Annotated in this window: 57 protein-coding genes and 1 pseudogene (1 of these 58 cut by a window edge); 34 read left to right on the top strand and 24 right to left on the bottom strand. The window is 54.5% G+C overall.

The window, feature by feature from the left end:
• The 16 genes from FY046_RS04650 to FY046_RS04575 form a co-directional block, all read left to right on the top strand.
• On the top strand, positions 1-1,158 hold the 3' portion of the coding sequence (locus tag FY046_RS04650) for an aldehyde dehydrogenase family protein (RefSeq protein ID WP_133843256.1). It extends 312 nt beyond the left edge of the window; the window shows 1,158 of its 1,470 coding nt (coding positions 313-1,470); its start codon lies off the left edge, out of view; it ends in the stop codon at positions 1,156-1,158.
• A gap of 43 nt (positions 1,159-1,201) precedes the next feature.
• Complete coding sequence (locus tag FY046_RS04645; protein ID WP_212816017.1) at positions 1,202-1,870, top strand: haloacid dehalogenase type II; 669 nt, start codon at positions 1,202-1,204, stop codon at positions 1,868-1,870.
• Between the two features lie 19 nt (positions 1,871-1,889).
• Positions 1,890-3,167 (top strand): NAD(P)/FAD-dependent oxidoreductase, encoded by a 1,278-nt coding sequence (locus FY046_RS04640; protein WP_200643982.1) that lies wholly within the window; start codon positions 1,890-1,892, stop codon positions 3,165-3,167.
• A gap of 57 nt (positions 3,168-3,224) precedes the next feature.
• A complete protein-coding gene (locus tag FY046_RS04635) occupies positions 3,225-4,829 on the top strand; it encodes an ABC transporter substrate-binding protein (protein ID WP_159337291.1) in 1,605 nt (534 codons plus the stop codon).
• A gap of 29 nt (positions 4,830-4,858) precedes the next feature.
• Positions 4,859-5,812 (top strand): ABC transporter permease, encoded by a 954-nt coding sequence (locus tag FY046_RS04630; protein ID WP_133843264.1) that lies wholly within the window; start codon positions 4,859-4,861, stop codon positions 5,810-5,812.
• A complete protein-coding gene (locus FY046_RS04625; protein ID WP_133843266.1) occupies positions 5,812-6,666 on the top strand; it encodes an ABC transporter permease in 855 nt (284 codons plus the stop codon). Before FY046_RS04630 ends, FY046_RS04625 begins: the two co-directional genes overlap by 1 nt.
• Positions 6,663-8,327, top strand: a complete 1,665-nt coding sequence (locus FY046_RS04620; protein WP_446185798.1) for an ABC transporter ATP-binding protein — start codon at positions 6,663-6,665, stop codon at positions 8,325-8,327. The genes FY046_RS04625 and FY046_RS04620 overlap by 4 nt, the downstream gene beginning before the upstream one ends.
• 207 nt (positions 8,328-8,534) lie before the next feature.
• On the top strand, positions 8,535-9,866 hold the full coding sequence (locus tag FY046_RS04615; protein ID WP_159337290.1) for an NAD(P)/FAD-dependent oxidoreductase: 1,332 nt from the start codon (positions 8,535-8,537) through the stop codon (positions 9,864-9,866).
• Between the two features lie 9 nt (positions 9,867-9,875).
• Positions 9,876-10,724, top strand: a complete 849-nt coding sequence (locus FY046_RS04610) for a GNAT family N-acetyltransferase (RefSeq protein ID WP_159337289.1) — start codon at positions 9,876-9,878, stop codon at positions 10,722-10,724.
• Positions 10,724-11,650: a 2-hydroxyacid dehydrogenase gene (locus FY046_RS04605; RefSeq protein WP_159337288.1), complete on the top strand. Its 927-nt coding sequence runs from the start codon at positions 10,724-10,726 to the stop codon at positions 11,648-11,650. The genes FY046_RS04610 and FY046_RS04605 overlap by 1 nt, the downstream gene beginning before the upstream one ends.
• Position 11,651: 1 nt before the next feature.
• Positions 11,652-12,785 (top strand): M20 aminoacylase family protein, encoded by a 1,134-nt coding sequence (locus FY046_RS04600; protein ID WP_133843275.1) that lies wholly within the window; start codon positions 11,652-11,654, stop codon positions 12,783-12,785.
• Between the two features lie 138 nt (positions 12,786-12,923).
• Positions 12,924-14,240: a 4-aminobutyrate--2-oxoglutarate transaminase gene (gabT, locus tag FY046_RS04595; RefSeq protein ID WP_446185797.1), complete on the top strand. Its 1,317-nt coding sequence runs from the start codon at positions 12,924-12,926 to the stop codon at positions 14,238-14,240.
• A 138-nt stretch (positions 14,241-14,378) separates the two neighbouring features.
• Positions 14,379-14,885 (top strand): Lrp/AsnC family transcriptional regulator, encoded by a 507-nt coding sequence (locus tag FY046_RS04590; protein ID WP_105594848.1) that lies wholly within the window; start codon positions 14,379-14,381, stop codon positions 14,883-14,885.
• Between the two features lie 340 nt (positions 14,886-15,225).
• Positions 15,226-15,696 carry a GNAT family N-acetyltransferase gene (locus FY046_RS04585; protein ID WP_133843279.1) on the top strand — a complete coding sequence of 157 codons (471 nt, stop codon included), beginning with the start codon at positions 15,226-15,228 and terminating at the stop codon, positions 15,694-15,696.
• On the top strand, positions 15,693-17,753 hold the full coding sequence (locus FY046_RS04580; RefSeq protein WP_446185796.1) for a hydantoinase/oxoprolinase family protein: 2,061 nt from the start codon (positions 15,693-15,695) through the stop codon (positions 17,751-17,753). Before FY046_RS04585 ends, FY046_RS04580 begins: the two co-directional genes overlap by 4 nt.
• Entirely contained in the window at positions 17,743-19,722 is a 1,980-nt protein-coding gene (locus FY046_RS04575; protein ID WP_446185795.1) for a hydantoinase B/oxoprolinase family protein, read from the top strand. Before FY046_RS04580 ends, FY046_RS04575 begins: the two co-directional genes overlap by 11 nt.
• Before the next feature lie 162 nt (positions 19,723-19,884).
• Here the strand turns inward: FY046_RS04575 and FY046_RS04570 are convergent, their stop codons facing one another.
• The 9 genes from FY046_RS04570 to rluE all read right to left on the bottom strand — a co-directional run bounded on the left by FY046_RS04570 (position 19,885) and on the right by rluE (position 28,654).
• A complete protein-coding gene (locus FY046_RS04570; RefSeq protein WP_212814163.1) occupies positions 19,885-20,544 on the bottom strand; it encodes an O-methyltransferase in 660 nt (219 codons plus the stop codon).
• A gap of 106 nt (positions 20,545-20,650) precedes the next feature.
• Positions 20,651-21,778 carry a ribosomal protein uL16 3-hydroxylase gene (locus FY046_RS04565; protein ID WP_159337285.1) on the bottom strand — a complete coding sequence of 376 codons (1,128 nt, stop codon included), beginning with the start codon at positions 21,776-21,778 and terminating at the stop codon, positions 20,651-20,653.
• 78 nt (positions 21,779-21,856) lie between these two features.
• Positions 21,857-23,317, bottom strand: coding sequence for a two-component system sensor histidine kinase PhoQ (gene phoQ, locus FY046_RS04560; protein WP_133843289.1), 1,461 nt, complete (start codon positions 23,315-23,317; stop codon positions 21,857-21,859).
• Positions 23,318-23,319: 2 nt separating this feature from the next.
• The gene (gene phoP, locus FY046_RS04555; RefSeq protein ID WP_133843291.1) at positions 23,320-23,988 is read right to left on the bottom strand and encodes a two-component system response regulator PhoP; all 669 of its coding nucleotides are present in this window, start codon (positions 23,986-23,988) and stop codon (positions 23,320-23,322) included.
• A 181-nt stretch (positions 23,989-24,169) separates the two neighbouring features.
• Complete coding sequence (purB, locus tag FY046_RS04550) at positions 24,170-25,540, bottom strand: adenylosuccinate lyase (RefSeq protein WP_159337284.1); 1,371 nt, start codon at positions 25,538-25,540, stop codon at positions 24,170-24,172.
• A 28-nt stretch (positions 25,541-25,568) separates the two neighbouring features.
• Entirely contained in the window at positions 25,569-26,213 is a 645-nt protein-coding gene (gene hflD / locus FY046_RS04545; protein WP_446185794.1) for a high frequency lysogenization protein HflD, read from the bottom strand.
• 83 nt (positions 26,214-26,296) lie between these two features.
• Entirely contained in the window at positions 26,297-27,415 is a 1,119-nt protein-coding gene (mnmA, locus tag FY046_RS04540; RefSeq protein WP_133843294.1) for a tRNA 2-thiouridine(34) synthase MnmA, read from the bottom strand.
• Between the two features lie 60 nt (positions 27,416-27,475).
• Positions 27,476-27,949, bottom strand: a complete 474-nt coding sequence (locus tag FY046_RS04535; RefSeq protein WP_133843295.1) for an NUDIX domain-containing protein — start codon at positions 27,947-27,949, stop codon at positions 27,476-27,478.
• Positions 27,950-27,997: 48 nt separating this feature from the next.
• On the bottom strand, positions 27,998-28,654 hold the full coding sequence (rluE, locus tag FY046_RS04530) for a 23S rRNA pseudouridine(2457) synthase RluE (protein ID WP_159337283.1): 657 nt from the start codon (positions 28,652-28,654) through the stop codon (positions 27,998-28,000).
• A gap of 103 nt (positions 28,655-28,757) precedes the next feature.
• Between rluE and icd the strand changes: the two genes are divergently transcribed.
• On the top strand, positions 28,758-30,008 hold the full coding sequence (gene icd, locus FY046_RS04525) for an NADP-dependent isocitrate dehydrogenase (RefSeq protein ID WP_339505903.1): 1,251 nt from the start codon (positions 28,758-28,760) through the stop codon (positions 30,006-30,008).
• 64 nt (positions 30,009-30,072) lie between these two features.
• On the opposite strand, the gene FY046_RS04520 is transcribed toward icd, so the two are convergent.
• From FY046_RS04520 to FY046_RS04510, 3 genes are all read right to left on the bottom strand, one after another.
• The gene (locus FY046_RS04520; protein WP_133843298.1) at positions 30,073-30,399 is read right to left on the bottom strand and encodes a hypothetical protein; all 327 of its coding nucleotides are present in this window, start codon (positions 30,397-30,399) and stop codon (positions 30,073-30,075) included.
• Between the two features lie 94 nt (positions 30,400-30,493).
• Positions 30,494-30,820: a contact-dependent growth inhibition system immunity protein gene (locus tag FY046_RS04515; RefSeq protein ID WP_133843300.1), complete on the bottom strand. Its 327-nt coding sequence runs from the start codon at positions 30,818-30,820 to the stop codon at positions 30,494-30,496.
• Positions 30,821-30,822: 2 nt separating this feature from the next.
• Positions 30,823-31,068, bottom strand: a complete 246-nt coding sequence (locus FY046_RS04510) for a hypothetical protein (RefSeq protein ID WP_446185793.1) — start codon at positions 31,066-31,068, stop codon at positions 30,823-30,825.
• A gap of 173 nt (positions 31,069-31,241) precedes the next feature.
• On the opposite strand from FY046_RS04510, the pseudogene FY046_RS04505 reads away from it, so the two are divergent.
• Positions 31,242-31,444 (top strand): annotated as a pseudogene (locus FY046_RS04505) (hypothetical protein); the annotation flags it as partial.
• Between the two features lie 54 nt (positions 31,445-31,498).
• Here FY046_RS04505 and FY046_RS04500 read toward each other — a convergent pair.
• Together FY046_RS04500 and FY046_RS04495 are read right to left on the bottom strand one after the other, a co-directional pair.
• Positions 31,499-31,825 (bottom strand): contact-dependent growth inhibition system immunity protein, encoded by a 327-nt coding sequence (locus FY046_RS04500; protein WP_133843304.1) that lies wholly within the window; start codon positions 31,823-31,825, stop codon positions 31,499-31,501.
• Positions 31,826-31,827: 2 nt separating this feature from the next.
• Positions 31,828-32,649, bottom strand: a complete 822-nt coding sequence (locus FY046_RS04495) for an RNase A-like domain-containing protein (protein ID WP_446185792.1) — start codon at positions 32,647-32,649, stop codon at positions 31,828-31,830.
• Between the two features lie 179 nt (positions 32,650-32,828).
• Here FY046_RS04495 and FY046_RS04490 point away from each other — a divergent pair, with 179 nt between their 5' ends.
• Complete coding sequence (locus FY046_RS04490) at positions 32,829-33,140, top strand: hypothetical protein (protein ID WP_133843308.1); 312 nt, start codon at positions 32,829-32,831, stop codon at positions 33,138-33,140.
• A gap of 68 nt (positions 33,141-33,208) precedes the next feature.
• On the opposite strand, the gene FY046_RS04485 is transcribed toward FY046_RS04490, so the two are convergent.
• The gene (locus tag FY046_RS04485; RefSeq protein WP_197931306.1) at positions 33,209-33,418 is read right to left on the bottom strand and encodes a hypothetical protein; all 210 of its coding nucleotides are present in this window, start codon (positions 33,416-33,418) and stop codon (positions 33,209-33,211) included.
• A gap of 160 nt (positions 33,419-33,578) precedes the next feature.
• Here FY046_RS04485 and FY046_RS04480 point away from each other — a divergent pair, with 160 nt between their 5' ends.
• The 8 genes from FY046_RS04480 to FY046_RS04445 all read left to right on the top strand — a co-directional run bounded on the left by FY046_RS04480 (position 33,579) and on the right by FY046_RS04445 (position 43,123).
• On the top strand, positions 33,579-33,746 hold the full coding sequence (locus FY046_RS04480) for a YnfU family zinc-binding protein (protein ID WP_420361213.1): 168 nt from the start codon (positions 33,579-33,581) through the stop codon (positions 33,744-33,746).
• Positions 33,747-34,038: 292 nt separating this feature from the next.
• Positions 34,039-35,577: a cryptochrome/photolyase family protein gene (locus FY046_RS04475; RefSeq protein WP_167864553.1), complete on the top strand. Its 1,539-nt coding sequence runs from the start codon at positions 34,039-34,041 to the stop codon at positions 35,575-35,577.
• Positions 35,574-35,714 carry a DUF2256 domain-containing protein gene (locus tag FY046_RS04470; RefSeq protein WP_167864554.1) on the top strand — a complete coding sequence of 47 codons (141 nt, stop codon included), beginning with the start codon at positions 35,574-35,576 and terminating at the stop codon, positions 35,712-35,714. The genes FY046_RS04475 and FY046_RS04470 overlap by 4 nt, the downstream gene beginning before the upstream one ends.
• Before the next feature lie 131 nt (positions 35,715-35,845).
• Positions 35,846-36,265: a translesion error-prone DNA polymerase V autoproteolytic subunit gene (umuD, locus tag FY046_RS04465; protein ID WP_133843318.1), complete on the top strand. Its 420-nt coding sequence runs from the start codon at positions 35,846-35,848 to the stop codon at positions 36,263-36,265.
• 2 nt (positions 36,266-36,267) lie between these two features.
• The gene (gene umuC / locus FY046_RS04460) at positions 36,268-37,530 is read left to right on the top strand and encodes a translesion error-prone DNA polymerase V subunit UmuC (protein WP_421504615.1); all 1,263 of its coding nucleotides are present in this window, start codon (positions 36,268-36,270) and stop codon (positions 37,528-37,530) included.
• A 363-nt stretch (positions 37,531-37,893) separates the two neighbouring features.
• Positions 37,894-42,462, top strand: a complete 4,569-nt coding sequence (locus FY046_RS04455; protein WP_446185791.1) for an AAA family ATPase — start codon at positions 37,894-37,896, stop codon at positions 42,460-42,462.
• Positions 42,463-42,560: 98 nt separating this feature from the next.
• Entirely contained in the window at positions 42,561-42,839 is a 279-nt protein-coding gene (locus FY046_RS04450) for a type II toxin-antitoxin system RelE/ParE family toxin (RefSeq protein WP_133843348.1), read from the top strand.
• On the top strand, positions 42,839-43,123 hold the full coding sequence (locus FY046_RS04445) for a HigA family addiction module antitoxin (RefSeq protein WP_159337278.1): 285 nt from the start codon (positions 42,839-42,841) through the stop codon (positions 43,121-43,123). Before FY046_RS04450 ends, FY046_RS04445 begins: the two co-directional genes overlap by 1 nt.
• Before the next feature lie 34 nt (positions 43,124-43,157).
• Here the strand turns inward: FY046_RS04445 and FY046_RS04440 are convergent, their stop codons facing one another.
• Positions 43,158-43,304 (bottom strand): hypothetical protein, encoded by a 147-nt coding sequence (locus tag FY046_RS04440; RefSeq protein WP_159337277.1) that lies wholly within the window; start codon positions 43,302-43,304, stop codon positions 43,158-43,160.
• Positions 43,305-43,578: 274 nt separating this feature from the next.
• Between FY046_RS04440 and FY046_RS04435 the strand changes: the two genes are divergently transcribed.
• The 4 genes from FY046_RS04435 (at position 43,579) to FY046_RS04420 (ending at position 46,665) form a co-directional block, all read left to right on the top strand.
• Entirely contained in the window at positions 43,579-43,959 is a 381-nt protein-coding gene (locus tag FY046_RS04435) for a putative holin (protein ID WP_133843352.1), read from the top strand.
• Entirely contained in the window at positions 43,946-44,233 is a 288-nt protein-coding gene (locus FY046_RS04430; protein ID WP_133843354.1) for a phage holin family protein, read from the top strand. The genes FY046_RS04435 and FY046_RS04430 overlap by 14 nt, the downstream gene beginning before the upstream one ends.
• Positions 44,234-44,412: 179 nt before the next feature.
• Positions 44,413-46,164, top strand: a complete 1,752-nt coding sequence (locus tag FY046_RS04425; protein WP_133843356.1) for a glycosyl hydrolase family 28-related protein — start codon at positions 44,413-44,415, stop codon at positions 46,162-46,164.
• 300 nt (positions 46,165-46,464) lie between these two features.
• A complete protein-coding gene (locus tag FY046_RS04420) occupies positions 46,465-46,665 on the top strand; it encodes a hypothetical protein (RefSeq protein ID WP_133843358.1) in 201 nt (66 codons plus the stop codon).
• Positions 46,666-46,676: 11 nt separating this feature from the next.
• On the opposite strand, the gene FY046_RS04415 is transcribed toward FY046_RS04420, so the two are convergent.
• Positions 46,677-46,925, bottom strand: a complete 249-nt coding sequence (locus FY046_RS04415; protein WP_133843360.1) for a hypothetical protein — start codon at positions 46,923-46,925, stop codon at positions 46,677-46,679.
• Between the two features lie 266 nt (positions 46,926-47,191).
• Positions 47,192-47,437, bottom strand: a complete 246-nt coding sequence (locus FY046_RS04410) for a DinI-like family protein (protein ID WP_133843362.1) — start codon at positions 47,435-47,437, stop codon at positions 47,192-47,194.
• Positions 47,438-47,591: 154 nt separating this feature from the next.
• Here FY046_RS04410 and FY046_RS04405 point away from each other — a divergent pair, with 154 nt between their 5' ends.
• Positions 47,592-47,816 carry a YgdI/YgdR family lipoprotein gene (locus FY046_RS04405; RefSeq protein WP_133843364.1) on the top strand — a complete coding sequence of 75 codons (225 nt, stop codon included), beginning with the start codon at positions 47,592-47,594 and terminating at the stop codon, positions 47,814-47,816.
• Positions 47,817-47,871: 55 nt separating this feature from the next.
• Here the strand turns inward: FY046_RS04405 and FY046_RS04400 are convergent, their stop codons facing one another.
• Positions 47,872-48,546 carry an MBL fold metallo-hydrolase gene (locus FY046_RS04400; RefSeq protein WP_167864557.1) on the bottom strand — a complete coding sequence of 225 codons (675 nt, stop codon included), beginning with the start codon at positions 48,544-48,546 and terminating at the stop codon, positions 47,872-47,874.
• A gap of 20 nt (positions 48,547-48,566) precedes the next feature.
• Positions 48,567-49,490 (bottom strand): muramoyltetrapeptide carboxypeptidase, encoded by a 924-nt coding sequence (ldcA, locus tag FY046_RS04395; RefSeq protein WP_167864558.1) that lies wholly within the window; start codon positions 49,488-49,490, stop codon positions 48,567-48,569.
• A gap of 196 nt (positions 49,491-49,686) precedes the next feature.
• On the opposite strand from ldcA, the gene emtA reads away from it, so the two are divergent.
• Positions 49,687-50,322 carry a membrane-bound lytic murein transglycosylase EmtA gene (emtA, locus tag FY046_RS04390; protein WP_159337275.1) on the top strand — a complete coding sequence of 212 codons (636 nt, stop codon included), beginning with the start codon at positions 49,687-49,689 and terminating at the stop codon, positions 50,320-50,322.
• 1 nt (position 50,323) lies between these two features.
• Here emtA and FY046_RS04385 read toward each other — a convergent pair whose 3' ends face one another.
• Positions 50,324-51,064, bottom strand: coding sequence for a flagellar brake protein (locus tag FY046_RS04385; protein WP_133843371.1), 741 nt, complete (start codon positions 51,062-51,064; stop codon positions 50,324-50,326).
• A 200-nt stretch (positions 51,065-51,264) separates the two neighbouring features.
• Between FY046_RS04385 and FY046_RS04380 the strand changes: the two genes are divergently transcribed.
• Entirely contained in the window at positions 51,265-51,513 is a 249-nt protein-coding gene (locus FY046_RS04380; protein WP_133843372.1) for a GlsB/YeaQ/YmgE family stress response membrane protein, read from the top strand.
• A gap of 54 nt (positions 51,514-51,567) precedes the next feature.
• On the opposite strand, the gene FY046_RS04375 is transcribed toward FY046_RS04380, so the two are convergent.
• The 3 genes from FY046_RS04375 to argC all read right to left on the bottom strand — a co-directional run bounded on the left by FY046_RS04375 (position 51,568) and on the right by argC (position 56,780).
• A complete protein-coding gene (locus FY046_RS04375) occupies positions 51,568-53,697 on the bottom strand; it encodes a TonB-dependent siderophore receptor (protein WP_159337274.1) in 2,130 nt (709 codons plus the stop codon).
• Between the two features lie 259 nt (positions 53,698-53,956).
• Entirely contained in the window at positions 53,957-55,639 is a 1,683-nt protein-coding gene (gene treA, locus FY046_RS04370) for an alpha,alpha-trehalase TreA (RefSeq protein ID WP_167864559.1), read from the bottom strand.
• A 211-nt stretch (positions 55,640-55,850) separates the two neighbouring features.
• On the bottom strand, positions 55,851-56,780 hold the full coding sequence (gene argC / locus FY046_RS04365; protein WP_167864560.1) for an N-acetyl-gamma-glutamyl-phosphate reductase: 930 nt from the start codon (positions 56,778-56,780) through the stop codon (positions 55,851-55,853).
• Between the last annotated feature and the right edge of the window lie 386 nt (positions 56,781-57,166).

The raw sequence follows: 57,166 nt of genomic DNA, 5'->3' as shown, positions 1-57,166 counted from the left end.
CATGACGTGGTGAACCACGAAATTCCCTTTACTGCTGAAGCGATCCGCTTTTATGCCGAGTGCGCCGACAAATACAGCGGCGATGTGCTGCCGACCCGTGATGCCAGCCTGGGCATGCTGGTGCCGGAACCTTACGGCGTGATCGGTGCGATTACCCCCTGGAATTTCCCGCTGTCGATGGCCTCCTGGAAATGTGGCCCGGCGCTGGCAGCAGGAAATGCCGTGGTGCTGAAGCCTTCAGAACTGACCCCGTTTTCAACCGTACGTATGGCCGAACTGGCCATCAAGGCGGGTCTGCCTGCGGGCGTACTGAACATCATCCAGGGCGGCGGGGCGGTGACGGGCAGCTCGCTGGTGGCCCATCCGCTGGTGCGTAAAGTCTCCTTCACCGGGTCAACCGCTACCGGGGCACGCATTATGAGCGATGCCGCGTTTAACGGTATGAAACCGGTCACGCTGGAACTGGGTGGCAAAAGCCCGCAGCTGGTGTTTGACGACTGTGGGGATATTGATGAAGTGGCCGGACGTATCCTGCGCGGCTTCACCGCCAACGGTGGGCAGGCCTGCGTGGCGGGCACCCGTCTGATTGTCCAGCGCGGCATCCACGATGCGCTGATTAGCAAACTGATTGAGCTGTGCCAGGGCTTCCGCGCTGGTGTGACCTGGAACGACACCAGCCGCTATGCGCCGATGATTGACCGCCGTCAGGCGGAAAAAGTGGCCTCTGTGGTGAGCAGCGCTCGTCAGCAGGGGGCTGAAGTGCTGGTCGGCGGCGAGCGCTTTGCGGATACCGGTGAAGGCTACTTCTGGCAGCCCACGCTGCTGGCCGTCAGCGGTAACGATAACCCGGCGGTACAGGAAGAGATCTTTGGCCCGGTACTGACGGTGCAGATCTTCGACGACGAAGCCGAAGGCCTGGCACTTGCCTCCCATCCGACCTACGGCCTGTGCGCCGGGGTGCATACCAAAAATATCGACCGCGCCCTGCGCGCGATGCGCGGTATTGCTGCCGGGACAGTATGGATCAACCGTTATGGCCGCTCCGGCGACTTCATTATTCCTACCGGGGGCTTCCATGGCTCCGGCATCGGCAAGGATCTGGGCCGTCAGGCTTTTGAGGCCTGCCAGCGCTATAAAAGCGTGCTGATCGATTTCTGAAACCTGTTTTCATCCCTAAACCGAACTCTGTAGAGGTAGCATAATGGCCGTGTTTAAACCGAAATACATCACCTTCGATTGCTATGGCACGCTGATCAACTTCGATATGGCCGGTGCCGCCGCTGCCATCTTCGCCGACCGCATCAGCCCAGAGCGCATGCAGGCTTTCACCGATGACTTCTCCTGTTACCGCATGGATGAAGTGCTGGGTGCCTTTAAGCTTTACCCGCTGGTGGTGGCCAATGCGCTGTACCGCACCTGTAACAAATGGGGCGTGGAGTGTACGGATCAGGACTGCGCCGACGTGATGACCGCCTGTGCCACCTGGGGCCCGCATCCAGATGTGCCTGCCGGCCTGGCCATTGTGGCGAAAGAGTTCCCGCTGGTGCTGCTGACCAACTCCACCGATGCGCTGATCAAGAACCATATTCCGCGCCTGGGCGCGCCGATCCATATGACCATCACCGCCGAAGAAGTCGGTGCCTATAAGCCACAGATGAAAGGCTTTGAGTACATGCTCAACAAGCTGAACTGTGGCCCGGAAGAGATCCTGCATGTTTCCAGCAGCCTGCGTTATGACCTGATGACCGCCTACGACCTCGGCATCAAAAACAAAGTGTTTGTTAATCGCGGTCACGGCCCGGGCAACCCGGCCTATGAGTACAGCGAAATCACAGATATTGGTGGTCTTCCGGGCGTCGTCGGGCTGTAAGCCTCAGAGGAGCAGGGCAATGAAACTGGAATCATTCTGGCAGGCAACGGCACCCGCTTTCACCGGTGCGGCAACGGGCGACCTGCCAGCCACTGCCGATGTGGTGGTGATTGGCGGCGGCTTTACCGGCATCTCAGCAGCACTCAACCTCGCCCGCAGTGGCGTGAAAGTGGTGGTACTGGAAGCGGGTGAAGTAATGAGCCAGGCCTCCGGCCGTAACGGCGGCCACTGTAATACCGGCGTCGCGCAGAACTTCTCAGCCCTGGTGGAGAGCCAGGGCGTGGAGCAGGCCACCCGCTATTACCGCGCTTTTGCCGATGCGGTGGACTATGTACAAAGCGTGGTGGCGAGTGAGCAGATCGATTGTGATTTCCGCCGCTGCGGCAAGCTGAAGCTGGCAAGCAAAGCGTCGCACCTGCCGTCACTGGTCGCCGCGTGCGAAATGATGAAACGCCACGTTGACCCGGATGTGGAAATCCTGAGTGCTGACGAGGTGAAGCGCGAAATCGATTCGCCGCAGTTCCATGGTGCGCTGTTACAGCGCCACGGCGGCCAGATGCATATGGGCAAGTTTGGCGTCGGCCTGGCAGAAGCTGCCGCCCGCGCCGGAGCCGCGATTTACCCGCACAGTGCGGTCACCGGCCTGACGCGTCTGAGCGGCTACCGCCACCGTGTGAGCACCGCTAAGGGCGATATTATCGCGGACAAAGTGCTGATGGCGACCGGTTGTTCGAACATTGGCCCGTTTGACTGGTTCCAGCGCCGCATTATCCCCGTGGGCAGCTTTGTCGTGGTCACCGAGCCTCTGGAGGAAAGCCTGCTTAACCGTTTACTGCCGGGTGACCGCACCTACGTCACCTCGCTTAACCTGGGCAATTACATGCGTACCACCGCCGACCGTCGTCTGGTGTTTGGTGGACGCGCCCGCTTTGCCATCAGCAGCCCGACATCGGATGCAAAAAGTGGCGACGTGCTGAAAGCCGGAATGCAGAAGATGTTCCCGGCGCTGGGCAATGTGGCGATTGATTACTGCTGGGGTGGACTGGTGGATATGACCGCCGACCGTCTGCCGCATGCGGGCGAACAGGACGGGGTGTTTTACTCGCTGGGCTACAGCGGGCATGGCACTCAGATGTCAGTGTGGATGGGCCGTGTGATGGCCGATCTGATAGCAGAGAAAAGCAACGAAAATCCGTGGCAGCGCAACAGCTGGCCAGCGGTACCCGGTTACTTCGGGAAGCCCTGGTTCCTGCCGGTAGCAGGACTGTATTACAAAGTTAAAGACAAAATGTCCTAAATAAGAACATATCCGTTCAGGGTAAACGTTACTAACAACGATTTTGAGGGTGTGCAAATGAGTAAATTTCGCAAAGAATTTAGCCGTGTTAACCCGAATTTGACCCAGGCGATTACGGATGTCGCAATTTCCCGACGCGGCATGATGAAGCTGCTGTCAGCAGGCGCGGTGATGAGCACCGGTCTGATTGGTTTTCCGGAATTCAGCTTTGCCGCTGAAGCCCCGGTGAAGGGCGGCAAACTGCGTGCGGCTGTCGCCAACGCCTCCGCCAGCGATACGCTTGACCCGGCGAAAGGCAGCAACAGCGGCGACTACTGCCGTCAGTTTATGTTTTATAGCGGTCTGACCGAACTGGATAAAGAACTGAAAGCGCAGCCTGCGCTGGCGGAATCCATTACCAGCAGTGATGGCCTGAACTGGAACGTGAAGCTGCGTACGGGTGTCACCTTCCATGACGGTAAAACGCTGACTGCCACCGACGTGGTTTACTCCCTCAGCCGCCATAAAGATCCGGCGGTGGCATCAACGGTGATCACCCTCGCCAGCCAGATGAAAGAGATTAAGGCCGTCAGCCCGTCTGAAGTGCAGATCACGCTTGAGCAGCCAAACTTCGACCTGCCGTCGATTCTGGCGACCAGCTCCTTCCTGATTGTGCAGGACGGCACCAAAGACTTCAGCAAAGGAATGGGGACCGGGCCGTTTGTTCTCACCTCGTTCCAGCCGGGTGTACGTACCGTCGGCACAAAAAACAAAAACTACTACAAACCGGGCCTGCCTCACCTCGACGAAGTGGAGCTGATGGGAGTGACCGATCCGGCAGCACGTGTCAACGCACTGATGTCGGGCGACCTGCATATCGTCTCTACGCTGGGCGCAAATGATGTGAAACGCCTGCGTCAGAACGGTAAGTTCAACATTCTGGAAAGTAAGTCCGGTATGTACAGTGACCTGATTATCCGTACTGACCGTACCCCGGGCAGCAATCCTGACTTCGTGCTGGCAATGAAGTATCTGCAACCGCGTGAAATGATTGTGAAAACCGTGCTGCAGGGCTTTGGCGATGTGGGTAACGACACCCCGGTTCCGCCCTGGCATCCGATGTTCAACAAGGATCTGCCGCAGCGTCCGCTGGATCTCGACAAAGCCAAATTCCACCTCAAAAAGGCCAATATGGTCGGTGCGAAAATCGAGATCATCACTACCCCGAATATCGAAGGGGCAGTGGAAGGCGGCCAGCTGTTACAGCAGATCGCGCGTTCAGCCGGACTGAATGTGGCCGTACGCCGTGTGCCGTATGACGGTTACTGGTCAGCCCACTGGATGAAAGATCCTATCGGTTACGGCTCGGTCAACCCGCGCCCCACGCTGGATATGCTGTTCTCCCAGTTCTACTTCTCCTCCGCCCCGTGGAACGAGTCTGGCTGGAAAAATGCACAGTTCGACCAGTTGGTTACCGCCGCTCGTGGCGAAAGCGACCAGGGCAAACGCAAGCAGATGTATGGCGACATGCAGAAACTGGTGTACGACAACTGCGGCACGCTGATCCCGGCCTTCATCAGTTCGATGGACGGCTGTAGCAACAAAGTGAAAGGGGTTGAAGCGATGCCGTCAGGCATGATGATGGGCTATCGCTTCCACGAGTATGCCTGGCTGACGTCGTAAATCTTTCATCTTTCACCAGGAGAATGGCGATGAACAGGTACATTTTCACACTGATATTCCGGCGCATAGGGTCGGGTTTACTTACGCTTCTCATTGTTTCGGCGCTGGTGTTCTTTATCACCAGCATGCTGCCGGGCGATGCGGCGCAGATGATCCTTGGCCAGTCCGCGACGCCTGAAACGGTCGCGGCACTGCGCCAGCAGCTTGGACTGGATCAACCGCTGATCATGCGTTACTTCAGCTGGCTGGCCGGCATGTTTCAGGGCGACTTTGGCACCTCCTTCGCCAGTAATCTTCCGGTGACGCAACTGGTGGCGCAACGTATTCCGGCCACCTTCCAGCTCGCCGTCACCACGACCCTGGTGTCGGTGCCGCTGGCGCTGTTTATCGGTATCACCGCCGCCATGAAGCGCGGGTCGTTCCTTGACCGCGCGCTGGTGGTCAGCACCATGGCCGTGGTGGCCGTACCCGAGTTTCTGGTGGCTACCGTGGCGGTGATTATCTTTGCCGTCAAACTGCACTGGGTGCCCGCCATGTCGCTGGGTTCCACCCATCAGGATTTCCTCGGTTTCCTGCGCACCTTCGCTCTGCCTGTGATGACACTGTGCTGCGTGGTGGTGGCGCAGATGGCAAGGATGACGCGTGCCGCTATCGTCAACCAGATGGACAGCCCGTATCTGGAAATGACGCTGCTGAAAGGTGTTTCACCGCTGCGCGCCATGCTACGCCATGCGCTGCCGAATGCGGTGGGGCCGATTGCCAATGCTATCTCACTCAGCCTCTCTTACCTGTTTGGCGGGGTGATTATTATCGAAAGTATCTTCAGCTATCCGGGGCTGGCCAGCCAGATGGTGGATGCGGTCAGCAACCGCGACCTGCCGGTGGTGCAGCTCTGCGTGATGTTCTTCGCCGTCTGCTATCTGGTGCTGTTACTGGCCGCTGACATTCTGACTATCGCGTTCAATCCTAAGTGGAGGGGCTGATGAACACATTGACGCTGCCGTGGCGCTTCTTTCAATCTCTCACTATCAGCGGCCGAATCGGCCTGCTGATCACCCTGTTCTGGATCTTTATGGCGGTGTTTGGCACCGCGCTGGCGCCGCACAATCTGGAAGATATCGGCGGCGGTCCGCTGTTCGGTGACTTCAGCCGTGAGTTCTGGTTCGGCACCGATTATCTGGGCCGTGACATCTTCAGCCGTATTCTGTTTGGTGCCCGCTATTCGATTGGCCTGGCGCTGACCGCCGCACTGCTGGCCAGCCTGGTCGGTACGCTGCTGGCGCTGCTGGCGGCCGTGGCCGGGCGCTGGCTGGAGGAGGTGCTGGGGCGCATCAACGATGCCATGCTGGTGCTGCCGGGGAAAATCCTTGCGCTGATGATTGTCGCCGTATTTGGCTCATCGCTGCCAATGTTGATTATTACCGCGGTGTTTACCTACTGGCCGGGGGCGTATCGCATCGCCTATGCGATGGCATCGAGCCTGCGTTCGATGGACTATGTTCAGGCATCCCGTCTGCGCGGTGAAAGCCGTCTGTATGTGGCTATCCATGACATTCTGCCGAATATGCTGCACCCGATGCTGACTGATTTCGGTCTGCGTTTTGTCTACATCGTTCTGCTGCTCAGCGGCCTGAGTTTCCTCGGTCTGGGCGTACAACCGCCGTATGCCGACTGGGGCACGCTGGTGCGCGAAAACCTGCAAGGGCTGTTTGATGGTTCGCCTGCGGTCCTGATGCCGGCGGTAGCGATCGCCAGTCTGACCATCGGCGCCAACCTGTTTATCGACAGCCTGCAATCGATGCGCTCATTAACTGTTGTTGCTAAGGGGACCGCATGAATATTACACCACATGCCTCAACGCCCATGGTGTCTGTCGACAATCTGCGTGTGACCGCCCAGGCCGATGATGGCCACGAGATTTCCCTGGTAGCGGATATCCACTTCACCGTGCAGAAAGGCGAAGTGCTGGCCCTGATTGGTGAATCAGGCTCGGGTAAAACCACGATTGCACTGGCGCTGATGGGCTATGCCCGACACGGCTGTAAGATCGCCGGAGGTACCGTGCACGTGGCGGGCACCGACGTGACCTCGCTAACGCCCGGCCAACTGTGTCAGTTCCGTGGCAACAAAGTCGCGTACATCGCACAAAGTGCTGCTGCCTCGTTTAACCCGGCGATGAAAATCATGGACCAGGTGGTGGAGCCGGTGGTCATCCACGGGGTGATGAGCCGCGCCGATGCCGAAACCAAAGCCATCGAACTGTTCCGTGAGCTGGCACTGCCGAACCCGGAAACCATCGGTGACCGCTATCCGCATCAGGTCTCCGGCGGCCAGTTACAGCGCCTGATGACGGCGATGGCGCTGATCAGCGACCCGGAAGTGGTGATCCTCGATGAACCCACCACGGCACTGGATGTGACCACGCAGGTGGAAGTACTGAAAGCCTTCCGCCGCGTGGTGCGCCAGCGTGGTACCACCGCTATCTACGTCAGCCACGATCTGGCGGTGGTAGCGCAGATGGCCGACAAAATTCTGGTGCTGTTGAAAGGGGCGATTGCCGAATACGGCACCACTGAGCAGTTGCTGCGCGCACCTCAGGCGGAATACAGCCATTTGCTGCTGGAAGCCGCGAAGCAGAAGCCGCGTCCCAGCCCGTGGGAAGCGCAGGATGAGAGCGTGCAACCGCTGTTGCAGGTGCGCGATCTCTCCGCCGGTTATGGCCCACTGGACAGCAACGGCCAGCCGAAGATTAAGATCCTCGAAGACATTAATTTCAAACTGTACCGCGGCCAGGCAATCGGCATTATCGGTGAGTCCGGGTCGGGTAAAACCACCCTGGCACACGCTATCGCCGGGATGAACAAACCCAGCGGCGGCCATATTCTGTTTAACGGCCACTACATCGCCGGAGATATGCATAAGCGCCCGGAGAACGAGCTGCGCCGCATTCAGTATGTGTTCCAGATGGCGGACACCGCGCTTAACCCGGCGCACAGCATTGAAACGATCCTCAAGCGCCCGCTGAAGCTGTTCCACGGGCTGCGCGGTGCGGCGCTGGAAAGACGGATGCTGCAGCTGCTCGACCTGGTGCGCCTGCCGCGCAGCGTGCTGTGGCGTAAGCCCTGGTCGCTTTCCGGCGGGCAGAAGCAGCGTGTGAACCTGGCGCGTGCGCTGGCGGCAGAGCCGGATCTGATCCTCTGTGATGAGGTGACCTCGGCGCTGGATACCGTGGTGGCCGCTGCGGTGCTGGATTTGATCACCGAGTTACGGCGTGAGCTGGGTCTGTCGGTGCTGTTTATCAGCCATGACCTGCACGCGGTGCGTTCGGTATGCGACGAGATTATTGTGGTGAAAAATGGCCGTATGGTCACCCAGGTGACGCGTGCCGACTACGACAAACCGTCGACCGAGCTGTACTATGAGCGCCTGAAACGCGCGGTGCCAGAGCTGCGTCAGGGCTGGCTTGATGAGCACGAAGAGAGTGATATCGCCTTGTGATGTTATACCGGGTCAGGCATGCCTGACCCCTACGTTCACCGGGGATGCCCGGCGACAATATCAATGCCCGTAGGGGTGAGGCACGCCTCACCCATAAAACATATTTACGCAGGGGTGAGGCACGCCTTGCGCATAAAAACCTATTTTCGTAGGGGGGAGGCACGCCTCACCCACAGATGAAGACACTATTTTCAGGTAAGGAATAACATGCCCGCACCGATTCGATACGTACAGGACAGCCCTCATTTTCCGCCCGCAGCGGATGTGGTGGTGATCGGCGCCGGCATTGCCGGAGCGGCCGCCGCTTATGAACTGGCGAAAAAAGGCGTCAGCGTGGTGCTGATTGAAAAGGGTCTGGTCGGCGGCGAACAGTCGAGCCGTAACTGGGGCTGGTGCCGCCAGCAGAACCGCGACGAGCGCGAACTGCCCTTAATCCAGTATGCGCTGCAACGCTGGGAAGAACTGGGTGTGGAAACCGGTGAAGAGCTGGGCTTTCGTCGCAGCGGGCTGGTGTACGCCACCAAAAATCAGGAGGACATTAATGCCTGGGAAGCCTGGAACACCATGGCGAAAGGGTATGGCTTCCACAGCGAAATTCTGACCGCTGAACGCGCCAGGGCGATGACGCCGGGCAGTTCCAGCGCCTGGCTGGGCGGTGTTTCTTCACCGACGGACGGCCACGCTGAACCCTCACTTGCGGCACCCGGCTTGGCGATTGCGGCTCAGCGCTTGGGCGCAATGGTCTTTCAGCAGTGCGCGGTGCGCGGGCTGGATATCTCGGCCGGACGCGTCAGCGGTGTGCTGACTGAACGCGGCTTAATTAAAACCAGCAGCGTGATCTGCGCCGGTGGGGCCTGGACATCGATGTTCTGCCGCCGCCACGGCATCGATCTGCCGCTGGGTAATGTGATTGGTACGGCATTCCGTACCGCACCTATCGAACAGAAAATTGCTTTGCCGCTGTATACCCCGGGCTTCGCCTGCCGTCCGCAGCTGGATGGCAGCTATACCGTTTCCGTCTCAGGCCGCGGGCGTCTTGAACCCGGTTTTCAGGGGCTGCGCTATGCACGCCAGTTCTACCCGACCTTTAAAGCGCGGCGCAAAAACCTGACCATTAATCTTGGCCTTGGCCCGTTCCTCAACGGCCCGGAATCGCTGGCACGCTGGCAGATGGATGGCATCTCGCCGTTCGAAAAAGTGCGCATTCTTGACCCGGCACCGGATATGGCGATGGTGCAGGAAGGGCTGAGTGCGATGCGCAAAGAGTTCCCGTCTATGGAAAACGTGCGTCTGGAGCAGGCCTGGGGCGGGATGATCGACAGCACCGCCGATGCGGTACCGGTGATCTCCCCGGTGGGTAAACTGCCGGGTCTGATTCTCTCGGCGGGTTACAGCGCCCACGGTTTCGGCATTGGCCCCGGTGCCGGTCGCCTGGCGGCCGATCTCGCCACCAAAGATACCCCGATTGTTGACCCGACGCCGTTCCGCTATGAGCGTCTGATCGACGGTTCCGGCCTTGATGCGCCGGGCATGATGTAAGGAGCTGAAATGACTATTGAATTCGTTGCGATGAATGAAAATCATCTGGATGCGGCATTTGCCCTGACGCAGCAGATGAAGTGGCCACACCGCCGCGCTGACTGGCAGCAGGCTCTTCTGCTGGGGGAAGGCCTGGTGGCGCAGGAAAATGGTGAGGTGATTGGCACCGCGCTGCGCTGGCGCTGGGGGCGTGACTACGCCACCCTCGGACTGGTGATTGTCGATGGCGCACAGCAGGGGCGCGGCATTGGTAAACAGCTGATGCAGCAGACGCTGGCGGCGCTTGAGGGCAGCAATGTGCGTCTGCACGCCACGGAGGCGGGGCAGCCGCTGTATGAAAAACTGGGCTTTGTCGCCACCGGACATGTCGAGCAGCATCAGTGCCGCGAACTGCCTGCCATCAAGGCAATTGCCTGTGGCCCGCAGCAGCGCTTACGTGTTGCCGGGGGACAGGATGCAGCGCTGCTGACGGCGCTGGATCGTCAGGCGCTGGGACAGCATCGCCCCCTGTTGATCGCCAACCTGATCGACAGCGCGGAGCGTTTCCTGGTGCTGGAAGAGAATGGCACGGCGGCGGGTTTTGCCTGCCTGCGTCGTTTTGGTCATGGCTATGCTATCGGCCCGGTGATCGCACGCACGCTGTCGAATGCGAAATTACTGGTCAGCCAGCTGTTAAGCGGTGTCAGTGGGGAGTTTGTGCGTATTGATACCGACCGTTCAGCGGGGCTGGGCCCGTGGCTGAATGACGTGGGGATGGTGGAAGTGGATGCACCGACCACCATGTACAAAGGCGTGCCGTGGCAGCCAGAAGCGGGCGGGATGCAGGCGTATGGGCTGATGAGCCAGGCGCTGGCCTGATGAACATTGTCTATAAGTCAGAACCCGAACGCGGGAATAAATGGGCCGCCCTGGTAGCAAAACTCGCCCCCGCCGCGAGCTTCCGCCTGTGGCCGGATATCGGTAACCCGGAAGACGTTGAATACCTGGTCGCCTGGGTGCCGCCGGACAATATTATGCAGCAGTTTCCGAATCTGAAAGTGCTGTTTTCCGTGGGAGCAGGGGCCGATCAGTTCGACTATGCCAGCCTGCCGCCTGGGCTGCCGGTGGTGCGGATGATTGAACCCGGCCTCACCAGCGGGATGGTGGAATACGTGACTTTTGCCGTGCTGGGCCTGCATCGTGATATGCCGCGCTACCTGCAACAGCAGCGCGATGGCCTCTGGCAGGTGCACAGTGTGCATACCGCAGCCAGCCGGCGTATTGGCGTGATGGGCCTGGGCACGCTGGGCGAGGCGGTACTGAAGCCGCTGGTGGCGATGGGCTTTGACTGTGGTGGCTGGAGCCGTACGCCTCGCGATCTGCCGGGTGTACGCTGCTGGGCCGGTAACGAACAGTTGACTGAATTCCTGGCGCGCACGGACATTCTGATCTGCCTGCTGCCGCTGACGGCCAGCACGGAAGGGATGCTGAATGCCGATCTGTTCAGCCAACTGCCCGCTGGTGCCGCGCTGGTGCAGGTGGGGCGCGGTGCGCAGCTTAATCACGAGGATTTAGTCAGTGCGCTCGACAGCCAGCAGATGAGTGCCGCCGTGGTGGATGTCACCGCGCCGGAGCCGCTGCCCGCCGGGCATGCCTTCTGGCAGCATCCGGCGATCTGGCTGACGCCCCATATTGCCAGCCAGACGCAGCCAGAAAGTGCAGTGAAGGCACTGCTGGAGAATATTCGCCGCTATGAACGCGGAGAATCCATGATCGGCGTGGTCGATCGCGACAAAGGATATTGATATGGATAGGGCGCATTTAGTCGCACTGCGGCGAGATCTGCATCAGCATCCCGAACTGGGTTATCACGAGCACCGTACCAGCGGCCTGGTGGCTGACTTTCTCACTGCGTTGGGATTGGAAGTCCATCGCGGTATCGGGAAAACCGGCGTGGTGGGGGTGCTGAAACGCGGCACCAGCACGCGGGCAATCGGTCTGCGTGCTGACATGGATGCGCTGCCGATGGAAGATAACGGAAGCCAGCCGTGGAAAAGCCAGCAGCCCGGCAGATGCCATGCCTGTGGCCATGACGGACATACCGTGATGCTGCTGGGGGCCGCCGAACAGCTGGCTGCCGACCCGGATTTTGACGGGACGGTGAATTTTATCTTCCAGCCTGCGGAAGAGGGGCTGGCCGGGGCGCAGGCGATGATCGACGACGGCCTGTTTACCCGCTTCCCCTGTGATGCAGTTTACGCCATTCACAACTGGCCACAGCTCCCGCTGGGCACCGTGCAGACGCGGCCGGGGCCGATTATGGCGGCGGGCGATGCGTTCAGCATCACGGTCGAAGGTGGCGGCGGCCATGCCGCACAGCCACAGCTGACGCCGGATACCCTGCTGGCGACCAGTGAGCTGGTGGTGGCGCTGCACACTATCATCAGCCGCGATCTTGACCCCTGCGATCCGGCGGTGTTGACGGTGACGCGTATTAACGGCGGCTTCTCACACAATATGATCCCGGCACAGGCAACCCTGACCGGTACTGTACGCACCTTCGACAGCGCGGTGCAGGACCGCATTGAACAGCGAATGCGTGAACTGGCGCAGCATGTGACGGCAGCGCACGGGCTGACGGCCAGCGTAACCTATGACCGTTACTATCCGGCCACCCTCAATAGCGAATATGAAGCCGGTGTTGCACTGAATGCCGCACGCCGTGCCGGGCTTGAGCACGGCACCGCACCGAAACCGGCGATGACCTCGGAAGATTTCTCCTTCATGTTGCAGGCAAAACCGGGCGCTTATGTCTGGCTGGGCTCTGCGGAAAGCCGCCCGCTGCATCACTCTGAATACGACTTTAACGATGCGCTGATCCCGTACGGCATCCGCTGGTTTTGTGCGGTGGTGCAGGAAACGCTGGCGGTAAAAATTTAATCCAACGTTTAGGACGAATTACGAAAGTTAATGCTGCCGCCGCCCGTTGAACGGCAGCTTTCCCTTACGGCTTATTGCGATACTTGACCCATGCCCGCTGAGGGCAACTATTCATCTTCACGTCAATGAGGCAAATAAATGCACAATTTACTGGCTGAACAGCAGACATTCTCTGATAACGCCCTGTTTCTGGACGCTCGTGCAGAAAATGTTCCCCGTGGCGTAGTGACCGCACACCCGATCGTTATTGCCAAAGGCAAAGGTTCTGAAGTCTGGGATGTGGAAGGGAATCGTTATTTAGATTTTGTCGGCGGGATTGGCGTATTAAACGTTGGCCACAGTCATCCGGCGGTGATCAATGCCGTTACCGAGCAGCTGCAGCTGGTGACCCACGCCTGTTTCCAGGTGGCGGCCTACCCGGGCTATATCGAGCTGGCAAAACGCCTGAATAAGCTGGTTGGCGCGGGCGAAGAATTTAAAAGTGTCTTTTTCACCAGCGGCGCGGAAGCCGTAGAAAATGCGGTGAAAATTGCGCGTGCACATACTAACCGTTCCGGCATTATTGCTTTCGATGGTGCGTTCCACGGACGTACCTTATTAGGTGTGACCTTAACCGGCATGAGCCAGCCTTATAAGCAGAACTTCGGCCCGTTCCCGGGGGATATTTACCGTGTGCCCTTCCCGAATGCGTTCCACGATATTTCTGAAGAAGATTGCTTAAAAGCGCTGGATACCCTGTTTGCGGTGCAGATCCTGCCTGAGCGTGTGGCGGCGATCATTATCGAGCCGGTGCAGGGCGATGGTGGCTTCCTGACGGCGTCTCCGGCGTTTATGCAGGCACTGCGCGACATCACTGAACGTCACGGCATTCTGCTGATCTGCGATGAAGTGCAGACCGGCTTTGGCCGTACCGGCAAGATGTTTGGCTTCCAGCACACCGGCATTGTGCCGGACCTGGTCACCGTGGCGAAAAGCCTCGGCGGCGGCCTGCCGATATCTGGCGTGGTGGGTAAAGCGGCCATTATGGATGCACCAACCCCGGGCGGGCTGGGCGGCACCTATGGCGGTAACGCGCTGGGCTGCGCGGCTGCGCTGGCGGTGCTCGATCTGTTTGAGCAGGGTAATCTGCTGGAGCGTTCTAACCAGCTCGGTGTGCAGTTGAATGCACGTCTGCAACAGCTGGCCGACAAATACGCCTGTATTGGTGAAGTGCGCGGCATTGGTTTTATGCAGGCGGTGGAGATTATCGACTTCGAAACCCAACAGCCGGATGCGGCATTGACGCAGAAAATCCTCGATTGCGCCTGCCAGGAAGGATTGTTACTGATTAAATGTGGTCTGCATCGCAATACCGTGCGTTTCCTGGCACCGCTGGTCACCAGTGATTCCCAGCTGGAAGAGGCGCTGCATATTTTTGATATCGCACTGGCGCGTGCAACGGGGCGTTTAGGCTAATCATAAAGATGCTTCCTCATTGATATTATTGCAGTTATTGATGATAACGCTCGAAGGGTATAGCGCGGTAAAACACTGGCGTAAGTTGTTGAAAGCGTGTTATACCATTTGAGTGATGTAAAACAATGAAGGGGTTCTATGAACGGCTTAATGAAACTGGACCGTATCGATATTAATATTCTGGTGCAGCTACAGAAAGATGGCCGTATCAGCAATGTGAACCTTGCCGATGCCGTTGGGCTTTCGCCCAGCCCCTGCCTGCAACGCGTAAAGCGCCTTGAAACCGCGGGTTTTATTACCGGTTATGAGGCCCACATCAATCTGACGAAAATCACCGACTCGGTCACTGTTTTCACTGAAGTGACGCTTTCCGGCCATCGCCGCGAAGATTTTATGAAGTTTGAGAACGCCATCCGCGAGGTGGATGAACTGATGGAATGCCACCTGATTACCGGTGGTTATGACTATCTGCTGCGCTTTATTACCCGCAGTATTGAGCATTATCAGGAAGTGATTGAGGGACTGCTGGATGCCAAAGTGGGCATCGACAAATACTTCAGTTATATCGTGATTAAATCGCCGATTATGAAAAGCAGTGTGCCTCTGCGCTCGCTGATTACGCGCCATACCCAGGTTGAGTTTTAACCGCGGGGCGGGCATGCCCGCCCCCTACAGCGACTTACTCCCATAGGGGCATCGCATGCCCATCCGCCTTAAGCGACTCACTCCCACAGGGGCGAGCATGTCCGTCTCCTACAGCGACTGACACCCACAGTGACATCGCATGCCCGCCTCCTACAGCGACTTACTCCCGTAGGGGCGTGGCATGCCGCGCCCGGGATGGCTGAACTCCCCCGGCAGAATATTTCCCCACTTCCCACCAATTCCCCACAAAACGCCGTCTTACCCGCTATGAACCAAAAAACTCCTGCCGCTAAAGGCCTTACACTCTTTTTATCCGCTAAAAAAAGAGTCAGGAATCCTTATGCTGAAGCCGCTTGTGCCCGCCATTGCCGAATGGCAGCGCGATGACTATCTGTTAAGCAGTGACCCGCAAAAACTCGATATTGACTGGGTTCATCGTCAGATCGCCGAAAAGAGTTACTGGGCGCAGGGGCAGACGCGGGAGATGACCGAACGCTCTCTCGCGGCTTCCCTGACATTCGGTATTTATCATCATCAGCAGCAGGTGGGCTTTGGGAGGCTGATCACCGACTACAGCCGCTTTGCTTACCTCAGTGATGTGATGATTGATGATGCGCATCGCGGCAAAGGCCTCGGCGGCTGGTTTGCCGCGACCATCCTGACCCACCCGGAATTACACACGATAAAACGCTGGATGCTGGCCACCGACGATGCCCACGAGGTCTATCGCCGTGCAGGATGGCAGCCGGTAGAAAAGCCACAACGATTGATGGAATTTGTTCCCACCCCACCAGAGGAAAACACCCCATGAGTTACCGCGTTGGCGTCGATATTGGCGGATCGTTTACGGATTTTGCGCTGCTGGACGAGCGTGATAATAGCATCCGTACCCTGAAAGTGCTGTCCCGCCCTGACAGTCCGGGCAGCGAAATCACGACCGGGCTGGCGGCGTTTACGCAGCGCGACGGCATTGATCCGACAGAGATTACCTATTTTACTCACGGCACCACCGTTGGCGTGAACGCGGTGATCCAGCGTAAAGGGGTCAGGCTGGCGCTGTTTGCCACGGAGGGGTTCTGCGATGTTCTGGAACTGGCCCGGCTTAAAATTCCCCATATTCACGATCTGTTCTCGCGCCGGCCGACGCCGTTAATCTCCCGTGACCGGGTCTTTGCGATTACCGAACGTACTGACCGTGATGGCAAAGTGCTACAGCCTGTCGACCGCCAGAGCGTGGTCAATGCGGTTGACGCTGCCCGCGCCGCAGGCTGTGAGGGTATCGTGGTTTCGCTGCTGCACAGCTATCGCAACGGCAGCAATGAAGCATTGGTGCGTGAGATGGTTGCCGAACTGGCTCCCGAACTGCTGACTTCCTGTTCGGCAGAGATCTGGCCGATTATCCGCGAATATGAACGCACCATTACTGCCGTGATTAATGCCTATGTGCAGCCGAAAGTGATCCACTATCTGGACTCTTTCGAGCGGGCGTTAAAGGAGATGGGGGTACCGGTGCCGCCGCGTATTACCAAATCCAACGGTGGGGTAATGGGGCTGGCGCAGGCCAAAGCCGAATGCGTACAGATGGTGCTGTCCGGCACTGCCTCCGGGGTGATGGGGGCCAGCTATATTGCGGAAAGCTGCGGCTTCGACCGACTGTTGAGCCTGGATATCGGCGGTACCAGCGCCGATGTGGCGGTGATTATCAATGGCCGCCCGGAATACGGCAGCGGTGAAATTATCGGGGACTTCCCCATTTATATTCCCTCTGTTTCTGTCACCTCGGTCGGTCAGGGCGGGGGGTCTATCGCCTGGATTGACAGCCTCGGCGTGTTGCAGGTTGGCCCGGACAGTGCCGGTTCCCTGCCTGGCCCGGTGTGCTTCCGTCGTGGCGGCACTGAAGCCACCGCCACGGATGCCTTTGCTGCCTGTGGCCTGATTGGTCACGGCGATCTGGGTTATAACGCGGTGCAGGTGGATGTGGCCGGGGCGCGTGCAGCGGTCGGTAAACTGGCAGAACCGCTGGGGATTAGCATTGAAGAGACGGCAGAAAATATTATCGCGCTGGCCATCTCCAGTATGTACAGCGACACCAGCGGACTGATCTCACGCTTTGGCCTCGACCCGCGCGAGTTCTATTTCCTCGCCTTCGGCGGTGCCGGGCCGATGATGGGCTGCTTCCTGGCGCGTGAGCTGAAACTAAAAGGGGTGGTGGTACCGCCGACGCCGGGCGTATTGTCTGCGCTCGGTGGGCTGGTCGCCGACATCAAGAACGACTTTATCCGCACGCTGTACTGCGATCTGACGGTGGCGGTCAGCGACCGCCTGCAACAGCATGCGCAGCAGTTGCGCACCGAAGCCGAAGGCTGGCTGGCGCGTGAATATGGTGCAGATTTGCCATACGAACTCAGCTTCTCGGCCGATATGCGTTATCGCGGCCAGTCTTTTGAGATCGATGTGGTGCTGCAACCGTCATGGTTGCTGGAGGGCGATCTGGCGGCAATCCGCAGTGCCTTCGATGCGTATCACACCCGGTTGTTTGGTCATCATGATGCAGAGGCCGCCGTGCAACTGATCAACCTGCGGCTGGTGCTGTCATCGCCCACCCCGAAACCGCGCCTGACAACGCTGGCGGCGGCTGAGGGGCCGGTGCCGGTTGTGCGCCAGGTTGAAGCCTGGATTGACGGACGCTGGTGGCAGGTGGATGTGGTGTCACGCGGTGCGCTGTTCGCCGGGCACCAGCTCACCGGCCCGGTGATCATTGCACAGGATGACTGCACCACCTGTGTTCCCCCGCAAATGCAGGTCGATGTTGACCTCTATGGCAACCTGATTATTACCCCGCAAACCGGAGCACATCATGGCAATTGATGGTCGTAACCTGCAAATTCTCGCCAACTACTGCGCGGCGGCGGCCGATGCGATGGCGTTTACCCTGATGCGCACCGCGCACTCGACGTTTGTTAAAGAGACGGAAGATTTCTCCTGTCAGATTGTCAGCCGTGACGGCCTGGCATTTGCCTCGCCGCGCAGCTTTGGCGCCCCCTGGTACAGCGGTATTGATTATGGCCCGGTGCTGGAGCTGATTGATGGCTACCAGGAAGGGGATATCTGCATCACCAATGATTCCTACGCGGGCAATGTCGCCACGCATTCTCCTGATATTCATATCTGGAAACCGGTATTCCACGAAGGAGAAATTACCTGTTTTGTGGTGGGGCATATTCACAACACTGATGTGGGCGGTGCGGTACCGGCTTCCCTGTCACGTTCGCTGACGGAAATCGTGCAGGAAGGCATCCGCATCCCACCGCTGAAAATCATCAGCGGTGGCGTGCTGAACCATGAAGTGGCACGCATTATGCGGCTTAACGTGCGTGCGCCGGATCAGAACTGGGGCGACTTTAATGCCCAGATCGCGTCCGTGAATATTGGTGAACGTAAGGTACAGGAGATTATCGCCCGCTTTGGTATTGATGATTTCCTCAGCGGGATTGACGGTATTCTTGATTATGCCGAACAACAGGCACGCGGCATTATCAGCACCATTCCGGACGGTGACTACTTCTATGCCGATTACGCGGATGAAGATGGCGAAGGCGGCTATCCGTGCCGCATTGCCGTGACACTGCGTGTTAAAGGCGACAGCCTGGAGCTGGATTATACCGGCAGCGATCCGCAATTGATGTCATCGCTGAATATGCCAACCGGCGGGCGCGAACGTCACCCGCTGGCTCTGGTTGGCGTGACCTATGTCCTCTCGACGCTGGATCGTTCGCTACTGCTCAATGCCGGTACGCTGCGGCCAACGCGGGCAATCCTGCCGCCGGGCACTATCATGAACTGTGAAGCCCCGGCCGCTGTCGGCATGCGCTCTCTGACCTGCGCCATGTCTCAGATTGCCACCGTCGGTGCTTTCTCGCTGGCGATGCCGGAGCGCCTGCCGGCGAACTCACCGGGCGGTAACTCGATTATCAATATTCGTACCGTGGATGGGCTGAATCGCAGTGTGGTGGCCTCGCTCGGCCCGGTCGGCGGCGGTGCGGGCGGTACACCGAAACATGATGGCCCGGACGGTTCCGGTGGTCTGTCAGCCTTCCTGAAAAACACACCGATTGAGATCAATGAAGCCGAGGTCCCGGTGCGTTTTCTGCGTTATGGTCTGGCGGCGGACAGCGCAGGTGCCGGAGAGTATCGCGGTGGGCTGGCGACGGAAATGGCCTTTGAGGTATTTGCACCTAATACCACTATTACGGCGCGTAACCGTAACCGTTCCGTCTTCTCTTCTGCGGGGGCGGCCGGTGGGCGGGCCGGAAGTACCTCATGGTTCCGTACTGAACATGCGGATGGCCGGGTGACGGAACACGGAAATACCGATGTGATCCACTGTGGTCCTGGCGATGTGGTGGCCATCAAAGGCCCGGGCGCGGGAGGCTACGGACTGGCGAAACACCGCCGGGTGCAGGCTGTTCTGCAGGATGTGCAGTGTGGTTTCCTGACGGAGCAGGCGGCGCGTGAGCAGTACGGTGTGGCGTTGCAGTGCGGTGAGATCGACGAGATCGGTACAGCCCGTCTGCGTGCCGCTATGCCGGAGGGGAACGGCGAACACTTTGATGTGGGCGAAGCCCGGCGCACCTTTGAAGCGGTCTGGACCCCGGAACGTTATCAACTGCTGACCGCATTTCTGGCGCAGCAACCGGTCGTGTGGCGTCACTTCCTTAAGCACCAGGTTTTTGCGGCGGTGAAAGCGGGTGAGGGCAATGAGCTGACGCTGGATGAACAGATGTCGCAGTTGTTTGCGGAGCTTAAGCTGCGGTTCCCGGCGCTGGGCGCGGTGTAATGATTTCCCCCCACAAATTCTGCGAGACGTCCCGAATAACGGGATTTGTGTGGGGATTGTTTTGTATTTTAAATATTTTTAATTTTTTCCTGCAGTCATAGTATCCGGGATGATGATTTCGCTGGCCAATATCGTCCCGGAACCTTCTGGTCCGGGATAATATTACTTCACCAGCGCCAGCGAGAACCCATCCCAGCCTTTGGCACCCACGGTCTGAATGGCGGTGGCATCCAGACGCGGGTCGCTGCCCATTTGCGAAAGAAAATCACGCACCCCCTGGATGTTCCAGTCGCTGGTATCCCCATCGGCAACCCGTCCGTTACGCACGACGTTATCACCAATAATCAGGGTGCCTGAACGTGAGTACTGTATTGCCCACTCCAGATAGGCCGGATTATTGCGTTTGTCGGCATCAATAAAGATCATATCAAAAGGCGCTGCGTCAGCCAGTGTGGGCAGGGTATCCAGTGCGGCACCCACGCGGATCGTGACCTTGCTCTCCAGCCCGGCACGTCGAATATTCTGCGCGGCAATCTCTGCGTGATGCGCTTCATACTCCAGGGTAATCACTTTTCCGTCTTCCGGCAGCGCCCGCGCCAGCCACAGTGTGCTGTAGCCGCCCAGCGTTCCGATTTCCAGAATGCGTTTTGCGCCGACCATTTTCGCCAACAGATTAAGCAGTTTTCCCTGATTCGGGGCCACATCAATGGCAGGTAACCCGGCGGCCTGGTTGTTTTCCAGCGCGGCCAGCAGTGCCGCATCCTGTGGCACCAGTTGTTCCACCAGATATTGGTCGACCTGTGTCCAGCGTGGCTGATTCATGGGATTTCCTTTCACATAATTGACGGGATCATTGTCGCTGGGGCAGCCTGGAAGGTGTCGGCCTGAAGGGAACGGGGCGACTTTTTCTGGCCGCCCCGTGCAGGGATTACTCTTCGTCAGCAAAATACCAGTAGCCGCTGTTGACCAGCGCGGCCAGCTGGGCGAGGAAGGACGGGTCGTCCAGCGCATCGCCGAACTGATCCTGCCCCAGCGTTAAATCGTTCGCCAGTGCGGTCAGGGCTGCACGGTGCGGCGATTCCACCTGCTCACCGTTAATAAATACGGCCTGACCAATCGAGACCACGCGCAGGCCGCCAAGGCGTGACAGCCTGTCACCCTGTTGCAGCGCATCGTAGATCTCATCCGGTTGATAAGGCGGTTCCGGCGGGGCGACATCCAGTTCGTGGCGCGACTGCGAAACAAACTCACCGAACCACTGGTTAAAGTGCTCAGGCTGGTTGATGACGTCCATCATCATGGCGCGAATACCATCGAGTTCGTCAGGCAGGATCTCTGCATTATGTTCGCGTGGCTGCACATCCGGATCGCTGAAGCGACGGCTGCCCAGCTCACGTGCCAGCACGTAATCAGCAAAGCCGCTGATCAGTTCACGTCCGCTTGGCGCACGGAAACCGACTGAATAGTTAATCGCGTTTTCCAGTGAGTAGCCTTCGTGCGGGAATCCTGGCGGGATGTAGAGAATATCGCCCGGCTCCATCTCTTCATCGATAATCGCGTCAAAGGGTTCAACCTGGAGCAGGTCCGGGTGCGGACAGTGCTGTTTCAGCTCTGTTTTTTCACCCACACGCCAGCGACGACGGCCGGTTCCCTGAATGATAAACACATCATACTGGTCGAAGTGAGGGCCAACGCCACCTCCCGGCACCGAGAAGGAGATCATTAGATCGTCAACGCGCCAGTCGGGGATCATCCGGAAGGGATGCATCAGGGCGGCAGAAGGTTCATGCCAGTGGTCAACGGCCTGTACCAGCAGTGACCAGTTATTTTCGCCAAGATGATCAAAGCTCTCAAACGGGCCATGGCTGACTTCCCATTTACCCTCCTGGTGACTCACCAGACGGCTGTCGACTTCATTCTCCATCGCCAGACCCGCCAGTTCGTCGGGTGAAATAGGGTCTACGAAGTTTTTGAAACCGCGCTTGAGGACTACCGGGCGTTTCTGCCAGTAGCGCTGAATAAAATCGGGCCAGTTGAGATCGAGCTGATAATCCATGATGGTTTCCTGAAACGCGTAAGTGGAAAGATTATAACAGCGCACGGCCACTGTGTAATGTCATGGCCGGGGGGAAAATTACTCGTGCTTGTGCAGCATTTCCTGGCGCTGGAATTCGACTTCCATACGTGCGCCGCCAAGCTCGCTGGTGCTGGCACGAATATCCCCCGCGTACTGTTCGAGGATATCGCGTGCCAGTGACAGGCCTAGCCCCTGGCCGGGGCGCAGTGTATCGGCACGCTGACCGCGAATAAACACCAGGTCACGCTTGTTCTCCGGAATGCCAGGACCGTCATCCTCAACGATAAGCAGCAGTGTTTTTTCCGTCTGTTGCACGCTGACCTCAACGAACTCCAGGCAGTATTTGCAGGCGTTATCCAGTACGTTGCCCATCACTTCCATAAAATCGTTCTGCTCACCGACGAAAATCACCTCCGGTGAAATATCCAGCGTCAGAACAACGCCTTTTCGCTGATAGACTTTATTCAGTGCCGAGCACAGCCCGTCGAGCAGGGCCGGCACCGAATGCACATCGCGCTTCAGTGCATGGTGATCGGCCTGCATGCTGGCGCGATGCAGGTAATAGCCAATCTGCTGGGAGATACGGCTGATCTGCTCCAGCATGATCGGTTCGGCCTGTTCGATGGAGAGATTGCGTTCACCGCGCAGCGAACGCAGCGTAGTTTGCAGCACCGCCAGCGGGGTTTTCAGGCTGTGCGTCAGATCGCTCAGCGTTGTGCGGTAACGGGTGTAGCGCTGGCGTTCGTTATCCAGCAGCAGGTTCAGATTTCGCACCAGCCCTTTTAGCTCCTGGGGCGGGGCGGGATCAAGCGTGTCGCGATTGCCACCTTCCAGCTCACGGACCTGGGCCGCCAGTGCGCCAATCGGACGCAGACTCCAGTGGGCTGCCAGCCACAGCAACGGGATAATCAGCAGCAGATTGGCCAGCAAGACATAGCTGAACCACGACCACACCACGTCAGAGTGTTGTAGCTCTTGCGGAATGGAGTCGACCACTACAATGGTCAGCGCCGGCAGGTTGGGCGTGGCATCATAACGGTTCACCGCCACCGAGTGGGTGAAGGTATCGTTGCCATCATCGTCATAGGCGCTGAGTTTACTTTGTGCATCCCGATCGTTGCCCAGCACTTCGCGGCTGGTGTGATTATTGGTGTCGATCTCATAAAAATCCGACTTATTCAGCCATTCGCGGCGGATCTTGCTGCGAATATCGGGGACGTCGCGCTGTTGCCACAGCAGTTTGCCGTTATTGTCGTAAATAAACACCAGCGCAGGAAAATTGAGCGTCATGCGCTCAGGCTGCACGATAGTCAGCTTATTGTCCTGCCACTGGGAGAGAGTGAAAAACAGATTACTTTCGCTGCGCAGCACGCGGTAGGTGTTTTTATCGAAGCTCACCACATAACCGATGACCGCCACCATGCCGTAGGAGAGCGACATGGTTAACACGACCGCTGCGGTAGCGAGTAAGAAACGGACCCGCAGCGAAAGCGGTTTTTTGCGGCGCCAGTTAAACATGCTCAGAGATCGAAGCGGTAGCCCTGACCGCGCACCGTAGTGATGACGTCCTGAGCGTGCTCTGCCAGGATTTTTTTGCGTAAGCGGCCCATCAGCACATCAATCGTGTGACTCTCGCGCAGTTCGGCATCGGGGTAGAGTTGCAGCATCAGCGAGTCTTTGCTGACCACTTTGCCTGCATTGCGTATCAGCGTTTCAATAATGGTGTACTCGAAGGCGGTCAGTTTGATCTGCTGCTCATTGATCGTCAGCTCACGGCGTGAGAGATCCACCTGAAAAGGGTGCAGGGTGATAATTTGCGAGGCTAACCCGCTGTTGCGGCGCATCAACGCCTGCATCCGGGCCACGACCTCTTCAATATGAAAGGGCTTGGTCACGTAATCATCGGCACCGGCTTCCAGTGCTTCAACTTTAGCCTGCCAGCCGTCACGCGCGGTGAGGACCAGAATCGGCTGACGGACTTCCTGGCTGCGCCAGCGGCGGATCAGCGCCATGCCGTCTTCATCCGGCAGCCCGAGATCGACCAGGGTAATATCCGGTGTGTGTTCATTGAGGAAATAGTCGGCTTCTTTCGCGTCTTCGGCGGCATCAACCTGGTGGCCCATCTCACGCAACTGCACCGCCAGATGATGACGCAGCAGCGGATTATCTTCCACAACTAACACTCGCATAACCGAATCCTTAATAAGATCAAATAACCAGAATTAACAACATAGCCCCAGGAGACCTGAAGGTGCAATAGCCCGAACGGTGGGTCGCTTTTTTTGGGGGCACAACAGGCGTTAAGTATAGGGGAGATCAGATAAACAAGAGGTTAACACGGGCCGACTGAGCCGGCCCGGTGGGGCGAGATTATTTCAGGTCGTCAACCATCTGGATGGCGCGGCCGATATAGTTGGCCGGGGTCATCTGCTTCAGGCGAGTTTTCTCGTCTTCCGGCAGATCCAGTCCGTCGATGAAGGTTTTCATGCCTTCAGCGTCAACACGTTTACCGCGCGTCAGTTCTTTCAACTTCTCGTAAGGTTTTTCGATGCCGTAACGGCGCATGACTGTCTGGATCGGTTCAGCCAGCACTTCCCAGTTGTGATCCAGCTCGTCCAGCAGACGCGCGCGGTTCACTTCCAGTTTGGAGATGCCTTTCAGCGTTGCCTGATAAGCGATCAGTGCATAACCCACGCCCACGCCGAGGTTACGCAGTACCGTGGAGTCGGTCAGGTCGCGCTGCCAGCGTGATACCGGCAGTTTGCTGGCCAGGTGCTGCATCATGGCGTTAGCCAGGCCCAGGTTGCCTTCGGAGTTTTCGAAGTCAATCGGGTTCACCTTGTGCGGCATGGTGGAAGAACCGATTTCACCCGCAATGGTTTTCTGCTTGAAGTGGTTCAGTGCGATGTAACCCCAGACATCACGATCGAAGTCGATCAGAATGGTGTTAAAGCGCGCCATGCAGTCAAACAGCTCGGCAATGTAGTCGTGCGGCTCGATCTGCGTGGTGTACGGATTCCATGTCACGCCCAATGACGTCACGAAGGTTTCACTGAATTCATGCCAGTCCACTTCCGGGTACGCCGCGATGTGGGCGTTGTAGTTGCCCACGGCACCGTTGATTTTACCCAGGATTTCAATGCGTTCTAACTGGCGCAACTGACGCTCAAAGCGATAGGCAACGTTCGCCATCTCTTTACCCAGCGTTGACGGCGTTGCAGGCTGGCCGTGGGTGCGCGACAGCAATGGGATATCACGGTACTGCACCGCCAGGTCCTTCACGGCGACGATGATTTTGTTCCAGTAAGGCACAATCACCTCACGGCGTGCGGTTTCCAGCATCAGCGCGTGTGACAGGTTATTGATATCTTCTGAAGTACAGGCGAAGTGAATAAATTCAGATACCGCGTGCAGGGCAGGGACGGATTCCACTTTCTCTTTCAGAAAGTATTCCACTGCTTTCACATCGTGATTGGTGGTGCGCTCAATGGTTTTGATGCGCGCAGCGTCTTCTTCGCTGAAACTGCTGACAATATCATCAAGGTAAGCGTTTGCGTCGGCATCAAATGCAGGAACTTCCTTGATCGCAGCGCAGGTTGCCAGTTTCTGTAACCAGCGAACTTCAACCTCAACGCGGAATTTCAGCAGGCCATATTCGCTGAAAATACCACGCAGTGGGCTGACTTTGTCGCCATAACGGCCATCTACAGGTGAGACGGCGGTCAGAGAGGATAATTCCATTGTTGCTGCTCCAGGATCGGTTAAAAAATCAGGTTGGGGTCCCGTTAAGGCGGGCCAGAATCGCTTTTGCCTCATTGACTAAGCGGTTACGGGAAAACATCAGCTGCAGACGGCCACCGCCGACCTGCTGCCACAACACCGCTGCACGGATACCCGCCAGCAATGTTGCACGAACTTTGCTCTGTACCTGACTATTCTGCAGGACAGCCGGTGAACCGGTGACCTGGATGCGCGGGCCGAGCGGGCTGATTACATCGACATAAATCCCTGCCATCGCGCTTAACAGGGTATCGGATTCCAGATCGTAGTGCGCCAGTTGGCGATCGAGCTGGGCAATACGGCTGGACAACTCATTCAGTGCCGTTTTGCTGGCGTTCAGTTTACGCTCCAGCACCATCATACTCAGCGTGTAACGCGTCAGTTCGGCGCCCAGACCCTGGCGGCTGTTGCTGTTCAGCACGGCCAGCAGGGTTTCCAGACCAAACTGCAGGTTTGCTTCGTCGTTACCGAACACCGCCAGTGTGGATGACGGGTTCAGGTCCAGCAGGCTCTTCAGCGATGTTTTTAACGCATCGGGCGGGCACTGTCCCTGGTGCGCCAGTTGCTGCACCAGGTTAGCGGACTGGCAGACGCCAGCCAGTGCCAGAGTAATATCATAGTAATTCTTCGCCACGGTAACTCCTGTATACGCCAGACTTCAGGCTGCTGGTACGTTGGCTGCTGTTCTGCGGCCCGACTGTTGATGTGTTAACCCGCTTATGCGTTAACCAGCGGCTGACGCTGCTCGATGATGCCGCCACCCAGGCAGACTTCATCGATATAGAAAACCGCCGACTGCCCAGGCGTCACGGCTGCCACCGGCTGGTCAAAACGTACTTCAATACGTTCAGCATCCAGCGGGGTGACAGTGCAGGGGATATCTTCCTGACGATAACGGGTTTTCACCATGCAGCGCAGCGGTGCGGTCAGCGTTTCGCGATCCACCCAGTGCAACTGCTGAGCAATCAGGCCCGTGGACATCAGACGCGGATGGTCATGGCCCTGAGCAACCACCAGCACATTGTTCGCCACGTCCTTATCGACTACGTACCATGGCTCTTCGTTACCGTCTTTGGTACCGCCGATGCCCAGCCCTTTGCGCTGGCCCAGCGTGTGGTACATCAGACCCTGATGCTGCCCCACGGTGTCGCCGTCAACGGAGACAATCGGCCCCGGCTGAGCGGGCAGATAACGACCCAGGAACTCGGTAAATTTGCGCTCACCGATAAAGCAGATGCCGGTAGAGTCTTTTTTCTTCGCGGTGATCAAATCAAGCTGTTCAGCAATACGGCGGACTTCCGGTTTCTCTAATTCGCCCACCGGGAACAGGCTTTGTGCAATCTGTTCATGACCGAGGGTGTAGAGGAAGTAGCTCTGATCTTTATTGCCATCCAGACCGCGCAGCAGGCGGCTTTTACCGTCCACATCCTGGCGACGCACGTAGTGACCGGTGGCGATGTAGTCGGCCCCCAGATCTTCGGCGGCAAATTCCAGGAAGGCTTTAAATTTGATCTCTTTATTGCAGAGAATATCAGGATTGGGCGTACGGCCCGCTTTGTATTCCGCCAGGAAGTGTTCAAACACGTTGTCCCAGTATTCGGCGGCAAAATTGACCGTATGCAGATAGATACCGAGCTTGTCACAGACTGCCTGCGCATCGGCTAAATCTTCCGCTGCGGTGCAATACTCCTCACCATCATCCTCCTCCCAGTTTTTCATAAACAGGCCTTCAACCTGATAACCCTGTTGCTGGAGCAACCAGGCGGAAACGGAGGAGTCAACGCCGCCGGACATCCCGACGATCACTTTTTTCTGGCTGTTAGAACTGTTCAACATTGCTTGTCCGACTTTAAGGAGCCGTTAAAGGCGACTCTGATAAAATTGCGCGGCATTCTATCACGCGTCGGCGACCTGCGCACTCTCGCTAAACGGCCACTGGAAGGCACTGAGGATCTCCAGCGGATAGCGCGGGCCGGTCTGATAAATGTGCAGGCTTTCTGCGACCAGTGGTGAGCGCAGTTTTTTTGACGTCATGATCTCCTGCGGCGGCAGCCACCAGCAGCGATCAATATCGCGGTCCTGTGGGTAGGTGTCGATCGCTTCAGGCAGATCCAGGGCGAACAGGAAACGCAGGAACGGGGTGTTATCCGGGGCAATCCACTGGTGCAGACGTAAAAAGGCCTGGGGAATCGCATCAATGCCGGTCTCTTCCGACAGTTCACGCACCGCCGCCTGAAGCAGCGTTTCATCCGCTTCCAGATGGCCCGCAGGCTGGTTCCATGTTGTGCGTCCACGCACACGTTCTTCTACTACCAGAAACTGTCCTTCAGCCTGTACCACCGTGGCTACGGTGACGTGCGGTTTAAACATAATGTCCTCCATTCGGTTAAGACGCGCAGCGTGCCACGCGTTAAAAAGTCAGATTTCGTTGCTGATATCACGCCATTCGCCCGGCGCCAGGCCCTGTAACTGTAACGCACCCATGGAGAAACGGATCAGCCGCAGGGTGGGAAAGCCAATATGCGCCGTCATTCGGCGTACCTGACGGTTACGCCCTTCAAACAGGGTGATTTTCAGCCAGCAGGTCGGAATCGCTTTGCGCTCACGAATCGGAGGTTGACGATCCCACAACCAGTCGGGGGCGGCCACTTTTTCTACCCCGGCGGGCAGGGTGGGGCCATCTTTCAGATTTACGCCAGTGCGTAACGGTTGCAGGTCACTCTCCTGCGGATCGCCCTCGACCTGTACAAAATAGATTTTTCCGGTGCGTTTACCGGGCTGGGTCAGCGTGGCCTGGAGTGCGCCGTCATTGGTCAGCACCATCAGCCCTTCGCTGTCACGGTCAAGGCGCCCGGCAGCATAAATACCCGGCTGGGGAACATAATCTTTTAGCGTGCGGCGCCCGGCTTCATCGCTGAACTGGGGCAACACATCAAAGGGCTTATTAAACAGCACCACGCAACGTGGGCCTTTAACGGCTGGTTTGGCGGCGCGGCGCGGGCCGGAACGCCCAGGGTGATGATTCGTCAAGGAAGATTTTCGCATGGTCTTTGCACTGAGTAACAATGAGTGCATTATACCGCAATCCCGAGATGATTGGCGCGGAGTCAATATTCAAGTAGTATTGACGCGCATCTTACAAGTCATTAACAAAAAAAAGCGCTCGAAGGAGAGGTTAATGGAAAGCAAAGTAGTTGTTCCGGCGGAAGGTCAGAAAATCACCCTGGATCAGGGAAAACTCAACGTACCTAACAATCCAATCATCCCGTTCATCGAAGGTGATGGCATTGGCGTTGACGTGTCTCCAGTGATGATCAAAGTTGTTGATGCCGCTGTGCAGAAAGCTTACAACGGTGAGCGTAAAATTTCCTGGATGGAAATTTACACCGGTGAGAAATCGGTAGAGCTTTACGGCCAGGATGTCTGGTTACCAGAAGAAACCCTCGACCTGATTAAAGAATATCGCGTTGCCATCAAAGGCCCACTGACCACCCCGGTCGGCGGCGGTATTCGTTCCCTGAACGTTGCCCTGCGTCAGCAGCTTGATCTGTACATCTGCCTGCGTCCTGTCCGTTACTACACCGGCACACCAAGCCCGGTGAAACGCCCGGAAGACACCGATATGGTGATTTTCCGTGAGAACTCCGAAGATATCTATGCGGGTATCGAGTGGAAAGCGGGTACGCCGGAAGCAGATAAAGTCATCAAGTTCCTGCGTGATGAAATGGGCGTGAAGAAAATTCGCTTCCCTGAGCAGTGCGGTATCGGCGTTAAGCCATGTTCAGAAGCGGGCACCCAGCGTCTGGTGCGTGCAGCCATCGAATACGCAATCACTAACGACCGTGATTCTGTAACGCTGGTTCACAAAGGCAACATCATGAAATTCACCGAAGGCGCTTTCAAAGACTGGGGTTACCAGTTGGCGAAAGAAGAATTCGGCGGTGAGCTGATCGATGGTGGTCCGTGGATGACGGTGAAGAACCCGAACACCGGCAAAGAGATCGTCATTAAAGACGTGATCGCCGATGCCTTCCTGCAGCAGATCCTGCTGCGTCCGGCTGAGTATGACGTAATTGCCTGTATGAACCTGAACGGTGACTACATCTCTGACGCCCTGGCGGCGCAGGTGGGCGGTATCGGTATTGCTCCGGGTGCTAACATCGGTGACGAATGTGCACTGTTTGAAGCCACCCACGGTACTGCACCTAAGTATGCTGGCCAGGATAAAGTAAACCCAGGTTCTATCATCCTGTCTGCAGAAATGATGCTGCGTCATATGGAATGGTTCGAAGCCGCTGACCTGATTGTTAAAGGCATGGAAGGCGCAATTGCTGCCAAAACCGTGACCTATGACTTCGAGCGTCAGATGGAAGGCGCTAAACTGCTGAAAGCTTCAGAGTTTGGCGACGCGATGATCAAACACATGTAATCAGCCCTGCTGATGCTGTGCTGACGGGAACTTTAGGGTTCCCGTTTTTATTTTCAGTTTCGAATTATTTAGCGTGATATTCTTCACGTTTTTGCTTCAGAGAGGCAGATAGCCACGCCAGGAAATCAAGTAGCGTTGGGGTGTAATAATGGGTGTCACCAGCCAATCCGTTCGTCAACGTGTTTAAAGCCGATGCCGCAGACTCATTATCGGTATAAGTTTCCCGAAACAGATCGATGCTATTAATCAAATCATCAATATGTTGCATGCCATGCCTGGAGATGGTTTTAAAGGCAGTATCAACAATTTCCGGATAAGTATCTCCGTATTCGTCAGAGTCCTGCCCGAAGAAAACCACGAAAAAATCGCTAATCCATTTATGATCATTCATCAGTTACCCCGGCACAGGATAAGCAGTAAGGATATAGTAGGGTTTACCATAGTAAGTCTCCTTGAATAACACGACGACAAGTTTATTTTTCATGTTATTTAGCGCGATCTTCTTGCCGCTTTTGCTTCAGAGAGGCAGATAACCACGCAAGAAAATCAAGCAGTGTCGGGGTATAATAATGGGTGTCACCGGCTAAATATCGCGTCAGCTTGTTCAGAGCGACAGCGGCAGATTCATTGTCCGGATAAGTCTGGCAGAAATCATCAATATTACGGATCAGATTATCCAGATAGTTTTCACCATCTTCAATATAGATTTTGAAAGCAGAATCGACAATGTCGGGATAATTTTCGCCATATTCATCACTGTCTTGCCCGAAGAAAACGATGAAAAAGTTACTAATGTTGGTGAAGTTTTTCATATTTAAATTACCGGGAAATCCGTAGTGATGTAATAAGGCTTGTTGTTGAATTGTTTTTTCTTCATAACAACCTCAATTTTGGTGGCTTTAACTGCTTTGCTTATTGCCTGTTCGGCAATCTCCAGAGAAATGAAAGAGCTGGCAGCGTTTATTTCTCTGCCCCAGATACGCTCAGTGAGCACTGACTCATCAGCCATGACGGCAGCCAACTGGACCGGGGTCATTGCAATACTAAAACCGTTTTCCATAACGTTTCCTTGTTATCACATCATCCAGAACTGAGGGTAAAGGAGTGGGTGCAACGGGTAAATATTATCCAGTGCACTCGCGTCTTTTTCGTAAAAACACTCAATTTTGTATAGCATCGGCAAGTGATGACTTAATCGTGGATATCTTATATGTGATCGCTTTACGAGGATGAATGATTGTCAGGACATGGCACGGCTACGTGCCTCTCAAACACGTGGAAGGATTTAGCGCTCACTTGCAGAGAAAGCTGGGGTAGAGCATGCAAAAGGGACGCCGGGTAACAAAGGCGCAGCTGTCCGCCGTGAAACGCAGGGGGACTGGGAGCATTTGACGTGGTGGGAGTGTCTGGATGCCGTGAAGGCATTTGCCGGAGACATTCAGGAAGGTAACACGGTGACAGTGGCCCACATGGATGTGGGCCGTAGAGTATTATCTGGCGTTATACTCATCACGCTTTTGTTTTAGAGTGGACGAAAGCCACTCCAGAAATTCAAGAAGTGTTGGTGTGTAACATCTCGTATTGCCCGCAGACCCTCCGGTAAGTTCATTCAGGGCAACAGCAGCGGACTCATTGTCCGGGTAATTTTTACGAAAGTCATCAATGTTGGTGATTAGGTTATTGAGATAATTACCACCATCTTCCACATAAATCTTAAAAGCAGAATCTACAATCTCTGGATAACTTTCACCATATTCATCACTGTCCTGTCCAAAAAAAATGATGAAAAAGTTACTAATGCTGGTGAATTTTTTCATATTTAAAGTACCGGATAAGCTGTGGTGATGTAATAAGGTTTGTTGTTGAATCTTTTTTTCTTCATAACAACCTCAATTCTGGTGGCTTTAACTGCCTCAGTTGAATCATATTTAACAATGATCCCTACATTTTTCTTAACGTTATACTTAAAAATAAGGTGAGATTCATTATCAGTGCTATTACTCTTTGCCCATTGCCGAATTTCAGCCCGATTGGCTTTAACGGCTTTGCTTATGGCCTGTTCGGCAATATGCAGAGAAATGAAAGAGCTGGCAGCGTTTCCTTCTTTGAATGAACCTGACTGAATACCCCTCTTAACCTTTTCCAGTAATTCACGCTCAGATTTGCCCACATGCTTTCTCAAAGTATGCCCACCGCCCGAAAAACCTTTCACGGCCTCATGCCTCATCAAATTAACCTGTCCCATTCTGACCGATGCCACACGAGCCGTACCCGCTACTGAGAACGGGAGTATCACATCCACGGCGATACCGATCTGGTCAGCCGTAGACTTATCTGCGCCCAGCTCACTTGCGATACCCGCCGTAGCGCGAGCGGTCATTGAGGCCGTTGGTTTGCCGGAATACACCTGCCAGGCCGAAGCACTCATCCCATCCAGACTGTGCGCCCCCACAATAATGCATCCCGCTTTCGTCACTCCGGTAGGTTCCGGGACCAGGCAAAGGGCAGTGGCACCGGCCAGCTCCAGCACACTACCGAGAAACCCGATACTGCCCCAGATACGCTCAGTGAGCACTGACTCATCAGCCATGACGGCTGCCAACGGGACCGGGGTCATGGCAATACTAAAACCGTTTTCCATAACGTTTCCTTGTTATCACATCATCCAGAACTGAGGATAAAGGAGTAGGATTAACGGGTAAATATTATCCAGGGCACCTGCGTCTTTTTCGTAAAAACACTCAATTTTGCATAGCATCGGCAAGTGATGGCTTAATAGTGGATATCTTATGTGTGTGATCGCTTTAGGAGAATGGATCAATGATTGTCAGGACATGGCACGGCTGCGTGCCTCTCAAACACGCTGAAGGGTTTAGCGCTCATTTGCAGAAGACTGGGGTGGAGCATGCAACAGGGACGCCGGGTAACAAAGGCGCAGCTGTCCGACGCGAAACGCAGGGGGACTGGGAGCATTTCTTCCTGGCGACGTGGTGGGAGGATCTGAATGCCGTGAAGGCATTTGCCGGAGAGCATTATCAGATTGCCGTCACTTACCCGGATGATGAGGTGTTTGAACTGTTGTCTGACCCTTACGTTTTTCAGCATGAGGTTCAGTCGATCTCCACCTTGTGATGCCAGGCGAAGCGCTCAGAGCAAAACGGCATCCTGAGTGATTTGCCCCTGAACACCCCATACAGCGATCAATCAGGACGAATACTGTCACCGCGGCCCACGGATTTTTCACAGTCAGCTTTTAGTCTGCCGTATGCATCGGGTGCCAGCGGGGCGGTCATCATGGTGCGCCAGGTACGGCATTCAGGCGTTTCACTGCGCTGTTGCTTCGGCTGATGTGGTGAACAGGCGGTTGTAAGAGCCGCGATGGCTATCAGTAAGGTGGTTTTGTTGATCATGCTCTCTCCTTTTGTACGGCAGAATCTATCGCGGGGCGAAAAGGCAATGGCATCACTTCCCGCTCCGGTTCTGTAAGAATAGGTAAAAAATTAACATAAGCTCTGGTTAACCATTAGCGCGCTATGTTAGTTTTATCTTTCACGCGGATACAAGAGGAAAATGGTCATGACCTACTTCCAGTATGCAATGGAGCGGATTAAGCTGATTACCACCGAAGTGGAATGCCCTGATTGTCACCGACCTGGCCGACAGTCGATCACCATGCAATCAAAAGCCTCACCGATGAAATGCCCGCATTGCGAAACGAGATTCACCCTGCAGCAGTAACCGTTACCGATTTTGTCACAAACCGCCGGATGGGCGGTTTTTGCTTTTTCGCCGTCCCGTTTTGCCACATACACTATTGTCGGATCAGGTTCAGCGCCGCGCTCCGGGGTAACGTTCTTTCCTCGATAAAAATAGCGGCCTGTTACCCGGTTTAAAGGACAGCCACTGGGTTTGTGCCAGTGACGGTTTTCTTCAACGGCAAATGCTATGCTAATCGTGCTTATCTGCTGTTAAACGCCGACAGGCCCGGTTTAACGCATTCTTACATATCATTTTCGCAGGTCGCAATGTCATGAATAAGCTGCACCGGTTGTGCCTGGTTCTGGGCGATCAGCTATCGTTTGATCTGGCTTCATTACAGGGGCTGGATGCGGAGCGCGATACGGTTTTACTGGTTGAGGTCATGGAGGAGGCCAGCTATGTTCCTCATCATCCGCAAAAAATCATATTGATCTTCAGCGCCATGCGCCATTTTGCCCAGGCGTTACAGCAACGTGGCATCCGGGTTGAGTATGTCACTCTCGATGACCCGAAAAACAGCGGATCAATACCCGGGGAACTCAAGCGCTGGCAGTCGCTGGTGGCGCCGGACGAAGTGCATCTGACCGAGTGCGGGGACTGGCGACTGGAGGCGTCGATAAAGGCGTGTAGCTTCCCGATTCACTGGCATAGCGATACCCGATTTCTGTGCACGCGCAGTGAGTTCTCTTCCTGGGCTGCAGGTAAAAAACAGCTGCGCATGGAGTTTTTTTATCGTGAGATGCGTCGTAAGAGTGGGCTGTTGCTGAACGGCGACGGCAGTCCTGTCGGTGGGGCATGGAATTTTGATGCTGAAAACCGTAAAGCGCTGCCCAAAAACGTCACCGCACCGTACCCGGCACGTTTCAGTGCAGACGCCATTACCCGTGACGTCATGGCACTGGTGGGTGAACATTTTAGCCATCATTACGGTTCAGCCGCCTCTTTCGATTATCCGGTTACTCATGAAGATGCCTGCACTCTGTGGGATTATTTTCTCGATTACGGTCTTGCAGCCTTTGGCGACTATCAGGATGCGATGGCCAGCGATGAGCCTTTTTTGTTCCATGCTCGCATCAGTGCGGCACTCAATATCGGTCTGCTTGATATGCGCCAGTTATGTGCTGATGTGGCATCTGCCTATCAGGCAGGCCATGTTGCACTCAATGCTGCCGAAGGATTTATCCGTCAGTTGATTGGATGGCGTGAGTATGTACGCGGCGTCTATTGGCTGAAAATGCCCGAATACGCCAGCGGTAATCGGTTTGCTAATCAACGGGTGTTGCCTGAGTTCTACTGGACGGGTGAAACACAGATGAACTGCATGCGGCAAACTATCGGTCAAAGCCTGGAGCATGCCTATGCCCATCATATTCAGCGCCTGATGGTGACCGGCAATTTTGCGCTGCTCGCGGGTATTGCACCAGAGGAGGTATGTCAGTGGTATCTGGCGATCTATATGGATGCATTTGACTGGGTTGAACTCCCCAATACGCTGGGTATGGTGATGCATGCCGACGGGGGGTATCTGGGATCTAAACCTTACTGCGCCAGCGGACAGTATATTAATCGTATGTCTGATTACTGCCGTAGCTGTGCATATAAAGTCAGTGAAAGCACGACCGACAATGCCTGCCCGTTCAACGCCCTCTACTGGCATTTTTTGATGCGCCATAGCGATATTCTGCGGGATAATCCGCGTATGAACCTGACGTATAAAAACCTTGAGCGTATGACCGATGTCCGGCAGCAGGCGCTCTGGCAACACGGTGAAGAGCTTCTGGCCCGCCTGGATGCCGGAGAGGCGTTGTGAACAAAAAGAGTGAGCTCCCGGTTAAAATCTGTGCCGTCTGCGGGCGGCCTTTCAGCTGGCGCAAAAAATGGGCGAACTGCTGGGAAGAGGTGCGCTACTGCTCAGAACGTTGCAGGCAACAACGTGTGTCGCGGTGATGGTGAAGACGCATCGACAACTAAATTTCCCGCCACTTCAGGTGCTTTCCAGAATCTCATCGCAAGGCGCTTGATCGCAGCACAGATTCAGCGATACTGTATATAAATACAGTATTATTGAGATTCCCCTTATGCAGTTCATCCGCCCGACCGACAGTTATCACGCCCTGCACCTGCCTTTATTCCTTGAGCGCGTTCCGTGTGGCTTTCCCAGCCCGGCACAGGACTATGTTGAAGATCGCCTCGATCTCAACAAGTTTGCCATTAAGCACCCCAGCGCCACCTACTTTATCAAAGTCAGCGGGGACTCGATGCGTGGGGCAGGGATCGGTGACGGTGATCTGTTGATCGTCGATCGTTCACTGACCGCCGTGCATGGCGATATTGTGGTGGCGGCTGTGGCCGGAGAATTTACGGTCAAAGAGCTGCGTACCCGGCCCACACTGCAACTGGTTCCCCATAACAGCGAGTATTCCGCGATCGTCTTTTTGAGTGAGGAAGAGCTGGAGATTTTCGGCGTAGTGACCTTTACCCTTAAAGCACACAAATAACCATGTATGCGCTGGTGGATGTGAACAGCTTCTACACTTCCTGCGAAACGGTTTTCCGCCCGGACCTGCGCGGGCAGCCCGTGGTCGTGGTATCCAATAACGACGGGTGCGTGATCTCCCGCTCGGCGGAAGCCAAAGCGCTGGGGATCAAAATGGGTGCGCCTTATTTTAAGCTGAAACAAGAGCTGCAGCGCCAGCATGTGCATGTGTTCAGCTCTAACTACGCGCTCTATGCTGACCTCAGTGAGCGGGTGATGATGTTACTGACGGAGATGTCTCCGGGCATTGAAATTTACTCGATTGATGAAGCCTTTATTGATGTTACCGGGGTGGAAAATTGTATGCCGCTGGAAACCTTTGGGCACCAGATGCGCAGTCGCGTATTGAAAGAAACGGGGCTGACGGTGGGCGTGGGAATTGGGCCGACGAAAACGCTGGCAAAACTCGCCAATTATGCGGCGAAAAAGTGGCGCAGGGCTGGCGGCGTGGTTGACCTGTCGAATGTTGAGCGCCAGCGTAAGTTACTGGCGCTGGTGCCGGTAGAAGAGGTATGGGGGGTTGGTCGGCGGATCAGTAAAAAGCTCAATGGGATGGGCATAGAGAATGCGCTGCAACTGGCGGAATCGTCCCTGTGGGTGATCCGCAAAAATTTCAATGTGGTGCTGGAAAGAACCGCGCGTGAACTGCGCGGTGAGCCGTGTCTCGGGGTGGAAGAGTTTGCCCCCACCAAGCAACAGATTATGTGCAGCCGCTCGTTTGGCCACCGTATTACCGACTATGAAGAGATGCACCAGGCTATCTGTGCCTATGCCGAACGCGCCGCCCAAAAATTGCGGCAGGAAAAACAGTTCTGCCGTTTTATCAGCGTTTTTCTGCGCACCAGCCCGCATGCGGAAGGGGAAGTTTTCTATGGCAACCAGGCTTCCGGCACGTTATTGATACCTTCTAACGATACGCGTGACATTCTCCGTGTGGCAACGGAGGCCCTCGATCGTATCTGGATTGAAGGGCATCGCTATATGAAAGCCGGGGTGATGTTGGGGGATTTCTTCAGCCGGGGCGAGGCCCAGCTCAACTTGTTTGATGAGTATCAGCCGAAGCCCAATAGTGAAGCACTGATGCAGGTGCTGGATGAGTTGAACCAGTCGGGCAAGGGAAAGGTATGGTTTGCCGGGCAGGGCATCGAAAAATCCTGGGCGATGAAGCGGGAAATGTTATCTCCCGCGTATACCACCCGCTATGCCGATTTCCCGGTGGCGAAGTGACCTGATCTTATGCACCACCTTTATCCGAAACATCACCTCTTAGGGGGATAAATAGCGATTTTCCCTTCGTATTATAATCAAGGCACGTTTCTGTTTTAAATTCACATTCAGACACCAGTTCAGCCCGCCATTTACTGGCTTTGTCAAAGGCACGAGAGTGAATCGCATCCTAAAAAGCTAGTTGCGTCGTGATAATTTCCACATTCCAGAAAGTGGTAGAATTTTCCGCGAATAGCTGAATTGTTAAATTTTTTTAAAGTTCTGGTGCAATTCTCTTGAGATGAATATCATGCCAAAAATTATAGGTGACGCTGATATTAGTCTGAACGAGGGGGAGTGAATGCCCTCTTATGGGAGAAGTTGATGAGTATTGCAGGAATACGCTCCAACCGTGGCGATGGATACCAGACTTTGGTTGCGTTTGATTGGGCATTAACCGTTTTATCCGATCAGGATTTTGAATGGCTTGAGGTCGATTCGATAAGCTACCCCGTTGATGATGTCGTCGTTGGCAAAGCTGACGGAGTCATAATTGCCTGCCAGTGCAAAAAAAACCACCCCGATTTCAATGCCTGGACGATAGCGGGTCTTGGCGATGAACTGGATAAAGCCTTCCTTCTACTAGCCAATAATCCGAAAGTTAATGTCCGCTTCTATTCGCGAAATAATTTTGGCGAGCTGGCAAAACTCAAAGAGCACTGTTCATCTCAACCAGACGAAAGTAGTTACCGACTAAGTTTAGGAAAAGCGCAAAGTGCGCTTGAAGATACTTTGTCGAAACGATTGGTGAAAACTGCGCCCAGTCTTTCAACGTTTGAATTCCTGCGTCGAACTGATTTTGTTACCAGCGATGACCTGGGGCGAATGGAAGAATTACTGCGTGAACGTTTACGAAACTTGGTGAGTAATACTGATTCTGCATTTAATGCTCTCTGGATGAAACTTGACCAACTCGGCGCACGCATGGATGGCAATAACTTATCTACCGCGACTCAGCACCGTTTGACCAAAGACGATCTTCGGGCCATCGTCCAGCAGGTGGGGTCAACACTGGTTCCACCCATGAATATTGCCGATATACGACACTCTTTTTCCAGCACCTCGGCTATTGGCAGGTCATGGCGGCGAGATATTGCGGGGCACCGTATTTCTAACTCGACCCTGGATGACTTACTGGCTGCTATTGATGCCCGTAAAAGATCGATATTGCTTACAGGCCTTCCTGGTTCAGGAAAAACCTGTGTGATGTTGGCATTGCAAGAGGCGCTAGAGGAACGAATGGCAATCCATTCCGACATCGTGCCACTCTTTATCCAGTCGCGAGAGTTTGCCGAACTGGCAACATCAGAAGATCGCCAGGCTCAGGGAATGCCTGAGCAGTGGGTGGAAAAAACAGCCAGACTGGCTGATGAAACCCATGTCATTGTGGTTATCGATTCTTTGGATGTGCTATCAATCGCCCGCGATCATCGCGTGTTGAAGTATTTTCTTGCGCAGATAGATCGCTTGCTATTGATCCCCAATCTCACTGTGGTCACTGCCTGCCGTGACTTCGACAGACAGTACGATCGACGTATTGCCGAACGGCAATGGGGTTGTGAATTGAAGTGTCAGCCGTTGGACTGGGATTCTGAAATTGCACCGTTACTTGATACGTTAGGGATCACGGCGGTCACCATTGATACAGTGACTCGCGAGTTGATAAGGAATCCACGCGAGTTGGCATTGTTTGTCGAGCTGGCCCAGAGAGACGGTAGCTTTAATGTGGTGACCAGCCATGCATTAGCACAACGCTATCTCGATACAATTGTGCGTGCCAACGACGAATTGGGTAACGCAGCGATACAATCGATTGAAGCCATTGCCTCAGAGATGCTGAGATTGCGAAGTCTGGCGGTGCCTCATCAGCGCTTTAATGCCTCGCAGGATATTCAGCGAAAGCTATGCAGTCTTAATGTGCTGCAAGAAACCCAGGATGGGAAACTGACATTTGGGCACCAAACTCTACTGGATGTCCTTGTTATAAGCGGGGCAGTGCGTAATGGCGTCACGTTGAATGAGTTTATAAGCAGCTTGCCACCTGTCCCTTTTGTTCGCCCCAGTATCCGCAGTTTTGTTGCTCAGTTGGCAATGGGGGAGCGCCGCGAATTCAGAAAACAGCTTAGGGCTGTACTGATGGGTAACGCAGGATTTCACATCCGACGTCTGGTCGCAGAATCCTTTGCTGAACAAATACCCCAAGACGAAGACTGGCCACTATTACGTGATTTACGCGTAAAATACCGCGATGTTTTTCAGGTGATCTATGTTCTGGCCAGTGCGATTGAGTGGCATCACTTCTGGCGACAACATCTTATTCCCCAACTGAAAGCTAATCGGGATTCTGAAGGATTGGCGAGCCATGTTCACCGTATTGCGCAATGGAAAAATGAAGACACTAAAGGCGTACTGTCATTTTGGATGGAGGTGCTGTCGCTGGACTGGTTTGATGGACATGGAATTTCAGAACAGCTGGGAATGCATCTGTCTGAGATTAAACCAGAGAATATGATCTGGGGTATTTCGTTACTTGAGCGGCTAGTTGCTATACCTCGGACTGAATACAGTTCTCTTGGCCGAGCTATTGCTAACTATGTGGCGGCAGGTGTCGCGGAGGATATTTTACTTTGGCACTATATTGCAGATGGTGTCAGCGATGATGATGTACGACAATTTAGTTTCGATAATAAGCTTCGTTGCCAGCCGCATGAATTCGGCGACAAAAATGAAAACCTTCTTCGTCAGCGTATGGAACAATCCAGCACTTTGCTGGATTTAGCTGTGGAGTCAATTGAGTACTGGAGCCATATTCGCGAATCACGTTATAGCGAGTCATGTAAAAACTACAGATATGGTTTTTTGAGTGAGACCTCATATGAGGCGAAATATCATCAGAGGAATAACAGTCACGAAGAAAACATGAATATTCTGCTTGCTGCCGTTGAAGCGGGTGTTATATATAATTCAGAAAGAAATACAGACTGGTGGAAAAAAAACCGTGAACGTCTTTGCTTCAACCAAGAGGGCGCATTGCACTATTTTGGAGTGCTCGCTTGCACGGTTTCGCCTGAAATCAATATTGATCTGATAGGTAGTATGCTATGCGAACGAGAAATCCTGAAATTTAATATTTCCTATGCATTAGGAAAATTAATACACGTGTCTTTCAATCTATTGGCCTTTCCTGTACAAGATAAAGTGATGGCGACTATTTTGACTGTACGGAGTGAATTCGCTGATAATGAGTCCTGCGCATGGAAATTGACAACTCAAGCTGAGATAATTATACCAATTCCTTGCTATCTACGTTCACCTGAGGTGCAGGCAGTTGTTAATGCTTATGAGAGAAAAACAGGATTCCTGACTCGCGTGCCGGATATTTGTTCACATGGTGGCCTTGTCAGGTGTCCATTCTCCTTTGAGATATTTCTTGATACCAGCGATAGCGGTATATTGGCGTTACTAGCACATTATGACGGCTACTCAGGCAATGATTGGAATTTCATGGATGGAGAGCAGCAGGTTGGCATGCAATTGCAAGAAGCTGCCTCCCGGAGTCCTTCCCGATTTTTGGGATTTCTGTGTAGCAACTGGATAGATATTCCCATTCGTTTTCGTGATTACCTGATTAATGGGGTTGTTTTATTTTTAACCTATCGTTATGGGAATTTGCGTCCCAGCGAAGGCTGGCTTCCAGTGGAAGAGGCTAATGCTACTATTCTGGCAAGTCAGATTCTTGATGAATTGGAAAGACATCCGATGCAATGGCGGCAGAGCCGTGCATCAGCAAAAGCGCTTGAAGCGTGCGCGCATGTCATACAGGACGTGCAAGAAGCTGATCGTCTGGTGTTTTTGGCCATAGGCTTCGCTGCATTTTATGAAGAGAATCCAATTACAAGTGATTCTGTAGCTTTGATCAATATAGGCATCAATATGGCAAAGGGACATGTTGTTGAAGCGTTAATGATTCTGGCTACTAATTTATGTGAACAAGACTGTGCATTTCCTGAGTTATTATCACCTGCGTTGTATCGCTTTGCCAGTCATGAACACCCAGCAATTCGCGCTTTGATATTAAGGCGACTGCCATATTTACAAAGTAAGTTCTTCGTTCTGGGATGGGGTTTATTTAATCTTGCTATGCAAGAAGCTGATGAACTTTGGAAAAACTCTGAAGAATGTCTTTATTACGCCTACCACAATCATTTTGAAATTGTGGAACCTTTACTGGCACGTCTTCGCATCGAGGGCCGTGGTAAAGATCTGGAAACATGGGGTCGTATTTCTGCTTTGGCTGCGTTTACTCAACAAATTGAATTTAATGAATTTATACAGAGTTTGAATGATCTGGATAATCCTGATGCCTGGCGTGGTGCGGCGACTGTATGGACACATGTTGAGAATATAAAAAAACATCGTGAACAGTGCTTTTCGGGTATAAGTTCGGGTTTAAATGCAAAAGCTATTCATAGTATTGAAGTTGCCGGACAGATGGCTAAAATTTTTCACAATAAAATTGATGCTATTTTTGTTCCAATCGATCTGATTGAGCGCTGTTTTTCAGTATTTAAGAATAGTAGCAAGAGTGAGAATAAAAATCGGCAGCTCTTTAGTTTTCATGAATGGCTCAACGCAATCTCTCAACAGGACCCAGAGCAGGCCTTAGATGCATGTGAAATTTATCTACACTACATCAGCCATGGAAAGCTACATCTTTATGATTATAAAGATAATCTTTCCCAATTAATGACTCGCCTTTTTGCCGAGGCAGAGGAGCGAGAGGAGTCTGATAGTGGTGCTATGCTGCAACGCGTGGTGGTAGTGCAGGACAAGCTACTTTCATTGGGAGTTAATAGTATCGCCGATTGGTTAAAAGCCGCAGAGCGACCGTGATTGACACGTCCAGCTATCGAAATATGATGCCTCATGACGTGTTGCACGAGGTGGAACACCTGCTATGATGTTCCACATCACGGAACAAGGACTGCGCCATGATTAAAAGCTTTAAGCATAAGGGACTAAAAAAATTCTTTCTAAAAGATGATAGTAGCGGTATCGAACAAAAGCTGGTGGGTCGAATAAGGAACCGCCTGACCGTGATTGATGCGGCAGAAAAAATCGGAGCGATCGATATGCCTGGTTACGACCTGCATCCGCTCAAAGGTGATCGGCAGGAAATGTGGTCAGTTAGCGTATCGGGTAACTGGCGTATCACGTTTACGTTTATTGATGGCGATGCTGAGATTCTTAACCTGGAGGATTACCACTGATGAAAATGGCTAACCCTGCTCACCCTGGCGAGATCATTGCAGAAGCACTGGATGATATGCGCGTTAGCGTCCGCCAGTTCGCCCGGGCAATGGAAATTGCACCCTCAACGGCCAGCCGGTTGTTGTCAGGATATACGGCGGTAACACCTGAGATGGCGTTGCGTCTCGCTATCGTTGTCGGGAGTACGGCGGAAACCTGGATGAAAATACAGACAAATTACAGCCTGCATCAGGCACGTCAAACGCTGGACACCCGTCATCTGCATCGATTATCGGCAGCCTGAAAAACACAGGACAGCCCGCCTGCAAAGGGCCGGGCTAATGTCTGCTTCTGAGATGCATTCGCTCTTCAAACTGATGCCATAACGCCAGCAGAACGCCCGGCAGGCAAATACCGATAATCACTAAAAAACCGATTAATGGCCCACCGATCAGCAGCAGAGAAAAGAGTAGTGCAGCGTTCATGTTGTTCCTTCGTTATCCGGCTATCGCTGAGATTTTATGCTGTGCCAGCCGGGCACAGCATGTTTTGATTACGATCATGATTGATGATTTTGGTTATCGGCGGCACTAAAAAAAACATAAAAAATGATTTCCCCGACTCACGCGTACGCAAAAACCGATGTAACTTTATAAAAACACAGTTACCGACATGACAGCGCTAACTGTTTATCAACCCGGCATTTGCCGGGTTTTTTTTATCCCTTAATCGGTAAGAGGGCACAGCAAAGGGGGCAACATGGCAGCAATGATATTCGCAGTGAGCCTGGGGGCTGCAGTCACCAAAGGTGCTGGTGTGGCCGGATTTATCGGCGCCACCGACTACGGTGTTCTGTTTGGCGCTTTTGCCGGTGCCGTTTTCTATGTTGTGACGGCAGCAGAACTCCAGGTTATCCGTCGGGCAGCCTATTTTATGGTGTCGTGGATCGTAGGTATTTATGGCGCAGGACTGGTCGGGGCGAAGATGGCGCTACTACTGGGGTACAGCGATAAACCGCTGGATGGCCTGGGGGCGGTGTTGCTGTCGGCGCTGGCGATTAAAACGTTAACGTTTTTCAGCCAGCAGGACCCGTCAAAGTGGCTGGCGCGCTGGAGAGGAGGACCTCATGGTAACAAATGATCCTATGGTCATCACCAACGTGGTGGTGTGCTCAGCAATCGTGCTGCGCCTGATGTTCTTCTATAAAGCCGGGGCCCGGCATCAGCGGTGGGCATCGTGGCTGGCCTATATGATCATTCTGGCTTACGCCTCTGTGCCTTTTCGTTTTCTCTTCGACGTCTATGCCCATACGCACTGGGCGGCGATTGTCATCAATGTCATTTTTTGCGCGGCGGTTTGGCGTGCAAAAGGCAACGTTGCACTGATTTTTCAGGTGCTGCGCCCACGGCAATGAAAGCCACGCTAACGGACTGAAGATCACCAACATCAACCCGACAATCTACTGAGGAGGTATCCCCAACATCCCGACGTCAGTCACCTTTCCGTGCCGCTTCCCGGCATCGATGACCACTCCTTTCTTCTTGCCCACAGGGCATTCCTGACAGGTTTTCCTGTTTTTATCCGGAGGTTTATATGATTGAAGTTAACTGCTTTGCCGATCTGCGTACCACCGCACCCGCGAAGGCTGGTGATATTGCCATGCTGAAACGTTATTACGATAAAGACTCGACCTTTCACGGTGGCGGCGATTTTGTCGGCTTCCTCGGCACATCTCCATTGAGTGATGACGGGGGCAGTGTGGCCAAAGGTAACGGCTTTTTCTGGAAGCGTATTATTAATGATACCGAACAGGTGAACCTGTACCACTTTGGTGCCCGCGGGGATGGAGTTACCGACGACAGCGATGCTTTCCTGCGTATGTTCAAGTGGTCGCAGGGATACGATACCAATGCGAAAAACATTGGTGTTCGCTTTCCGGCCGGTAAGTTTTTGATCAACCCGATTGATCTGACGGCCAGTGAGATTGCCTGCTTCGCCCTGTACGGTGATGACAGTCCATACGGTGTGACACCGCGTACGGTGATCGTGTCGGATAAGTCGATTAACCCGGTGCTCAAAGTGAATGCTCGTCGCACGGTGATCCGTGGCATTAGCTGGAATGGTCAGGCCAGCGCCGATACCACCGTCAATACCGGGGCGATCACGCCTGATATGTTGTCGAACGTACAGCCCTTCTTTGAAAACATCACCATTGAAGGGCAGTTCGTTAACATCCGCTGTTTCCGCGTGCAGAATAACGGCGGCACGGCGGTGAAACTGCTGGATACGCTCGACAGTCGTTTTGACCAGATCTATTCGCAGACGACCTATGCCCGCGTCTTCGATATCGGCTGGTCGAACTCACCCCGGGGCGTCTGGGACCATTCCACGGCGGTCGAGTTGACCAACGCCAACTTCCAGAGTGGTTATGGTGATGCCACGCTGATGATGCCGAGAATGACCCAGGGGATTATTCGTAACGTATGGATAGAACATACCCGTTTCCCTGGTGATCTGACCAACGGACAGTGGATTGTTGATGCCCTCAGCGTCGAGAACTGCGACAACCCGCTGTATATGAGTAACAGCCGGGCGCTGGTCCGCCAGCTTAACCTTCAGGCGGGGGCGAAAGTGAACCTCGATAACGCCCCGGGCCGCTGGCTTTCCGGCTATGAGAACGGCTGGCGTCGGGATGAAAACTACGGCACGGTGATGACCGGTTCGATGAAGGCGGGCTGGTACAGCGGCTATAAACTGACGAACACCACCACCAGTGATAAATGGTTCAAGGTGGGCAAATTTATCTTTCCGAAGGTCAATCAGCAGTGGACGATCGAACTGCTGGGCAAAATGTCGACGGCCAATCCTTCCGGCGTCGCGGGTAATCCCACGCAGGCGGTGTCCAGCGGGATGACCTGGTTGAACTTTCAGCGCTGCGCCACTGCCGTATGGGGCGATATGTTCCATCGCGGGCAGCCGGCAGTGTTGGATGTGAAGTACAAACGTAGTTATGAAAATATCGTTGAAGTGTGGGTCAAACTGAAGGCGGGGAGTGGTGACACGATGTTTAATTTACGCTCAACCGGCCCGACGCGTTTTGAGGCGGGCGAGTGTTCCTTGTTTACGCCGGACCTGACGGAAGCGCTGGATGAAACGGAGATCGGTACGGTCACGCCGAATGCCCGTCTCAGTTTACATAACGGGCTGGCGGGCTTTGGTGCAAATGAAAACGGGGTCGCCACGATGGCCACCAGCGTCGCCTCCGCCCCTGCTAGCAGCGTGCCGACAGGGTATGTGACACTCAATATCAATGGTGTTGACCGCAAACTGCCGTACTACAGCTGATAAAAAAGTAAATACATTAACCGCCCTTAGTTGGGCGGTTTTTTATTTATCATGATCAATTGTCCGAATCAGACTCTTTTCCTGATAAACCTTAGTGAAACAAGTGATAAATTTCCCTCTGCGAGTCAGTTTTTCCGCGCTTTCAGGCTGGCATTAATCTGAATTAAGGCAAGGAAACGCCTTTTTTAAGCGATAAACGCTTGAAAAGCAGGCAATGGCTGATTTAAATCCAGCGGCGGGGTTGTGATGACGTCACCAGGCTACGTAAAATAGGTCCAAAAGGTAAATCAGGAGAAGATCGTGTCTGAAACTGCATCTGGCGAACATCAATTTGAACGGCTTGAAGAAGCTAAAAATATCGCCCTCGGCTGGCGTATTGTGGGGCAGATGCCACCACAGACCCTTGAAGAAGCCATTCAGATGCTGCGCGACAGCTCAGATTTTGCCGCGAAAGTGTGCGATTTGCTGACAGAAGAGCTGGCTGCGAATAAGCGACGCTAAGGCGCATCGTTTTAATCAGATGACAGCCGCGCTGTTTCACCGCGATGTCGAAAGCGGGACCACTCGTCCCAGCAGTTTTCCGGGTTTATATCACTGAAGTTCTGTGACGGATCGAGCGCAAAGGCGATACGATCGGGAATAGACACACACATGGCGGTATCGCGCAGTGCTTCTACCTCTTCGCGCGTCAGGCTCGCCCCTTTCTGTCGTTCCGCATCGCTCAGTAATCCCATCAGTGAGGGAATATAAATTGTGGCCATAGCATGCCCCATTGGTCTCTTATTGTGATGGTTAATTTTTCGGCATCGCAGAGGGGAACTTTAGTGGCAGGGCTTGCATAGGAGGCTAACTGGTTACAAAAGCTGATATTTTAGACAAAAAAAAGCCCGCTAAGAGCTTTAATGCGGGCCAACACCAGGGAAATCTATTAAAATAAATAATAAGACGAATCTGAATAAATGCAAATGAAAAGCATCTTTTTTACGCATTAAATTCAAAAAATTTGGCATGTCACCGCACATATACATCAAAATTCTTCTGATACCATCCACTGATCGGCTTCATCGAACATCTCTTCAACGATGCGTAACAGCGTGGATTTATCGCTTTTACTGGCGTCGCTCTTCACACCGTTAGCCTGCATGGGTTTTACCTTGACCTGTGCGTCAGGAAACACTCTCTTGACCCGCTTTTCCAGCTCATTAAGAATAAGTTGTTCGGCATTGGCCAGACCGGCTACGTTGCGCTTGTCATAAATCAATTCAACAAACATTTTTGCTCCTTGTGCATTTTTGCTGGATAAAAATACAGGTATCTTATGCCGGGTTCAAACACTATTTCCGCTCTGGCAGGAAGAAAGGCAGCAAACCGCAAAACAGGGCTCCCAGCGGGACTAGAATAGGGCACCGGTTAAAAAGGAGAGCAGCATGAACAAGATGATGGCAAGTGCGATGGTGTTAATGATGATGGGAGTGTTGGCAGGGTGTACCAGCGACCACATCTTGCATATGCGGGATGGCAGTACGGTCGTGGTGGAGGGTAAACCTCACCTGGATAACGCCACTAAAATGCTGGTCTATACCGACGCAACCGGGCGCACCCAGGCCGTGAACCTGGACGAAGTGCAGGGGATGTCCCGGCTGAAAAACTGATCGTCATCCTTATCTGCCAACCGATGCTGAGCGGAAAGAAGAGCAGAATACCCCGCTAATGTCCGCCAATCGGCAGTACCGAGTGGCGCAGATCCAGCACATTATTTTCCGCTTCATCCAGCAGCGCCAGCCACTGGCGCACATCGACTTCCTTCCATGCCAGATGCCCGGCAGTGGTGCCCATCAGGACCACATCCGGGCGTAACGCGCGATAAAACTCCAGCGTCTGCCGCAGTTCACTCTCATTACTTTCATCGACCAGCACGGTGACCCAACGATCATGGGATAGCGTGACAGTGTCACCGACGAATAAATACGTTTTACCATGAGGAGAAGCATACAGATAGCTGGTGCTGCCCGGCGTATGCCCCGGGGTGGGCACCACATGAAAACTACCGCAGTGGACCTCCGCTGCATTGAACGTGGCATCGGCTTCGGCAAAGTGGCTGACCTGGCCTAATGCACGCGCATGACAGTAGAGTGCGGAGTTGAAACGTTGCTGTAAGCGCCGCGTACCCGGACTGGCTTCGTGCCAGTGCGTCAGATAGTGGCGAATAATGCCCCCCTGATCCGCAATCATCTGGTGGTCCTCCGGGTGTTCAACCCGTGATATCAGCAGGTTGCCACGCACATGTTGCAGTAAGAAACCATGCATCATCAATACGGGTTCATCGTCACTGGTAGGAAATTCCGGGGTGGATACCCAGAGATCTTCATATAACTGTTTCATCTTTTTTGCGCTCCCAACGATCAGCGCAGCACAGGATGTCCTGATACCTGTAACGAAGCGGCGGTATTCTCCACCGTCAGCATTCCCTGGGCGCCAAGGGGCAAGGTGACGGTGTCCGCGCTGTGGCCGAACGCTAACCCGGTAATTACCGGAATACCCGTCAGATCGCGTATCAGGTTCCAGACACTGGTGAAATCGTAGCCATTGTCGTAATCCGTAGAAGTGGTTCCGCTAAAACTGCCGATAATAATGGCATTCTGGCGGGAAAGAATACCGCTCTGATGCAGTTGCAACAGCATGCGTTCGATACGGAAAGGATGTTCATTCACATCCTCGATCACCAGAATGCCGTCCTGAATATCCGGCATCCACGGTGTGCCGATCAGTGAAGCGATCATCGCCAGGTTGCCGCCCCAAACTGTACCGGTTGCCTGAACGCGTTGTGAGACTGTCGTCCACTCCAGAGTTAATTTAGGCGAAGTTAGCGCGCGCCAGAAGTGTTCAATGGTAAAATCAGACAAAACCTCAGCGCCGAAATTACCCGCCAGCATCGGCGCGCTGAAGCTTTGCATCCCACTTTGCGCCAATAACGCCAGCTGAATGGCAGTAAAATCGCTGTGGCCGCAGAGGGCGAGCGGGGCACCGGCCAGCCGCTCACGCAGTGCCGCGTAGTGAATATGTGGTAAAAGTCGGCTGGCACCATAACCTCCGCGTACTGCCAGAATGATATCCGGCAAGGGATTAAGCTGTACCAGGCCGTTGATATCGGCCAGACGCTGGCTGTCATTACCGGCAAAACGTTGCTCGCGGCGGGCAATAATGCCGCTGTTATCAACCCGGTGGCCATCAGCCTGCAAACGTGTCACACCGCGCGCTGCGGCCGCAGGATTGTGGCAGTAGCCTGAAGGGGCAACCAAATGGATCGTACGTGGAATTGTCGACATAACGCTCACTTTGATGATTTTTTATGCGCCAGCAGTGAATTATTTCGAACCGGGCGCTGTCCAATTGATTCGATGATGACGAATAGCCGCTATGAAGTCACCAGCATGCCGCACAATTTAAGAGTTACGGTAATTTCCTAATGGCCGGCAACCCGTATGATAGTCGCGAAGCTCGGGCTCAGAGGATAATAAAAACGTGAGAAAAAGCGTGAAAATGGCGGCGATGATCGCTGCATTATTGCTGGCAGGTTGTGCCAGTGAACCCCAGAGAAAAATTGTTCGTCAGCCGGATACTCCCTTAACTCAGGCCCCTCCTTCGCAGGTGGCCAGTGCCTGGTCGATGATGACCGAGCAGGCAGCACAGCGGAATGGTGTGGATCAAAAGCTGGTGGAAGCGATTATTAGCGTAGAATCGGGCGGCAACCCCACGGTCGTCAGCAAGTCGAATGCCGTTGGATTGATGCAGATAAAAGCCTCTACGGCAGGGCGGGAAGTGTATCGTTCACAGGGCCGACGTGGGCAACCAACGAAGTCGGAACTGCGTGACCCGGTGAAAAATATCGATATTGGTACTGCGTACCTGCGTATTCTGCAAGAGCAGCAGCTGGCGGGGATTCGTGATCCGAAAACCCTGCGCTATGCCACTATCGTCTCCTACGCTAACGGTGCAGGTGCTTTACTGCGAACCTTCTCTCGTGACCGCGATCGTGCTATTGCGATGATTAACGCCATGACCCCGGAAGCGTTTTACCAGCATGTGCAGGATAAACATCCGGCGGCCCAGGCGCCACGTTATCTGTGGAAAGTCACCACCGCCTATCGCACAATCTGAATCACTCCTGGAAACGGTTGGCTTTATCACGCGCCAGCCGTTCCAGCGAGAAAATCACCTGTTGCAGCTCACGTTCCTGCCCGGCATTCAGCGACAGGAAGCGGAAGCTGAGGCGTGGTGTTACGATTGTCTCGCTTTTACTGCCCACCACGCTGCGTTTACCAATGGTAATCAGCTGTGCATCCACTTCAAAACGGCCATATTCCCCCATCTCCACGCGCAGCTTTTTAATGCTGTCGCCGATTTGTAGCGTCTCCGGCAGGGCATTATCGGACAACACGCCAACGCCGCCCAGTGAGAGGTCTTGCAAACGCAGGCGACCTTCACCTGATCCATCAGGCCAGGGGATATAGCAGTAAAACACCGGATTGAGCGGTGCCGTTACGCGGAAAAATTCGCGGCGCTGGATCATCCAGAGCAATTCAGGCAGCTCTGCAGAAAATGCCGGTAATCCTTCGTGCTCGTCCTCGCCAAGGGCCACCAGGGCAAACTCAACTTTGGCACCGCGTGTTTCTGCGGTGATATGCAGATTCCGGGCCTCTTTCGCCAGCTGATTGTCGTAATCATTACTGCCGAAATCGAGCAACATGTTCTCTTTATCCGCGTACAGTAGTCGTGTGATGAACTGACCGCGAGCGTGCGACACCATCACGGGTGTTTGACTGTCCAGCAGATCGCGCAGGACGGCCAGAACTGCCAGCGGCCCACGTTTCAGGTATTGTTCTTTGTCGTCCTCTTTCACATCCGGCTCCAGTCGAATAGCAAATCATGCGCGTTAGCGACCCTGTAACGGTTATCGGCAACCCCTTCAAGGGCTTTACAATTATTTTACGCGATAGACAAAGAAAGTTTAGATTTAAATCACAGGCTTAGAAACCTCGCCTATACTTAGTGCGTTTTATTAGGCGAAGCGTTAAATCATAAGATTATAAGGAGTGACTAATGGGTATTATTTCATGGATCATCTTTGGTCTGATCGCCGGTATTATCGCCAAATGGATTATGCCGGGTAAAGATGGCGGTGGTTTCATCATTACCGTGGTTCTTGGGGTGGTGGGTGCCGTTGTGGGTGGCTGGATCAGCACCTTCTTTGGTTTCGGCAGGGTAGATGGTTTTAACTTCGGCAGCTTTATTGTCGCGGTGATTGGTGCGATCGTGGTGCTGTGGATTTACCGTAAGGTACGCAGTTAACACAACGGTTTAGAAACAAGGGAGGCTGAGGCCTCCCTTTTTACTGTCTGGCTTTTAGAAATCGTAACCCACGGTGGCGATCACGCTGCGTTCAGCCCCCACGTAACAGTTGGTGGTGCTGTAACAGGCGGCGATATAGTCACGACCAAACAGGTTATTGGCATTGACCTGCACATAAGCCCCTTTCATGCTGCTGTTCCAGTCGCCCAGATTGGCACGTACAGAGGCGTCGACCAGCGTGACGGAGGGGACCCGTGCGGTATTGTCGTCATTGGCCCACTGTTTACCGATGTAACGTACCCCGGCACCGGCACTGATGCCGTAGTCAAACTGATAGTGTGCCCAGGCAGAGGCCATCTGATTGGGTGTCAGCAGTGGCGTGTGGCCATCATTGCCGTCCTGCAACTCTTTATAACGTACGTGGTTCAGCGTATACCCGGCGATGGTGCTCAGACGCGGGGTCAGCTGATTACGTGCTTCCAGCTCAAGTCCCTGAGAGTGCACTTTCCCGGCGGGAATGTAGGTGGCGCTGGCAATATCGTTAGAATCACGTGCCGCGACATCTTTCTGCGTCAGGTCATACACGGCAGCGGTGTACAGATCGCTGGTGCCCGGGGGCTGGTATTTCAAACCGGCTTCATACTGCTCAGACGTAGACGGTTTCAGCAGGTTGCCGTCTTTGCCAGGAAGAATGGATGGCGTGACCGCCTGGCTGTAGCTGACGTAAGGCGACAGGCCGTTTTCAAAGGCATACAACAGCGATGCGCGTCCGCTGATGTGATCATCCTGCAGACGATGTTTAACATCGGTGGTGTGATTATCCTGCTCTGACACCATGCGATCATAGCGGCCGGACAGCGTGGCATGCCAGCGATTCCATTCCAGCTCATCCTGCAAATAGACGCCGGACTGATAGTAGCGGCGAGTGGTGTTGTCCTGAGACGTGACCGTTACGCCGTGAGAGGCGGTGGCGCCGGTGAACGGATTAAGTGGGCTGGCACTCCCGTATCCGCTCCAGACATCGTTTTTATACTGATGGTATTCCGCACCTACCACCAGCTTATGCGTCACGTCGCCAGTGGCGAAATCCGCTTCCAGCTGATTATCCGTTGACCAGGCATCCAGTGAACCGCGTGAGCCACTGTAGCCACGTGCTAACTGGTCACTATCATCGATCCAGCCGTTCTGATACACCTGATCCAGTGCAACGCTGCTGTGCGTGTAGCTGGCATCAGAGCGCACTGCCCATGTCTCATTGAAGCGGTGCGAGAAGGCGTAGCTGTAAACCTGTTCACGCCGTTTGTACTGGTCAACGCTGCTTTCGCCTTCGTTGAAGCCATCCTTTAACCATTTGCCATTATGCTGGGTCAGGTTACCGGAAAGCGGTGTGGAGCCGTGATAACCACCAGAGGGATCTTTTTGCAGGTAGGCACGCAGCAACAGGGAGGTGTCTTCTGACGGCTGCCACAGCAATGACGGCGAGATCGTGTAACGTTCTTCACGTGTATTGTCATACTGCGTATCGCTGGTGCGCGTCATGCCGATCAGGCGGAAGGCCCACTGGTCATTAATCGCATTGGTATAATCAAAGGCGGCCCCTTTGGTATTTTGTGTTCCACCGGTCAGACGGAAATGCCCTTCAGAGACAAACTGCGGACGTTTCGAGGTCATATTCACCAGCCCGCCGGGAACGGTCTGACCATACAGCGCAGAGGAGGGACCTTTGATGATATCAAGGCGCTCAAGGAACCAGGGATCGACCTGCATAATATTATGGCTGCCGCCGTCGCTCATCAGGCGCATACCATCGAGGAACAGATTATCGACATCGCCGCCGTGGAAGCCACGCAGGGCAACGGTGTCAAAACGGGTGGCACCCCCACTGAAGTTAGAAAACACCCCTGGCGTATAATTCAGCGCCTGGCCAACGGTATTGGCGGCCTGATCGTCAATCTGCTGGCGGGTGACGACAGACACCGACTGACCGGTGGTGATCAGCGGCTGATCGGTTTTGCTGGCGCCGGTAGACGTGGTCGCGTTGTAGCCACGCGTTGGTGAATCGGCGGTCTCCGCGGGCGCTGCCGTCACCACCATCTGGCTGTCAGCAGCGAAAGTCATGCCAGGGGCGGTCATCGCAATGGCGCAGCACAGCACCGATCGCTTCAGGTTAAAAACCAGAGTCATCTTCTTTCCTTGTAGGGTGGATCGAGGGAACTGAAAGCCGATCAGATCCCTCGGGAAAAGGCATTCTTACATAAAAGTAACAAAATATGAGAATAACAATGAGAATTGTTATTGTTATCGTTGATTTTTTCAAGCGTAAATTTTATTTCAGTATCGGAAGGTGTCTGGTGGGCTGCGGAGTCTGGCAGCGTGAGGTGAGGGGGGCCGGGAACGATAAAAAAAGGCGGCACAAAGGCCGCCCGGTCAGGGTTAATGCAGGTTAAGGTGCTGGTTTAGCCGTGCTGATATCCCCCACATTATTACAGGTCACGCCTTTAGGGCAGTAAAGATCCATTAATTTCAGCGTTACGCCATTGGTCCAGCCAAAGCCATCCTGCAACGGATATTCGCCGCCACCGCCGCCGCCCAGCCCTTTACCTTCGACAACGTATTTCTCGACCAGCTTGTGTTCTTTATCGTAGGTGGCCTGCACGTTTTGCAGGAAGCGCATACCGATCTCTTTCGCCAGGTCCTGCTTACCATAGTGATTCAGCCCCTCAACGGCGGCCCACTGCAACGGTGCCCAGCCGTTAGGCGCATCCCACTGCTGGCCGTTGTTGACGGTGGTGGTCACCAGGCCACCTTCTTTCAGCAACTGCGCTTTCACGGCGCTGGCCGTACGGTTAGCGTGATCGTCCGTCGCGGCCTGCACATAGAGCGGGAACAGCGTGGCGGCGGTTAACTGCGGACGGACCTGCGCTTTCTGCCAGTCATAGTCGGCATACCAGCCCTGTTTCTCATCCCACAGATAGCGGTTGATCGCGTCACGACGCTGTGTGGCACGCTCGGCCAGACGCTTGCTGGCACCTTCATTTTTCGCCACCTGGTAAGCGTGGGCGAGGGTATTCTCCAGGTGGAACATCAGGGCATTCAGGTCCACCGGGACAATGCGGGTGGTATGAATGGTAGCCAGATCACCCGGTTTATCGAACCAGCGAGAACTGAAGTCCCAGCCCGATGCGGCCCCGGCTCGCAGGTCGCGATACAGCCCGGCTTTATCGCGCGACGGGGCTTTCCCGGCGGTGGCGATATCGTCCATCCAGGATTCGGTACGCGGCACATCGCGGGCATCCCAGTAGCGGTTGAGCACGGTGCCATCTTTAAGCTTCACGACACGTTTGCTGGCCGATCCGGCGGCTAACGTGCTGCTGTCGGCATCGGCCATCCAGTAGTTGTACTCTTTCTCCAGCTGCGGCAGATATTTGCTGTAGACCGCTTCACCCTCATGTTTTGCCAGCAGATCGACCATCATACTGAAGAACGGCGGCTGCGAGCGGCTGAGATAGTAGCTGCGGTTACCGTTGGGGATATGGCCGTATTTATCCAGCTCAGAGGCAAAGTTATCGACCATATCCTGCACCCGATCCCAGTGACCGCTTTCCGCCAGCCCCAGCATGGTGAAGTAGCTGTCCCAGTAATACACTTCGCGGAAGCGCCCACCCGGCACCACATAAGGCTTCGGCAGCGGCAGCAGTGAATCCCACTGATTGGCCTGACTGGCGGAACGCGTCAGCACGGGCCACAGGCCGTTGATATGTTCACGCAGGCTCTGACCAGCGGGTGGAACATATTTCTCCCCCTCTGCGGGCAGGATAAAATTCGTGGCAACAAACCGCTTTAAATCGAAATTGCGCTGCATTTTCTGCATTTGCCAGTCGGTAAGAATGGCGGTCGGGTCCTGTTTCGGCACGGCATCAGCAAAGGTTTTCTGGTCGGGGAAAATTTTTGCCGCCTGCACCGCGTGGAACAACGGCCCGAGCCGGATGTCCGGTGGCTGCGGGTTACTGCTCAGCATACGTTGATTATCTTCCGCCTGCAGCGTGAAGCTGGCGGTCAGCGCGGCGGTGAGCAGCAGGGGGGTAAACAGGCGTGTATTCCATTGACGTTGTTCGACTCTTCTCATTAGCCATTCTCCATGTCCAGACCATGCATGATCTGTAAGTAGTTGAGCAGATTAAAACTTTAGTCGAATTTAACGAAAGGGTAAGGGATCGAAGGGGCAAAGTGTGAGTCAGGTAGGGGTTTTAACACCACAATGCGCTGAATGTGGTCGAAAAAAATACAGCGGGAATGGCAGGAAAACACGGGGACTGGCAGGCCCCCGTGAGGCGATATTACAGATTCACGCAGGTCTCTTCCGGCAGGCCAAGCATCAGATTCAGGTTCTGTACCGCAGCACCCGAGGCGCCTTTGCCGAGGTTATCCAGGCGAGCAACCAGAATGCTCTGGCGCTGCTGCGCATGGCTGAAGACAAACAGTTCCATATTATTGGTATTATTCAGCGCTTCCGGCAGCAGGTAAGGGGCAGTATCGGCGTCCAGGCTGTTCAGTGCGTTCACGTGAATAAACCGCTGGCCGTGATAGAAGTCAGCCAGCGCCTGCTGTAACGCTTCGCCATCCACATCATTCAGCGGAATAAACACCAGCATACCCTGCGCATAATCACCGACGGATGGCTGGAAGATCGGCTTGCTGCTCAGCCCACTCCATGCCTGAATCTCTTTCAGGTGTTTATGATCAAAGCCCAGGCCGTAGGCGGCAAACCCGGTGCCTGCCTGCTGGTATTTTTCGATCATCGCTTTGCCGCCGCCGCTATAGCCGGATACGGCGTTAATCGCCAGCGGTTGATCGGCTTTCAGCAGGCCGCTTTGGGTCAGCGGTGCGAGCAGGGCGATAGCGCCGGTAGCGTAGCAGCCCGGATTGGACACATGGCTGGCAGCACGAATTTTCTCGCGCTGGTCGGCCGCCAGTTCCGGCAGGCCATACACCCAACCTGCTTCTACGCGGTGCGCAGAACTGGCATCGAGTACGCGTGCACCCACGTCATCGGCCAGCGCGACGGCTTCACGTGCAGCAGCATCTGGCAGGCAAAGGATGCTGACATCCGCCTGTTTCATCAGCGCCTGGCGGGCAGCGGCATCTTTACGCTGCGCCTCATCAATGCTGAGCATTTCAATCTGAGGATGACGGGCCAACCGCTGCTGGATCTGTAACCCGGTGGTGCCTGCCTGACCATCGATAAACACGCGATATTTCTGACTCATTACCGTCTCTGCCCTGACTTCGTAAAAAAAAGAGTGGTGAGAGTATGCGAGATTTAGGGCGAAGGGACAATAAAAAATGACTGAATATCTGTTTTATTTGCATAATAAGTCATTATTGTTCGAGTGGACAGGTCAACATCCTAAGGTCAACGTCTTAAGGTCAAGGGCGTTTCGCTTTCCCGCTGTCGCGGGCTGAGCGACAAGGGGCGGCCAGTCGCCGCCGCCCCTTGACCCCGGGCTTGCGGCAGGCGCTGCGCCCGTTTCACGGGTGCCTTCGTCAGTTCCGTTCACCGACGGACCACTCGTGACGGCACTTCCCTGTGCCGGCCCGAGCTTTCACCGCCGTCCTGGCGGTTCATCCTGGTTCACATCACTTCCTCAGCGCC

This window comes from Erwinia sp. 1181_3 (assembly GCF_052824965.1).
Note: the sequence above shows the minus strand (reverse complement) of the source record. Positions and strands in the feature narration are given on the sequence as shown.

Excerpts from the sequence above, each read along its gene's own strand:
- FY046_RS04645 (WP_212816017.1), top strand. The coding sequence starts at position 1,202 with ATGGCCGTGTTTAAACCGAAATACATCACCTTCGATTGCTATGGCACG.
- FY046_RS04640 (WP_200643982.1), top strand. The coding sequence starts at position 1,890 with ATGAAACTGGAATCATTCTGGCAGGCAACGGCACCCGCTTTCACCGGT.
- FY046_RS04635 (WP_159337291.1), top strand. The coding sequence starts at position 3,225 with ATGAGTAAATTTCGCAAAGAATTTAGCCGTGTTAACCCGAATTTGACC.
- FY046_RS04630 (WP_133843264.1), top strand. The coding sequence starts at position 4,859 with ATGAACAGGTACATTTTCACACTGATATTCCGGCGCATAGGGTCGGGT.
- FY046_RS04625 (WP_133843266.1), top strand. The coding sequence starts at position 5,812 with ATGAACACATTGACGCTGCCGTGGCGCTTCTTTCAATCTCTCACTATC.
- FY046_RS04620 (WP_446185798.1), top strand. The coding sequence starts at position 6,663 with ATGAATATTACACCACATGCCTCAACGCCCATGGTGTCTGTCGACAAT.
- FY046_RS04615 (WP_159337290.1), top strand. The coding sequence starts at position 8,535 with ATGCCCGCACCGATTCGATACGTACAGGACAGCCCTCATTTTCCGCCC.
- FY046_RS04610 (WP_159337289.1), top strand. The coding sequence starts at position 9,876 with ATGACTATTGAATTCGTTGCGATGAATGAAAATCATCTGGATGCGGCA.
- FY046_RS04605 (WP_159337288.1), top strand. The coding sequence starts at position 10,724 with ATGAACATTGTCTATAAGTCAGAACCCGAACGCGGGAATAAATGGGCC.
- FY046_RS04600 (WP_133843275.1), top strand. The coding sequence starts at position 11,652 with ATGGATAGGGCGCATTTAGTCGCACTGCGGCGAGATCTGCATCAGCAT.
- gabT (WP_446185797.1), top strand. The coding sequence starts at position 12,924 with ATGCACAATTTACTGGCTGAACAGCAGACATTCTCTGATAACGCCCTG.
- FY046_RS04590 (WP_105594848.1), top strand. The coding sequence starts at position 14,379 with ATGAACGGCTTAATGAAACTGGACCGTATCGATATTAATATTCTGGTG.
- FY046_RS04585 (WP_133843279.1), top strand. The coding sequence starts at position 15,226 with ATGCTGAAGCCGCTTGTGCCCGCCATTGCCGAATGGCAGCGCGATGAC.
- FY046_RS04580 (WP_446185796.1), top strand. The coding sequence starts at position 15,693 with ATGAGTTACCGCGTTGGCGTCGATATTGGCGGATCGTTTACGGATTTT.
- FY046_RS04575 (WP_446185795.1), top strand. The coding sequence starts at position 17,743 with ATGGCAATTGATGGTCGTAACCTGCAAATTCTCGCCAACTACTGCGCG.
- FY046_RS04570 (WP_212814163.1), bottom strand. The coding sequence starts at position 20,544 with ATGAATCAGCCACGCTGGACACAGGTCGACCAATATCTGGTGGAACAA.
- FY046_RS04565 (WP_159337285.1), bottom strand. The coding sequence starts at position 21,778 with ATGGATTATCAGCTCGATCTCAACTGGCCCGATTTTATTCAGCGCTAC.
- phoQ (WP_133843289.1), bottom strand. The coding sequence starts at position 23,317 with ATGTTTAACTGGCGCCGCAAAAAACCGCTTTCGCTGCGGGTCCGTTTC.
- phoP (WP_133843291.1), bottom strand. The coding sequence starts at position 23,988 with ATGCGAGTGTTAGTTGTGGAAGATAATCCGCTGCTGCGTCATCATCTG.
- purB (WP_159337284.1), bottom strand. The coding sequence starts at position 25,540 with ATGGAATTATCCTCTCTGACCGCCGTCTCACCTGTAGATGGCCGTTAT.
- mnmA (WP_133843294.1), bottom strand. The coding sequence starts at position 27,415 with ATGTTGAACAGTTCTAACAGCCAGAAAAAAGTGATCGTCGGGATGTCC.
- FY046_RS04535 (WP_133843295.1), bottom strand. The coding sequence starts at position 27,949 with ATGTTTAAACCGCACGTCACCGTAGCCACGGTGGTACAGGCTGAAGGA.
- rluE (WP_159337283.1), bottom strand. The coding sequence starts at position 28,654 with ATGCACTCATTGTTACTCAGTGCAAAGACCATGCGAAAATCTTCCTTG.
- icd (WP_339505903.1), top strand. The coding sequence starts at position 28,758 with ATGGAAAGCAAAGTAGTTGTTCCGGCGGAAGGTCAGAAAATCACCCTG.
- FY046_RS04520 (WP_133843298.1), bottom strand. The coding sequence starts at position 30,399 with ATGAATGATCATAAATGGATTAGCGATTTTTTCGTGGTTTTCTTCGGG.
- FY046_RS04515 (WP_133843300.1), bottom strand. The coding sequence starts at position 30,820 with ATGAAAAACTTCACCAACATTAGTAACTTTTTCATCGTTTTCTTCGGG.
- FY046_RS04510 (WP_446185793.1), bottom strand. The coding sequence starts at position 31,068 with ATGGAAAACGGTTTTAGTATTGCAATGACCCCGGTCCAGTTGGCTGCC.
- FY046_RS04500 (WP_133843304.1), bottom strand. The coding sequence starts at position 31,825 with ATGAAAAAATTCACCAGCATTAGTAACTTTTTCATCATTTTTTTTGGA.
- FY046_RS04495 (WP_446185792.1), bottom strand. The coding sequence starts at position 32,649 with ATGGAAAACGGTTTTAGTATTGCCATGACCCCGGTCCCGTTGGCAGCC.
- FY046_RS04490 (WP_133843308.1), top strand. The coding sequence starts at position 32,829 with ATGATTGTCAGGACATGGCACGGCTGCGTGCCTCTCAAACACGCTGAA.
- FY046_RS04485 (WP_197931306.1), bottom strand. The coding sequence starts at position 33,418 with ATGATCAACAAAACCACCTTACTGATAGCCATCGCGGCTCTTACAACC.
- FY046_RS04480 (WP_420361213.1), top strand. The coding sequence starts at position 33,579 with ATGGTCATGACCTACTTCCAGTATGCAATGGAGCGGATTAAGCTGATT.
- FY046_RS04475 (WP_167864553.1), top strand. The coding sequence starts at position 34,039 with ATGAATAAGCTGCACCGGTTGTGCCTGGTTCTGGGCGATCAGCTATCG.
- umuD (WP_133843318.1), top strand. The coding sequence starts at position 35,846 with ATGCAGTTCATCCGCCCGACCGACAGTTATCACGCCCTGCACCTGCCT.
- umuC (WP_421504615.1), top strand. The coding sequence starts at position 36,268 with ATGTATGCGCTGGTGGATGTGAACAGCTTCTACACTTCCTGCGAAACG.
- FY046_RS04455 (WP_446185791.1), top strand. The coding sequence starts at position 37,894 with ATGAGTATTGCAGGAATACGCTCCAACCGTGGCGATGGATACCAGACT.
- FY046_RS04450 (WP_133843348.1), top strand. The coding sequence starts at position 42,561 with ATGATTAAAAGCTTTAAGCATAAGGGACTAAAAAAATTCTTTCTAAAA.
- FY046_RS04445 (WP_159337278.1), top strand. The coding sequence starts at position 42,839 with ATGAAAATGGCTAACCCTGCTCACCCTGGCGAGATCATTGCAGAAGCA.
- FY046_RS04440 (WP_159337277.1), bottom strand. The coding sequence starts at position 43,304 with ATGAACGCTGCACTACTCTTTTCTCTGCTGCTGATCGGTGGGCCATTA.
- FY046_RS04435 (WP_133843352.1), top strand. The coding sequence starts at position 43,579 with ATGGCAGCAATGATATTCGCAGTGAGCCTGGGGGCTGCAGTCACCAAA.
- FY046_RS04430 (WP_133843354.1), top strand. The coding sequence starts at position 43,946 with ATGGTAACAAATGATCCTATGGTCATCACCAACGTGGTGGTGTGCTCA.
- FY046_RS04425 (WP_133843356.1), top strand. The coding sequence starts at position 44,413 with ATGATTGAAGTTAACTGCTTTGCCGATCTGCGTACCACCGCACCCGCG.
- FY046_RS04415 (WP_133843360.1), bottom strand. The coding sequence starts at position 46,925 with ATGGCCACAATTTATATTCCCTCACTGATGGGATTACTGAGCGATGCG.
- FY046_RS04410 (WP_133843362.1), bottom strand. The coding sequence starts at position 47,437 with ATGTTTGTTGAATTGATTTATGACAAGCGCAACGTAGCCGGTCTGGCC.
- FY046_RS04405 (WP_133843364.1), top strand. The coding sequence starts at position 47,592 with ATGAACAAGATGATGGCAAGTGCGATGGTGTTAATGATGATGGGAGTG.
- FY046_RS04400 (WP_167864557.1), bottom strand. The coding sequence starts at position 48,546 with ATGAAACAGTTATATGAAGATCTCTGGGTATCCACCCCGGAATTTCCT.
- ldcA (WP_167864558.1), bottom strand. The coding sequence starts at position 49,490 with ATGTCGACAATTCCACGTACGATCCATTTGGTTGCCCCTTCAGGCTAC.
- FY046_RS04380 (WP_133843372.1), top strand. The coding sequence starts at position 51,265 with ATGGGTATTATTTCATGGATCATCTTTGGTCTGATCGCCGGTATTATC.
- FY046_RS04375 (WP_159337274.1), bottom strand. The coding sequence starts at position 53,697 with ATGACTCTGGTTTTTAACCTGAAGCGATCGGTGCTGTGCTGCGCCATT.
- treA (WP_167864559.1), bottom strand. The coding sequence starts at position 55,639 with ATGAGAAGAGTCGAACAACGTCAATGGAATACACGCCTGTTTACCCCC.
- argC (WP_167864560.1), bottom strand. The coding sequence starts at position 56,780 with ATGAGTCAGAAATATCGCGTGTTTATCGATGGTCAGGCAGGCACCACC.